The sequence below is a fragment of the Pseudomonas sp. GCEP-101 genome (genome assembly GCF_025133575.1).
GTDB lineage: Bacteria > Pseudomonadota > Gammaproteobacteria > Pseudomonadales > Pseudomonadaceae > Pseudomonas > Pseudomonas nitroreducens_B.
Genome location: NZ_CP104011.1, coordinates 1,870,257 through 1,925,689, shown reverse-complemented (window position 1 = coordinate 1,925,689; position 55,433 = coordinate 1,870,257). Strand labels below are relative to the sequence as shown.

The following is a 55,433-nucleotide window of genomic DNA, read 5'->3' as shown; positions in this document are numbered from 1 at the left end:
CCCGAACGCAGCCTGGCGCTGGAAACCTTCACCGAACTGGACCGGCGCCGCGTGCTCATGCGCCAGCCGGCGCTCGACCCGCAGTTGGAGACGCAGGCACGCCAGGCGCTGGGCAGCGACGGCGTGCCGGTGGAAGTGATCAACGACTCGCCCGGTTTCATCAGCCAGCGGGTGGTCGCCGGCATCGTCAACCTGGGTTGCGAGATCGCCCAGCGCGGCATCGCCACGCCGGTGACGCTGGACCGCGCGGTGCAACTGGCGCTGGGCTACCCCTTCGGCCCGCTGGCGTTCGGCGAGCACTACGGCGCGGCGCGCATCCTCACCATCCTCCAGGGCCTGCAGGCGTGCTACGGCGAAGCGCGCTACCGGCCCAGCCCCTGGCTGCGGCGCCGCGTGCAGCTGGACCTGCCGCTGCACAGCCCCGACCGCGCGGAGTGACGCGCCGGCGATGATCGTTTTCTGTCCGCTGGCGCTAACCGCCCCTTCCCTGTCGTGACGCACTCTGCCCGGACGTCCGCTGCCGGCGGTCGCGTGACCGTCTGCGCGACGGCGCCAGCGGTGACCTTCCAACAAGAACAATGAGGAATCCGTCATGCGCCACTGGCTGCCCGCACTCGCGCTGATCCCCCTGCTCGCCGGCCACGCCTGGGCCGCCGCGCCCACGCCCCAGCAAGCGCGCGACCTGGCCGAACAGGCCTACCTGTTCACCTACGCCACCGCCGAACATGGCAAGACCCTGCAAGCCATCGCCGCCAAGATGCCGGCCAACGTCCTGCTCAACCGCACCACGCTGCTCGGCCCGGACGATCGCACGGTGGTCTCGCCCAACAACGACACGCTCTATTCCTACGCGCTGCTCGACCTGCGCGACGGCCCGATGCTGCTCGACGTGCCCGCCGTGCCGCAGCGCTACTACAGCTTCCAGCTGATCGACATGCGCACCGACAACCTCGACTACATCGGCACCCGCGCCACTGGCCGCGCCGCCGGCAGCTTCCTGATCGCCGGCCCAGACTGGGACGGCAAGCAGCCTGACGGCTTCAGCGGCAAGGTGATCCGTTCGCCCAGCCGCGTGCTGTTCCTGCTCGGCCGCACCGCGGTCAACGGCCAGGCCGACGTGGCCGCCGCCAAGGCGGTGATGGACGGCTACACGCTGCGCAGCGCCAAGCCCGAGGCCAAGCCGCACAAGCTCGACGTGCCGCCCTATCAGCCGACCAAGCAGGGCCCGGCGCTGAACGCCTTCAGCGACTTCAACGCGCTGGCCGGCTGGCATGCCTGGAACCCGCAGGAGCAGGAGCGCCTGGCGCAGTTCGCGCAGATCGGCGTCGGCACCGGCAAGCCGTTCGATGCCTCGGCGCTGCCGGCCGACATCGCCAAGGCCGTCGCCCAGGGCGCCGAAGACGGCCGCCAGAAGGTGCTCGCCGCCACCGAGACCTTCTCCAAGCCCAGCAACGGCTGGCAGCAATTCCCCGCCAACGTCGGCCACTACGGCAACGACGACCTGACCCGTTCGGCCGTGGCCTGGAAGTACCTCTACGCCAACGATGCCGCCGAAGCGATGTACCCGGTGACCCAGGTCGACGCCAGCAACCAGCGCCTGGATGGCAACCGCAGCTACCGCCTGCACTTCGCCCCCGGCCAGCTGCCGCCAGTGGACGCCTTCTGGTCGGTCACCCTGTATGACGGCAAGACGCAACTGTTCTCCGCCAACCCGCTCAATCGCTACACCGTCAGCAGCGAGAGCGGCCTGAAGCAGGATGCCGACGGCGGCGTCACCCTGACCATCCAGAACGCCCAGCCAGCGGGCACCGACAACTGGCTGCCGGCGCCGCAGGGCCCGTTCAACCTGATCCTGCGCATGTACCTGCCGCAGGAGAAGGCGCTCAAGGGCGACTACCAGCCGCCGGCCGTGCAGCCCCTGGCGAGCAAGGAGTGATGGCGATGAACCCGCTCCTGACCCGCCGGCGCTTCCTCGGCGCCAGCACCGCCGTGGGCATCGCCAGTTGCTGCCCGGCGTGGCTGCTGGCTGCCAGCGCCGAGCTGGAAACCGATCCCGCCGTGTTCCAGGACATCGTCCGCCAGGCATGGATCTACGCCTACCCGATGCTCATGCACTACCAGACGATGCACAAACAGGCGCTGAACCCGGCGTCGCCGGAGTACGTCGGCGGCTTCGGCGTCTTCCGTCACTACAGCGAACTCTTCACCCCGAAGAACCGCGACGTGGTGACGCCCAACAACGACACGCCGTACTCCTGGGCCTGGCTCGACCTGCGCGCCGAGCCCTGGGTGCTGAGCGTTCCGGCGGTGGGCGAAGACCGCTACTACGTGCACCAGCTGGTCGACCAGTACACCTTCAACTTCGCCTATGTCGGCGTGCTGTCCACCGGCCGCCAGGCCGGCGACTACCTGATCGCCGGGCCCGACTGGAAGGGCGAGGCGCCGGCCGGCATCCGCCAGGTGCTGCGCAGCGAGACGCAGATCGCCATGATCCTGGGCCGAACCGGCCTGCGCGATGCCCATGACCTGCCCGCCGTGCGCCAGTTGCAGGCGCAATACCAGCTGCGCCCGCTGCACGCCTTCACCCGCACCCCGGCGCCGGCCGCCGCGCCTGCGGTGAACTGGCTGCCCTGGGAACTGCCGCGCGACCTCGGCCCTGGCTTCATCCCGCACCTGAACCAGATCCTCGCCTTCTGCCCGGTGGACCCGAGCGAAGTCGAGCTGCGCCAGCACTTCGCGCGGGTCGGCATCGGCGCGGGGTTGCCGTTCAACCCGGCGAATCTCAGCCCGGCCCAGCGCCAGGCGCTGGCCGCCGGCATCCAGCAGGGGGCGGAGGCGCTCAAGGCCAAGGGCGCCACCCTGCGCTCGTCCGCCGGCCTGTTCGGCACCCGCGCGGCGATGCACAACGACTACCTGAGCCGCGCCGCAGCGGCGGCCAGCGGCATCTACGGCAACAGCGTGGAAGAGGCGATCTACTTCGGCAGCCGCAAGGACAGCGCGCAACAGCCGCTGCAAGGCGGCCAGCGCTACCGGTTGCGCTTTGCGCCGGGGCAGCTGCCGCCGGCCAGGGAGTTCTGGTCGATCACCCTCTACGACCTGCCCGACCGCCAACTGGTGGACAACCCCATCCAGCGCTACTGCCTGAGCAGCCGCGACGCGCTGGTGCGCGACGCCGACGGCGGTGTGACGCTGTACATCCAGGCCGACTCGCCCGGCCAGGAACACGAGGCGAACTGGCTGCCATCGACGCAGCAGGGGCCGTTCAACCTCATCCTGCGCATCTACGGGCCGGAACGCCAGGTGGTGGGCGGGGAGTGGCAGATGCCGGGGGTCGAGCGGGTCTGACGGCGTTGCAGGGCAGGGTGGGAGTCCAATGGGCGGGCCTGCCCTCACCCTAACCCTCTGCGCGGCACCGGCGTGGCGCTTCGGGAGAACATGGATGGCCCAGGCGCTGGGCGGTTCGCGAGCAAGCTCGCTCCTACAGGATGTTCGCGCTCCTCGTAGGAGCGAGGAGGACGCCGGGTCGTTGCTCGCGAACCGGCCGGCTAAGCCTCAGCGGAAGCTGACGACCCCGCCGGCCTTCAGTTTCTCCAGCGCCGCCGTGCGCTCCGACGGCGGCAGCGCTCCGAGCTTTTCCACCCGCGCGTAGAACGCCGGCCAGTTGCCGCCGACCTGGGCGAACAGCGCGGCGAAGGCCGGCACCCACTGGTCATAGAGGCCGAAGGGCAGCAGCTTGGCGTTGTTCAGCGGGCCGTTGACCCAGGCGTCGAAGGGCGCCTTGCCGCCCCACTCCTGGTCGCGCAGCCGCGCATAGTCCCGGCGCAGACGCTCGAATTCCGCCTGCTTGCCAGCGCGCTTCTGCGCGTCGCTGGCCGGGCTGGCGTAGAGCGTCTGCAGGCGCTCGCGCGTATCGAGCACCAGCTGGGTGAAGCGCTTGCGCTGCTGCGCCAGCAACGGCGACTCGTCCGGCAGGTGTCGCGCGGCGCGCCAGCGGCGCCCGCCCTCGGCCTCGACGAAGGAGGCATAGGACTCGTTGAACGCCGTGTCGCCGGGCAGGTAGAACTTCTGGTGCGCCAGCTCGTGGAAGATCGTCTCGGCCAGGCGCTGGTCGCCCCAGCGCAGCATGCTGCTGAGGATCGGGTCGTCGAACCAGCCCAGGGTGGAGTAGGCCTCCACGCCGCCGACGTAGACATCCAGCCCCTGCGCCTTCAGGCGCTTCGCCTCGGCCTGGGCGCCGGCGTCGCCGTAGTAGCCCCGGTAGGCCACGCAGCCGGCGATGGGGAAGCAATGGGTCAGCGGCTGCAGCGACAGCTCCGGCGTGGCGAACACGTTCCACACCACGTTGGGCCGGTGGATGTCGGCGTACAGGCGATAGCTCTGGTTATCCGGCAGGCCCAGCTCGGCACTGGCGAAGGCGCGCGCCTCCTGCGACAGCTCCAGGCGCTGGCGCAGCGCGGGGTCGCGGGCGGGGTCGGCCACCACGTCGGCCACCGGCTCGCGGGCGGCGAGCAGGCGCACCTGGCCGTTCGCCAGCTGGCTGTAGTAACTCACCGTGGAACAACCGCTCAGCGCCCAGATGGCCAGCCAGGGAACCCAGCGGCACAGGCGGCGGTCGAGTGTCGGGATAAGAAGGCGGAAGGGCATGCGCGGAACATAGCACAGGGCCTGGTCCGCCCGCTGCCGCCCCCTCGACCCAGGAGCCACCCCCGATGCGCGCCCTTCTCATTCCTGCCAGCCTGCTCGCCCTGAGCGGCTGTTCCATGCTGATGCCCCAGCCGGACCCGAACCGCGCCTGGGTCGACCTGAACACCAACAGCCAGAGCGACCTGGCCGCCACGGAAGTGGACAACAAGGAGTGGTCCAGCAGCCGCTACTTCGAGGTCGACCCTGGCTCCCACGAGTTGCGCGTGCGCTTCCAGTTCCAGGTCGAGCCGGTGGATATCGGCCCGGTGGACGAAGCGCTGTGGCGCGATTGCGAGATGACCGTGCAATACAAGGACTTCAGCGCCGGCCAGCGCTACCGCCTGGAGACCGGCAGCATCGGCTTCCGCCCCTGGGCCAAGCTCTACGACGCCCAGGGCGGCGAGATCGCCCGTGGCCGCGAGCGGGGCTGCGCCAGGGCCTGAGCGGGTTATGCTGTGGAATGAGCCCATCCCACGGTGAACCTTCATGCGTGCGCCTCACCTGTCCCATTTCCTGCCGCTGGGCCTGGCCCTGCTCGGCGGCTGCGCCAGCCCGCTGCCCGCCCATGATCCGCAGATGGCCTGGGTCGATCTCTACACCACGCCGGGCAAGACCCTGATGGCCGAGCGCCTGGACGGCCAGTCGGTGAACGATGGGCGCTTCTACCAGGTGACGCCGGGGCGCCATGAGCTGGTGGTGCGCTTCCAGTACGAAGTCTCCAGCGGCGGCGGCATGGGCCAGATGACCGATCCTTCGGAGCTGACCTGCCGGGTCAAGGTGACCTACGACGACTTCGCCGCCGGCCAGCGCTACCGCCTGGAACTGCGCCCGCAACTGCGCAGCGCCCTGGCGCTGTTGACGGACGGCAACGGCACGCTGGTGGCGAAGACGGATTTCCAGGGCGCGGTGCGTTGCGGGCCGTTCTGATTCCCCGTGCGTGGCTGATCGATGCGTAGGAGCGGACTTCGTCCGCGATTGGGCTCAGGTACGCGCGGAAATCATCGCGGACGGAGTCCGCCCCTACGCAGGGGACGGCGCGCGCCGATGCAGCTTCGTAGGGTCCGCTCCTACCTGGAAAATCCTGGGCGGGTCCCAGCCCTCTCCCTGAAGGGAGAGGGAGCTATCCGTGCCGGCTGATGCTGAGGTTTCATCCTGCACCCTACGGTCCCCTCTCCCTTCAGGGAGAGGGTTAGGGAGAGGGAAACACAGGCACGGACTTTCAGAGGAAGACCATTGCTCCCACCCCGACATCAGCACCCGCTGACCGCGCAGCCAGCGCCTGCCATGACGCACCCGCGGATCAACCTCGATCAGCTGTCATTCTTCTGGTAGATGATCCGCCGCTGCCCGTTGTCGCAGGTACCGACCACCATGTTCGGATCCTTCACCTCGGACTTGTCCACGATCTCCAGGGTGTAGGAGGTCACCCCGGCGGCCTGGATCTTGGTCTCGATCTCAGCCTTGAGTTCCTCGCAGGGCTTCACCGCCGCCCCGCTCGCGCCGCTGGCCAGCAGCAGCGCCATACCCGTCGCCACGGCCCACTTCATCGTCTTCATCACAGTCCCTCGTCGGCCCTCTCATCGGGGCACCCTATCCTAACGGTGGACCGCCACCGGCGGACAGAGTGCCCTGCGGGCTCATTCGAGCGTGGCGTCGAGGGTGATGCGCGCGGTGAGCAGCTTGGATACCGGGCAGCCAGCCTTGGCCTTGTCGGCGATGGCCTGGAAGGTCTGCGCGTCGGTGCCCGACACCTTCGCCTTCAACGTCAGGTGCACGGCGGTGATGGCGAAGCCGTCGGTGAGCTTTTCCAGGCTGACCTCGGCCTGGGTATCGATGCGCTCGGCGGTCAGGCCGGCCTCGCCGAGCATCATCGACAGCGCCATGGAGAAACAGCCCGCATGGGCCGCGCCGATCAGTTCCTCCGGGTTGGTGCCCGGGGCGCCCTCGAAGCGGGTGTTGAAGCCGTAGGGCTGCTCCTTGAGCGCGCCGCTTTCGGTGGAGATCGTGCCCTTGCCGTCCTTCAGGCCGCCCTGCCAGTGGGCCGATGCCGATTTCTTCATGTCGAGTCCTCCGCGTGGATTGCAGTCAGGACTTTCGAGGGCGGCGCGAGGGCAGGGGTTCCGCTTTTCTGAGGGCTCTTCGCAGGAGCGAGGGGCGCCGTCGTTTTCGCTCGCCAACAGGTTGGCACGGTGCCTGGCAGGTTCGCGGGCAAGCTCGCTCTTACAGCGAAATCCCGCCCATGAAAAAGGCCGGGCCCCTCGCGGAGCCCGGCCTGCCGGGGTTCGCCGGGCATCACTTCGAATAGACGATTTCCTTGCTGCCGCCTTCGCAGGTGCCGACGACTTGCTTGCCGCCCGCGCTGCCCTTGTCGACGACGTCCAGGCTGAACGAGGCGACGCCCTTGGCCTTGATCTTCGCCTCGATCTCCGATTTCAGCTCTTCGCACGGCTTGCCGGCGGCAAGGACGTTGCCAGCCAGGGCGAAGACCCCCATAGCGATCAGGAACTTCTTCATCGGTAACGCTCCCTCGTTGTTCACGGAAAATGGCCACAGCGGGCCGAAAAACCGGGCTACCCCGGTACGCACGGACACGCGCTCGCCAGCATGGCAGGAGCGCGTGACAAAACGAACGCGACCTACAGGTTCGAGCCGCAGGCCGACCTAGCTGTTGGCGATACGGAAGCCGACCTTGATGGTCACCTGGTAGTGCCCCACCGCGCCGTTCTCGATATGCCCGCGGGTGTCCACCACCTCGAACCACTCCAGGAAGTCGATGCTCTTGGCCGCTTCGGCCAGGGCGTTGTTGATCGCATCCTCGATGCTGGTGCGCGAGGAGCCGACCAGCTCGATCTTCTTGTAGGTGTGGTGATTGGACATAGCCGCTCTCCTGGGGTCTGGCGGCGCACAGGCAGAATGCCAGCGCGCTCAATGGACAGTAGTAGAGGGGTGGACCGACGGCAAACGGCCAGGTTCAGACTTTACGCGGGCCCGTTCAGCTCCGACTGCAGCCAGTGCGCCAGGCGCTCGGCGCGCGGGTCGGCGCGGCGCTCGGGCACCCACAGCGTCAGCCGGGCGGGGGTTTCGACGAAGCCCCAGGGCGCGGCAAGGCGGCCGGCGGCGAGGTCGTCGGCCACCAGTTGCTGCGGCGCGATGGCAACGCCCAGGCCGGCCACGGCGGCCTCCAGCAGGTAGTAGAGGTGCTCGAAACCCTGGCCGAGCGTCAGCCGCGCCGGGTCCAGGGCGTGGCGCGCGGCCCACTCGGGCCAGGCCTGCGGCCGCGACACGGTGTGCAGCAGGGGTTCGCCCAGCAGCGCCGACGCCGGCGCCGCGCGCAACTGCTCGAAGCGTGCCGAGCGCGGGCTGAGCACGGGGCCGATGCGTTCCACCGCCAGTTCCAGCACGCGCATGTCCGCCGGCCAGGGCGGCGCGGCGAAACACAGGGTGGCGTCGAGGCCGCCACGCCGCGGGTCGAGGTCGCCGTCGCTGGCGGACAGTTGCAGGCGTAGGTCCGGCAGGTCGCGGTTCAGGCGGTCCAGCCGAGGGATGAACCAGCGCGCCAGCAGGCTGCCAGGGCAGCCGAGCACGAACGGTGCATCGCCGCCGGCTTGGCGCCGCAGTTCGGCGCAGACGCCACGCAGGCGCTCGAAGGATTCGCTGGCCACCTCGCTCAGGCGGACGCCGGCATCGGTGAGTTTTACGCCGCGCCCCTCCTTGACGAACAGGGCGACGCCCAACTCCTCTTCCAGCACACGGATCTGCCGGCTGATCGCTCCGTGGGTGACGCTCAGCTCATCAGCCGCCGCGCTTACACCGCGCAGACGGGCGGCGGCCTCGAAGGCGCGCAGGGCGTTGAGCGGCGGAAGGTCTCGGCTCATGGCGAACAATCCGTGATTTTTCCTGACAGGTTGCGGCGATCTTATCGCTTTTCTGCGTCGTCCCACAGCCGTATCCTGAGCCCATTCGTAGGAGCGGACTCCGTCCGCGATCGCCCCCAGCTGGCACCTACCTTTCGACAGACAAAGGAGCCTTCCCATGTCCACACTGCGCACCGGTCCAGACGCCAAGGGCCTGTTCGGCAGCTTCGGCGGCCAGTACGTCGCCGAAACCCTGATGCCGCTGATCCACGACCTGGCCCGCGAGTACGAGAAGGCCAAGGACGATCCGGCATTCCAGCAGGAACTGGCCTACTTCCAGCGCGACTACGTCGGCCGCCCGAGCCCGCTGTACTTCGCCGAGCGCCTGACCGAGCACTGCGGCGGCGCGAAGATCTACTTGAAGCGCGAAGAGCTGAACCACACCGGCGCGCACAAGATCAACAACTGCATCGGCCAGATCCTGCTCGCCAAGCGCATGGGCAAGCAGCGCATCATCGCCGAGACCGGCGCCGGCATGCACGGCGTGGCCACCGCCACCGTCGCCGCGCGCTTCGGCCTGCAATGCGTGATCTACATGGGCACCACCGACATCGATCGCCAGCAGGCCAACGTGTTCCGCATGAAGCTCCTCGGCGCCGAGGTGATCCCGGTCACCGCCGGCACCGGCACCCTGAAGGACGCGATGAACGAAGCGCTGCGCGATTGGGTGACCAACGTCGACAGCACCTTCTACCTGATCGGCACCGTGGCCGGCCCGCACCCGTATCCGGCGATGGTCCGCGACTTCCAGGCGGTGATCGGCAAGGAAACCCGCGAGCAGCTGGCCGAGAAGGAAGGGCGCCTGCCCGATTCCCTGGTCGCCTGCATCGGCGGCGGATCCAATGCCATGGGGCTGTTCCACCCGTTCCTGGATGACAAGAGCGTCAAGATCATCGGCGTCGAAGCCGCCGGCCACGGGATCGAGACCGGCAAGCACGCGGCCAGCCTGAACGGCGGCGTGCCGGGCGTGCTGCACGGCAACCGCACCTTCCTGCTGCAGGACGAGGACGGCCAGATCATCGACGCGCACTCCATCTCCGCCGGCCTGGACTACCCCGGCATCGGCCCGGAACACGCGTGGCTGCACGACATCGGCCGCGTCGAGTACACCTCGATCACCGACCACGAGGCGCTGCAGGCCTTCCACCAGTGCTGCCGCCTGGAAGGCATCATCCCCGCGCTGGAGTCCTCCCACGCGCTGGCCGAAGTCTTCAAGCGCGCGCCGAACCTGCCCAAGGACCACATCATGGTGGTGAACCTGTCCGGTCGTGGCGACAAGGACATGCAGACCGTCATGCACCACATGCAACAGGAGCCGCAAGCATGAGCCGCCTGCAGACCCGCTTCGCCGAACTCAAGGAGCAGAACCGCGCCGCCCTGGTGACCTTCATCACCGCCGGCGACCCGGGCTACTCGACCTCGCTGGACATCCTCAAGGGCCTGCCCGAGGCCGGCGCCGACGTGATCGAACTGGGCATGCCGTTCACCGACCCGATGGCCGACGGCCCGGCGATCCAGCTGGCCAACATCCGTGCCCTGGGCAACGGCCAGAACCTGGCCAAGACCCTGAAGATGGTCCGCGAATTCCGCGCCGGCAACACCACCACCCCGCTGGTGCTGATGGGTTACTTCAACCCGATCCACTATTACGGCGTGGACAAGTTCATCGCCGACGCGAAAGAGGCCGGGGTCGATGGCCTGATCGTGGTGGACCTGCCGCCCGAGCACAACGAAGACCTGTGCCACCCGGCCCAGGCCGCGGGCATCGACTTCATCCGCCTGACCACTCCGACCACCGACGACCAGCGCCTGCCGACCGTGCTCGATGGCAGCTCGGGCTTCGTCTACTACGTCTCGGTAGCCGGCGTGACCGGCGCCGGCGCGGCGACCCTGGAGCACGTCGAGCAGGCCGTGGCGCGCCTGCGTCGCCACACCGACCTGCCGGTCTCCATCGGCTTCGGCATCCGTACTCCGGAACACGCGGCGAGCGTCGCCCGCCTGGCGGACGGCGTGGTGGTGGGCTCGGCGCTGATCGACAAGATCGCCGAGGCGACCAGCTCCGCCGACGCGGTGCAGAGCGTGCTCGGCCTGTGCCGTCAGCTGGCCGAGGGTGTGCGGAACGCTCGCTGAGGATTGCCATCGGCTCCACGCCATCCCGCGCACGGACTCACTGTAGGAGCGCGCCATGCGCACGATCGCGGGCATGGCCCGCTCCTACAGGGCGCTCCGAAGCACGGCGGTTCGCGAGCAAGCTCGCTCCTACGAGAAAGCGAAAACCCGGCCAATGCCGGGCTTTTCGTTTTTACGCACCGAAACGCATGGTTCGCTGCGTGCAGCCGCGCTTTTCTGTAGGAGCGAGCTTGCTCGCGAACAGATTTCGCCGGCGGCTTCGATGCCGGGCGGGTTCGCGCGCTCGCTCCTACAAGGTCAGCCCCAGAAAAAAGCCCGGCGAATACCGGGCTTTTTCGTTTCAGGCGCGGGTTATTCCACGCTCTCTTCCTGCGGCGCTTCTTCGCCTTCGGCGCCGCCGCCCAGGCCCAGACCTTGTGCGGAGCCCATGGCGAATGCCATGAATTCCGGCACGCTCATGTCCTTGCCGTTGAACTTAACCTGGTCATTGGCGTAGGCCAGCGAGCTGGACAGTGAGTTGCCGTCGAGCACGGCCCACTCGGACTGCAGGGCCATGCCGCTGAACAGGTCGGTCATGGCATCGGACTGCTGCTTGAGCGCCACCGGGTCTGCGCTGCCGGCCGCCTCGCCGCCCAGCGTGCCCTGCAGGGCGACGATGTCGCCGATCACCGCCTTGTCCACTTTCAGGTCGGCCTTGAGCGCGGCCAGCACGCTGCGCGCCATCTCGTCGGGGGTAGCTGCCGCGGCATCGGGCTTGCGCAGGTCCACCGACAGGGAAGCCTTGGCCACGCCATGGCTGGTCTGCAGCGACAGCTCGTCCAGCGACAGCACCGGCGAGCCTTCGAGCAGGGCCAGGCCGAGCTTCTTCAGCTCCTCTTCCTGGGCCGGGGTCAGCTCGGTGCTTTCCAGGCTGTCCAGGGCCATCTTGTTGTAGGACTCCTTGAAGGTCTTGAGCACGCCTTCGTCGAGGTTGCGCAGGCTCAGGTCGAGCTTCATGCCACCGACTTCCTGGCCCTGCACCACGACCTTGCCGACGCGGTAGGAGACGCTCTGGTCCAGGCCCTTGCCGCCCTGCTTGAGCACTTCCTCGACCACGGCTTCGCGCAGCTCCACCGCCGGCGCGCCCGGCGACTGGATGTTCAGGCTCTTGATGGTGGCGGAGCTGGGGCCGAGGGCGAAGCCGTTGGCGTTTTCCTTCTTGTCGCCCTGCATGCCCAGGTCACGCAGCTGCACCTTGGCCGGCTGGCCAGTGCTGGGGTCGGTGAAGTCCAGGTCGACTTCGGCGAGCTTGCCCACCGCGCTCACGTTTTTCTTGTCGCCGGAGACGCTGAAGGCCAGGGTGATCGGCGACAGGCGCAGCTTGTCGCTGTCCTGGGCGAATGCGAAGGCGGCAGTTTCGACGCTGCCTTCCTGCTTCTGGTCGTAGTGGATGGTCAGCTCGCCCGACAGCGGCGCCTTGCCGCCGGCCGCGGCGAACAGCGGGGCGGTGAGTTCGTTCTGCTCCAGGGCGAAATGGCTCTGCGCCATGACCGGCGCCAGTTTGCCGGCCGCCAGGCGCGAGGCGGGGAAGGGGCCGTGCTCCAGGCGGTCGGTGAACACCAGGGTCTGCGGCTCGTCGCCTTCCTTGCCGGTGAAGGTCAGGTTGTAGCGCGCGGTGCTGGAGAACAGGCCGCGCTGGATGTCCACCAGCGTCAGGTAGGCGCCCAGGCCGGGGGCCTCTTCCTGGAACAGCTGGTTGGCTTCGGCGATGCCGCGGTTCACTTCCTGCTCGACGCGGGTGCCGGTGTACCAGGCGCCGGCAGCGGCGACGCCGACGACGGCAACGGGAATAGCGATGGCCAGGGCGGTCTTCTTCATGTTGAGTCCTTTCAAGTGCGGCCGTACGGGGGACGTCCTGTCGACCGTGAGTGGGGTGGCCGGCGGGATGCTAGCAGGCGCCCTGCCATCACTCCAGCGCCGCTGACGACGGACTTCACGGCGCCAGCATTGACCGATCGAGCGCGGCTGTCAGGATAGAGCGCTCCATCCGCCCGGGAAGCCTTCGCCATGGCCCTGCTGCACAGCCTTCATCACGTCGCCCTGATCTGCTCGGACTATCCGCGCTCCAAGCATTTCTACACCCAGGTGCTGGGCCTGAAGGTGGTTGCCGAGACCTACCGCACCGCGCGCGACTCCTGGAAACTCGACCTGGAGCTGGGCGATGCGCGGCTGGAGCTGTTCTCCTTCCCTGGCGCGCCGGCGCGGCCGTCCTATCCGGAGGCGCAGGGGCTGCGCCACCTGGCCTTCGCCGTGGACGACCTGGAAAGCGCCGTGGCGCACCTGCAGAGCCACGGCGTGGCCTGTGAACCGATCCGCGAGGATGAGCTGACCGGCAAGCGCTTCACCTTCTTCGCCGACCCGGATGATCTGCCGCTGGAGCTTTACGAGCGCTGAGCACGCGGCTCGCGCCTTCGTAGGATGGCGTGGAGCGCAGCGATACCCATCCATCCCGGCTCCGGCGCAGCATGGGTATCGCAAGCTCCACCCATCCTACGGGCTGAGCCCTGGCGTAAATGGGTTCGCGAGCAAGCTCGCTCCTACAGGCTGGGCGTTTGCTCGGCTCTTCGTAGGAGCGAGCTTGCTCGCGAACCGCACGGCAGAGGAACCGGACGGCTGGTGCAGGCGTTACGCCGGTACCGCCTCGCTGCCCAGCGCCCCGCGCAGGCTCGCCAGGTCGCGCAGCGGCGGCGCGCCGAACAGGCGGCTGTACTCGCGGCTGAACTGCGACGGGCTTTCGTAACCGACGCGGTGCCCGGCCACCGCTACTTCCAGCCCCTCCGACAACATCAGCCGCCGCGCTTCCTGCAGGCGCAGCTGCTTCTGGTATTGCAGCGGGCTCAGGGCGGTCACTTCCTTGAAGCGGTGGTGCAGGGTGGACACGCTAAGGTTCACCTCGCGGGCCAGGTCCTCGATGCGCAGGGACTTGTCGTAGTTGCGGTTGAGCCACTCGATGGCACGGGTAACGCGGTGGGTCTGGCTGTCGGTCATCGCCAGGTCATGCAGCAGGTGGCCTTGCGGACCGCGCAGCAGGCGGTAGAGGATTTCGCGGACGAACAGCGGCGCCAGCATCTCGATGTCGCGCGGCGTATCCAGCAGGCGCATCAGCCGCAGCAGGGCGTCGAGCACGGTGCAATCCACACGCTGCAGGTAGATGCCGCGGCTGGCCGGACGCGGCGCGCTGCCGGCAAGGCCCGCCTCGGCGATCAGCCGGGTCAGCTCGCCGGGGTCGATGTCCAGGCGGATGGACAGGTAGGGTTTGTCCGGCGAGGCCTCGATCACCTGGCCGGAGACCGGCAGCGTCACCGACACCACCAGCAGGTTGAGTTCGTCGTAGCGATAGACCTCGCTGCCCAGGCGCACCTCCTTGCAGCCCTGGGCGATCACGCACAGGGCCGGGCGGTAGAGCGTCGGCATGCGGCCTTCGCTGGGGCTGTCGTTGCGCGCGACCAGCAGCGAATCGATGGCGGTTTCGAAGACACCCTCACCCTGGCAGTGACGCTGGATGATGTCGGCCAGCTCCTGGCGGCCGGCGGCAATGGGATCAAAGGCGGGAACGGACTGGGACATGCACAGGACCTCCAGTGGCGGCGCACGAAGCTTACGCCCACGGCGCGGCGGCAAGTGTGACAGTAAGGCAGCCGCTGGAGGATCAGGCAAGCAATCGGCAGGAATGGACAAGCCATCCTGCCATCGGCTCGCGCACCGCGGCGGTGCAGGGCCCGGGAACGCCCGCTTTTGGGGCTTGGCGAATGCCCGGCAGGATCAGGCAAGAAGGCGACAGCATCCGGATAACGCAGCGCCCTGGCCGGGCCGTAATCTTCCTGTCAGTCGTCCGAGGAGCCACCTCGGACAACTTCGGCGTAATGCGGAGGACAGGACATGCACTGGCAACCCATCGAACACGAATTGCAGATCCACCCCCGGCAAGGGCACGAGGCGGAACTGGGCGCCCTGATCGACCACCTGGTCGATGGCGCCCGCCGCGCGCCGGGCTGCCTGCGCTGCCAGCTGGTGGCCCGGGATGCCGGCCAGCCGTGGCTGCTGCAGGGCAGCTGGAAGAACGAAGAGGCGCTGCTGGATTACTTCGCCACGCCCTCCTCGCAACTGCTCGGCGAGGTGCTGTTATGCCACTGTCGAAGCCTGAGCGGCGGCATCGTGGAAACCATGGATCAGGCCACCGGAAAGGTGGCCTGAGTTTTTTCGGATAGAGGACCTGCGCCTTCGCGCGTTCAGTATTCCAGGCTCCAGCCCAGGGTGAAGGTGCGACCGCGGCCCTGGTAGTCGTAGAGATAGGCCGGCCCATAGGTGGGCGAATAGAACAGCGCGGCGCGCTGCCCCCAGACGGTGCTGTACTGCTTGTCCAGCAGGTTCTGGATACCGGCGCTGAAAGTGCCGAAACCGGTCTTCTGCTCACCCATCAGGTCGAAGGTGGTGTAGCCGTCGATCTCGTGGTCCGCGTCGTCCTTCAGGTTGAAGGCGTGCTGGGCCTGCAGGCGGGCACTGCGTTCGCCATCGCCCCAGCCGACGAATGCGGTGGACTTGGACAGCGATGCATAGCGGGCATCGCGCTTGATCCAGTCGCCATCGGCGTCCTCCTCTTCCGAGCGCACCAGGTGCAGCGTGGTGCCGCCCTGCCAGCCGTTCTCGAAGTAGCGGGTGACCGCGCCCTCGAAGCCGAAATCGCGGCTCTTCTGGTCCTGCACGTCGATGGTCAGGGTCGCCTGGTCGGTGGTGATGATCTTGTCCGACCAGATGTAGTAGACCGCCGCCTGGGTCTGCCACTGCAGGTCGCTGTAGCGCCAGCCGGTCTCGACCTGGCGGCTCTTGATGCCGGCCAGCGGGTTGTCGTCCACCGACAGGCCGGCCTTGCCGTAGTACTTGGCCGGGTCGGGCAGGTCGAAGCCTTCGCTGTAGTTGGTCCAGACCTGGTGGCCGTTCTTGAAGTCGTAGATCGCGCCGAGGTTGAACAGGTTGACCTGGTAGTCGTTGCTGCCGCCGGGCACGCCTTTGAAGTCGTCCACCTCGACGTCCATCTTCTGGTGGCGCGCGCCGCCGGAGAGGGTCAGGTGGTCGGTGACCTTCCAGTCCAGCTGGCCATACACCGACAGGCCGTCGACGGTGTAGCTGGGGTAGCGCGGCGCGCTGCTGGCGGTCTCCAGGTCCAGGCCGCCGCTCTCGGAAGACAGGCGCTGGTCGAAGACCTTCTGCTCGGCGTTGAAGCGCTCATGGTCGAAGTCCACGCCGTAGGTGAACTTGAGCGAATCCCACTGCTTGCTGAACAGGCCCTTCAGGCCGCTGACCTCGAAGTTCTGCTGCGAGGCCGCGAAGTACACGCCCTTCGAGCCGGTGGGCTTGCCGGTGTTGTAGTAGGGGAAGGGATAGAAGTTGTCGTCTTCCTTGCGGTAGTACGCCTGCAGGTAGAAGTCCTGCTCCAGCAGGTTGCTGTGGTGGTAGTTGGCGTTGAGCAGCACGCGGCGGGTGCGCGGCTCGAGGTCGGTGTCCATGCCGCTGCGGATCTGCGCGTCTTCCAGGTCCGACGGCGCCTGGTACTTCAGGTTGGGAAAGTAGATGCCGGTGCTGCCGTCGTTGCCCGAGTCGTAGTACTGCGCCAGCAGGTCGAGGCTCTGCTCGTCGGTGAACTGGGCGGTGAGGTTGCCCATCACGTCGACGGTGCGGTTGTACTGCAGGTCGGTCTGGGTGTTGTCGATGAAGATCTGGTTGCCGGCGCCGTCGTAGAAGGCCTCGTTCTTCTCCGCCGAGACGCCCAGGCGGCCGACCACGCGGTCGTTGCCGCCGCTGATGGACTGCGCAGCGCGGGTCGACAGGTCGTCGCTGTTGTTGAAGCCGCTGCTGGCGCCCAACTGCGTCTCGAAACGGGTGTCGCCGGCCGCGCCCTTCTTGGTGATGATGTTGATGATCCCGCCCGTGGCGCCGCCGCCGTAGATGGCGCTGGCGCCGGAGAGCACTTCGATGCGATCGACGTTGAACGGCGAGATGCTGTCGAACTGGCGCGACAGGCCCCGCGAGCTGTTCTGGCTGACGCCGTCGATCATCACCAGCACATTGCGCCCGCGCATGTTCTGGCCATAGTTGGTGCGGCCTTCGGGTGCCAGATCGAGGCCGGGGACCAGCTTGCCCACGGCCTCCTTGAGGCTGACGCCGGTGTCCAGCTGTTCGCGCAGCTGGGTCTGCTCGACCACCCAGACGGTGCCGGGAATCGAGCTGATCTCGGTGGGCGTGCGCGCCGCGACGCTGATCTGCATCGGCGCCAGGCTGAGGGCGGCGGAATCGTCCTGCTCGCGCTTGAGCAGCACGGTGCGCTCGTCGGTGAAGCGCCAGCTCACGCCGCTGCCGGAGAGCAACTGGTTGAGCGCTTCCTCGGTGGTGTAGGTGCCGTCCAGCCCTTCGCTCTGCAGGCCCTGGATGTCCTCGGAGTTGAACAGCAGGTGCAGCCCGGCCTGGTCGGCGAACTGGGTCAGCGCGCTGTCCAGGCTACGCGGGGCGATGTGCAGCTCGACAGCGGCGGAGCCGGCCGCGTGGGCCAGGGGAGCGGCGGTGCCGAGCAGGGAGGCCAGCAACAGCGCACGGTGCAGCGGGGAAGGACGGTAAGGCATGCGGGTGAAATCCGTTCTCGTGGGGGGCAGGGTCGCGTATTGAGAATTCTTCGCGTTCCTGCCTACGACGAAACGGCCAGGCAAACCTTGCAGCGCCGACTGCAAAAATTTTCATTTTCTTGCGAGACGGCCCGCTCTGCGGTTTCCCTACCTGTAGGAGCGAGCTTGCTCGCGAACAGCCATGGCAGAGCAATCAACCTGTAGGAGCGCGCCATGCGCGCGATCGCGGGCATGGCCCGCTCCTACACGGGGCGCCGAGCTTTCCAGGACCGTAGGATGGGTGGAGCGGAGCGATACCCATGCTGATGGGACACGGCTATTGATGGGTATCGCTTCGCTCTACGTCATCCTACGAAAAGAAAAGAGTCATGCTTAGGGCGCAGGGCGGATCAGCACCAACCAGGGCAGGTGCGTCACCTTCACCGGCTGCAACCGTTCCAGGGTCTTGAGCAGCGCGCCGGGGTCCTGCAGGTCGAATACGCCGCTGACCTTGTGCTGGCGCAATGCGCCGTCGGTGAGCACGATGCGCCCCGGCACGTAGCGCTCCAGCTCGTCGAGCACCTCAGCCAGCGGGCGCTGGTTGAAGATCAGCTTGCCACGCTGCCACGCGCTGGCGCTGGACAGGTCCAGCGGCTGCACCGGATCGGGGGCTGCGCTGTCGCGATAGCTCAGGCGCTCCCCCGCGGACAGCCGCACCGGCGCGCTGCCGGCATTGTTCACCTGCACCACGCCTTCGCTCACGTCCACGCGTACCTGCGGCCCACGGCTGTCCACATCGAAGCGCGTGCCCACGGCGCGCACTTCGCCGCCTTTCGCCTCGACGATGAAGGGCCGCGCGGCATCCTTGGCCACCTCGAACAACGCCTCGCCACCCTGCAGGCGCAAGCGCCGCTGCTGCGGGCTGAAGTCCACCGACAGCGCGCTGCCGCTGTTCAGCCAGACGCGGCTGCCATCGGGCAGCTCCAGCATCCGTCGCTCGCCGGTCGCGGTGGCGTAATCGGCGTACAGCCCGGCCAGCGGCTGGGGCAGGGATACGGTCAGCGCGATGGCCGCCACACACGCAGCGGCCGCCATGGCCAGTACACGGCGAGGACGCCGCGCGCGTTGACGATAGCGCTGGGCGTGGCGGGTTTCCGGCAAGGCGCCCCACAGGGCCTCGGCCTCGCGGGCGGCCTGTTCGTGGTCCGCGCTCTGCCCGCGCCAGCGCAGGAAATCCAGGCGCTCGGCAGCCCCGGCACGCCCCGAATGCAACTGTGCCAGGCGCTCGATGGCCTCGTCGGCCAGGCGCGATTGCACCCGGCTCATGGCGCGCCCTCCTGGCGCTGCGCCCAGTCGCGGCAATGGCGCATGGCCTGGACGATGTACTTGCCCACCATGCTCTCGGACACTCCCAGGCGCCGGGCGATCTGTGCGTGGGTGAGGCCGTCGAGACGGTTCATCAGCAGCGCCTCGCGGGCGTTCATCGGCAACTGGTCGAGGGCAGCGTCCAGGTGTTCCAGCGCCTCATGGGCGAGGAGGCGGTGCTCCAGCCCGGCCGCCGGGTCGCTGAGGTCGTTGGCGGCAGTTTCGTCCACGTGCAGCTCCGCCAGCCGACCCTCGCGGCGCAGGTTATCGATGGCGATGTTGCCGGCGACGCGGAACAGGTAGGCGCGTGGATCCTGCACCTCGGCTTCGGCGGGGTGGTCGGCGAGACGCAGCCAGGTGTCCTGGGCCACGTCGGCGGCGCGCTGCTGGTCGCCCAGCCTGCGGGCGAGAAAGCGCATCAGGTCCGCGTAATGCGCCTGGAAGCTCTGCAGCAGGGAGGAGGAGGCGAAGCGCCGCATGATGGCCGAAATACCTTGGATAACCGGCCAACGTCTGTCAGGCCGATGCGAAGGGTGGGCAGCATACAACGAATCGAGAATTATTATCGAATGCAAAAAAGTGTCAGCTCGTGAACTGCGAGAGGTCCAGCGGCCGCACGTCTCCCATCCACAGGGCGTAGTCGCGATGGTCGCGCAGGTCGTTGCCGGTGTTGGGGTGGACGAAGATCACCAGGCCGTCGCGGTTGAGCGCCAGCCAGGGCACCAGGGCGGCGAAGGTGGCGTTGTCGAAGGCCAGCTGGCAGCTCCAGTCCGGGTGCGGGCCGACCGGCCGTTCGTGGACGCGGCCCATCTTCGCGCCAAAGCGGCGCGCCGCCTCCTCGCACAGGGCTCGGGCTCGCTCGATCGTGCTCGCATCGAAATAGACGTGCGCGTGGAAGTCCTGAATCTCGCTCATGGGTCCTGCTCCAGTTCCGCCTGCAACCAGTCGACGAACCGCTGGACCAGGCGCATGCGCCGTTTGCGCTCGGGCAGCACGGCGTAATAGCCGAAACGCGACTCCAGCGATCCGGCGATGGGTCGGCACAGTAACCCCTGATCCAGCAATTCGTCGACCAGGTGCCGCCAGCCGATGGCCACGCCCTGCCCGGCGATGGCCGCCTGCACCAGCAGGGTGTAGTTGTCCAAGCGCAGCCCCGCGGGCGCCGGCGCGCCATTGATACCCAGCGCGCGGTAGACGCCGCTCCAGTCGAACCAGCGGCTGGACGCCTCGGGTTTCAGGTGCAGCAACGGCAGCTCGGTGAGCGCCTGGGGCGACAGCGGCAGCTCGCGGCCTTCCAGCAGGCGTGGGCTGCACACCGGGAAGACCTCCTCGCTGAACAGGCGCAGCGCCTCGCCATGCTTGAAGCGTCCGTCGCCGAAGGCGATGGCGACGTCGATATCGCTGCGCAGGGCAATCGGGCTGCGGTCGCTGCTGATCAGGCCGACGTCCAGCTCCGGGTGCGCCTGGCGAAAGCGCGGCAGGCGCGGCATCAACCAGTACGCGGCGAAGGCGAAATCGGTGGCGACCTGCAGGACCTCATGGGGATGCTTCGCGGTGACCGCGGCGATGCCCGCGTCGATGCTCTCCAGCCCCGTCTGGACGTGCTGCTGCAGCACCTGTCCGCTCTCGGTGAGGGCGATGCCGCGGTGGATGCGGTCGAACAGGCGCACGGCGAGGAGCTTCTCCAGGCGCTTGATCTGCTGGCTGACCGCCGGCTGGGTGGTGCCCAGCTCGCCGGCGGCGGCGGTGAAGCTGAGCAGCCGGGCGGCGGACTCGAACACGCGCAACAGTTCCAGCGGCACGCTCACGGCGCGTTCTCACATAAGCCACTGTTATCCGAAGCATGCTGCGCCATGCACTTCACCCCGTATCCAGCAGCCCACAGACTCATGCCGTACAGCATCCCATAACAGCGCCAACAGGATAAGCCCACCGCCATGAAGCGCCAGCGCCCGAACATCCTCTTCATCATGGCCGACCAGATGGCCGCGCCGCTCCTGCCCTTCTACGACGAGCAGTCGCCGATCAAGCTGCCCCACCTCGGACGCCTTGCCGGCGAAGGCGTGGTGTTCGACTCGGCCTACTGCAACAGCCCGCTCTGCGCGCCCTCGCGCTTCACCCTGGTCAGCGGCCAGCTGCCGACGAAGATTGGCGCCTGGGACAACGCCGCGGACTTTGCCGCCGACATCCCCACCTACGCGCACTACCTGCGCCGCCTGGGCTACCGCACCGCGCTGTCGGGCAAGATGCACTTCTGCGGCCCGGACCAGCTACACGGCTATGAGGAACGCCTGACCAGCGACATCTACCCCGCCGACTACGGCTGGGCGGTGAACTGGGACGCGCCGGACGTCCGCCCGAGCTGGTACCACAACATGTCCTCGGTGCTGCAGGCCGGCCCCTGCGTGCGCACCAACCAACTCGACTTCGACGAGGAGGTGGTGTTCAAGGCGCGCCAATACCTCTACGACCATGTGCGCGAACACCCCGAGCAGCCGTTCTGCCTCACCGTGTCCATGACCCACCCGCACGACCCCTACACCATCCCCCGCGAGTACTGGGACCTGTACCGCGACGAGGACATCCCGCTGCCCATGGTGCAGATCGCCCAGCACGAGCAGGACCCGCACTCGCAGCGTCTGCTCAAGGTGATCGACCTGTGGGGCCAGGAGATGCCCGAGGAAAAGATCCGCGCCGCCCGCCGCGCCTACTTCGGTGCGTGCAGCTATGTGGATGCGCAGATCGGCGCGCTGCTGCGCACCCTGGAGGATTGCGGCCTGAGTGAAGACACGCTGATCGTGTTCTCCGGCGACCACGGCGACATGCTGGGCGAGCGCGGCCTCTGGTACAAGATGCACTGGTTCGAGATGGCCGCCCGCGTGCCGCTGCTGGTGCACGCGCCCCAGCGCTTCGCCGCGCACCGCGTCAGCCAGTCGGTGTCCACCGTGGACCTGCTGCCCACCCTCGTCGAGCTGGCCGGCGGCACCGTCGAACCCGGCCTGCCCCTGGACGGTCGCTCGCTGCTGCCGCACCTGCAAGGCACCGGCGGCCATGACGAGGTGATCGGCGAATACACCGCCGAAGGCACCGTCAGCCCGCTGATGATGATCCGCCGAGGCGACTTCAAGTTCATCTACTCCGAGCAGGACCCGTGCCTGCTCTTCGATCTGGCCAACGACCCGCGCGAGCTGCAGGACCTCATGGATTCGCCGGCCCACGCCAACCTGGGCCGCGACCTGTTGGGCGAAGCCCGCGCGCGCTGGGACATCCCGGCCATCACCCGGCAAGTGCTGGCCAGCCAGCGCCGCCGCCGACTGGTGGCCGACGCGTTGAACCGTGGCACGCGCCGCAGCTGGGACCACCAGCCCCTGGTCGACGCCAGCCAGCAGTACATGCGCAACCACATCGACCTCGACGATCTGGAGCGCCGCGCCCGCTATCCGCAACCGAAATAACAACCACAAGCCGAAGGGGATGGGAGCATGAAGACCACTGTACGAACCGCATCAACGCTGTTGCTGGCCGGCGCACTCGCGCTGGGCGGCCCGCTGGCCCGCGCCGAGGACGAAGCCTGCCGTACGGTGAAGCTGGCCGACCCGGGCTGGACCGATATCGCCGTCACCAACGGCATCGCCGCCGTCCTCCTCGAGGGCCTGGGCTACCAGGTGAAGATCGATACCCTGTCGGTGCCCATCACCTACGGCGGCCTGCGCGACGGCCAGGTGGACGCCTTCCTGGGCAACTGGATGCCGGCGCAGCAAGGCTTTTACGATCAGTTCATCGCCAGCCAGCAGGTCACCCAACTGGCAAAGAACCTCCAGGGCACCGAGTTCACCCTGGCCGTGCCAGCCTACGTATGGGACGCCGGGGTGAAGACCTTCGCCGACCTGGACCGGCACGCCGAGCAGTTCAACCGCAAGGTCTACGGCATCGGCTCCGGCGCGCCGGCCAACCAGTCGATCCAGAAGATGATCAGCGGCGACGAGTTCGGCCTGGGTGACTGGAAGCTGGTGGAATCCAGCGAACAGGCGATGCTCGCCGAAGTCGGCCGCGCGGTGAAGCGCCAGCGCTGGGTGGTGTTCCTCGGCTGGACGCCGCACCCGATGAACGTGAAGCTCGACATGAAGTACCTCACCGGGGGCGAGAAGTACTTCGGCAGCACCGGCAGCGTGTTCACCGTGACCCGCAACGGCTACGCCCAGCAGTGCCCCAACAGCGGCAAGCTGCTGGCCAACCTGTCGTTCGACCTGGCGATGGAGAACGCCATCATGGCCCAGGTGCTGGAACAGAACGTAAAGGCCGCCGACGCCGTGAAGGCCTGGATCAAGGCCAACCCGCAGCGCCTCGACGCCTGGCTGCAGGGCGTGAAAACCCGCGACGGCGGCGACGCCCTGGCCGCCGTGAAGGCGACGCTGTGATCCGTCGATGGAGCGCCTGATCCGCCTGCTGCCGTTCCTTGCCTGGCTGCCGCAGGTCACGCGGGGCGATCTGCGCCGCGACCTCGGCGTGGGCCTCTCCGGCGCGGTGCTGGCCCTGCCGCAGTCGATGGCCTACGCGCTGATCGCGGGTCTCCCCGCGCAATACGGGCTCTACGCGGCGATGCTGCCGGTCATGATCGCCTGCCTGTGGGGCTCGTCCAGGCATATGGTCGGCGGCCCGACGGCGGCGATCTCGGTGGTGCTGTTCACCACCATCGCCCCGCTGGCGCCGCCCGGCAGCGCGCCGTTCATTCAGTACGCGCTGCTGCTGACCTTTCTCGCCGGGCTGTTCCAGTGGCTGCTGGGCATGCTGCGATTCGGCGTGCTGGTGAACTTCGTTTCGCACTCGGTGCTGCTGGGCTTCACCTGCGGCGCCGCGCTGGTGATCGCGATCGGTCAATTGCCCTACCTGCTCGGCATCGCCGCGAGCGGGCAGGGCACGGCGCTGACCAGCGCCGCGGCGCTCTGGGGGACCTTGCCACAGTTCCATGGGCCATCCCTGCTGGTGGGGCTGTTCAGCCTGGCGCTGAGCCTGATCGTGAAGCGCCTGTGGCGCGGCGGCCCGGCGTTGCTCGTCGGGCTGCTCGGCGCCAGCGCGCTGGTCTGGGCGCTGCCGGCCACCTTCGCCGGTGTCGCCACGGTCGCCGCCTTCCGCAGTGCGCTGCCGCCGTTCAGCCCGCTGTCGTTCGATCTGTCGGCTATCGCCCAGTTGCTGCCCTCGGCCGTCGCCTGCGGCATGCTCGGGCTGGTCACCAGCCTGTCCATCGCCCGCGCCCTCGCCGCGCGCTCGCACCAGCCGCTGGATGCCAACCAGGAGGTACGCGCCCAGGGCTTGTCGAACCTGCTTGGGCCGTGGCTGTCCGGCACGCTGTCCGCCGGCTCGTTCACCCGCTCCGGACTGAACCAGGAGGCCGGCGCACGCACGCCGCTGGCCGGGGTGTTCTCAGCGCTGTGGGTCGCGTTGCTGGCGGTGGCCGGTGCCGATCTGATCGCTCATATCCCGTTGCCGGCCATGGCCGCCGGCATCCTGCTGATCTGCTGGAACCTGATCGACCGCCCGGCCCTGCGCGCGCTGTGGACAGGCAGCCGCGCGGAGTCCCTGGTCATGCTGCTGACCCTCGCCGCCACCCTGCTGTTGCCGCTGCAGAACGCCATCTACGCGGGCGTGCTGGCCTCGCTGTTCTTCTACCTCAAGCGCACCTCGCAGCCGCGCGTGCAGCACTGGCAGAGGGAAGACGAGGAGGTGCTGCGCATCGAGGGCTCGATCTTCTTCGGCGCCTGCGATTACCTTCAGAAGCTGATGCAGCGCAGCCAGGGCGAACGCCTGGTGCTGGACGCCCACCACGTGAATTTCATCGATTTTGCCGGCGCGCAGATGCTCCAGCAGGAAGCCCGCCGCCTCGCCAGCGAGGGCCGCCGCCTGGTGCTGCGCAACGCCCGGCCACGGGTGCGCGCGGAGTTGGAGAGGCAGATGGGGGAGGGTGGGGTGTTGGTGGTGGAGGAATAAAGCCCAGGTCCTCGCCCCGCTCCACGGTGACCGGTAATTGCCGTTGTAGGAGCGGACCTTGTCCGCGAAGGGGTCCGCCTTACGCCGGGTCGTTCCGGACGCGCCGGTCGGGATTTCGCGGACAAGGTCCGCTCCTACGGTGTGAACCCCTAACCTGTAGGAGCGAGCTTGCTCGCGAACGGATTTCCCGGCGACTTCGGTGCCAAGCGGTTCGCGAGCAAGCTCGCTCCTACAGGACTTTCCGTCAGCCCTTGAGCTGCCGCCGCAATGCGTCCAGCACCGGCGCCGAGTCCGGGCGTACGCCGCGCCACAGCAGGAAGGCTTCCGCCGCCTGCTCCACCAGCATGCCCAGCCCGTCGATACAGCGTGCCGCGCCATGCTCGGCGGCCCAGTGGTTGAAGGCGGTCTCGTCGCGGCCGTACATCATGTCGTAGCAGACGGTATGCCCCGGCCGGATCAGCGAAGGATCGATGGGCGGCAGCTCGCCGGCCAGGGAGGCCGAGGTGCCGTTGACGATCAGGTCGAAGGGCTCGGCGCGCAGGTCGAAACCACCACCGCTCACCGGGCCCAGGTCCTGGAATTCCTGCGCCAGCTGCTCGGCCTTGGCCGCCGTGCGGTTGGCGATGACGATGCAGGCCGGCTGCTGGCCGAGGAAGGGTTCGAGAATGCCGCGCACCGCACCACCGGCGCCCAGCACCAGGATGCGCGCACCGCGCAGGGCGACGCCGTGGTTCACCGTCAGGTCGCGGGTCAGCCCGGCGCCATCGGTGTTGTCGCCCAGCAGTCCGCCACCGTCGAGCTTCTTCAGGGTATTCACCGCGCCGGCCCGGCGCGCGCGCTCAGTCAGCTCGGTGGCCAGGCGGTAGGCGTCTTCCTTGAACGGCACGGTGACGTTGCCGCCCAGGCCCTGCTCGAAGAACGCGCGGGCGTTTCCGGCAAAGTCGTCCAGCGGCGCCAGCCGCGCGTCATAGCTCAGCGCCTGGCCGGTCTGCTCGGCGAACAGGCGATGGATCTGCGGCGACTTGCTGTGGCCGATGGGGTTGCCGAAGACGCAGTAGCGGTCCATGGGAAATCCTGGGGCGTGACGATCGAAAGGCCGAGAGAGTGCCGGTTTTTCCACTTCGGTGCCAGACGGCGTTCGCAAGCAAGCTCGCTCCTACAGGCGGCGCCGACGCAGCTCTTGTAGGAGCGAGCTTGCTCGCGAACCGCCCAGGGAAAAGAACGTCAGCCCTGCGCCAACCAGTCCCGGTCGGTGAGGAAGTACTCGGTCAGGCGCGCTTCCTCGCTGCCCGGCTCGGGTTTCCAGTCGTAGCCCCAGCGCACCTGCGGCGGCAGCGACATGAGGATCGACTCGGTGCGCCCGCCCGACTGCAGGCCGAACAGGGTGCCGCGGTCGTAGACCAGGTTGAACTCGACGTAGCGGCCCCGGCGGAAGGCCTGGAACTCGCGCTGCTGCTCCGTGTAGGGGGTGTCCTTGCGCTTGCGCACGATGGGCAGGTAGGCGGAGAGGTAGGCATCGCCGATGGCGCGCAGGAAGGCGAAGCTGGTGTCGAAATCCCACTGGTTCAGGTCGTCGAAGAACAGGCCGCCGACACCGCGCGGTTCGTTGCGGTGCTTGATGTGGAAGTAGCGGTCGCACCATTGCTTGTAGCGCGGGTAGACGTCCTCGCCGAAGGGGGCACAGGCGTCGCGGGCGACCTGGTGCCAGAGCACGCAGTCTTCCTCATGGGCGTAGTAGGGCGTCAGGTCGAAGCCGCCGCCGAACCACCAGACCGCTTCCTCGCCTTCCTTCTCGGCGATGAAGAAGCGCACGTTGGCGTGGGAGGTGGGCACGTGGGGGTTGGTCGGGTGGATCACCAGCGACACGCCCAGCGCCTGGAAGCCGCGCCCGGCCAGTTCCGGGCGGTGCGCGCTGGCGCTGGGCGGCAGGCCGGCGCCGAACACGTGGGAGAAGTTCACCCCGCCCTTCTCGATCAGCGCGCCGTCACCGATGACCCGCGTCCGACCGCCGCCACCCGCCGGCCGCTGCCAGGCGTCCTCGACGAAGCGGGCGCTGCCGTCCTCGGCTTCGAGTGCGGCGCAGATGCGGTCTTGCAGGTCGAGCAGGTAGGCCTTCACGGCCTCGATGCGATCGGTCACGAGAATCACCTTGGAGCGGGAAAGCCACGCGTGGCGCGGGCCGGAGCGGGGTTCGGGTACGAAAACGGGCGCCAGCATACCATCGCCAACGGCAAAGCTGGTCTTGACGCCCGTCATGCGGGCGGCTTGGATGAAAGTCTTTTCCCCGGCGAGGCAACGCCTCGCGCCATCAGGAGAGCGACATGGCCAAGCGTGTTCAATTCGCCAAGACCGGCGGCCCGGAAGTGCTCGAGATCGTCGACTACACCCCGGCCGAGCCCGGCCCCAACGAGGTGCGGGTGCGCAACCGCGCCATCGGCCTGAACTTCATCGACACCTACTACCGCAGCGGCCTGTACCCCGCGCCCAGCCTGCCCTCCGGGGTCGGTACCGAAGGCGCCGGCGAGGTGGAGGCGGTGGGCAGCGCGGTGACCAACGTGAAGGTCGGCGACCGCGTCGGCTACGCAACCGGCCCGCTGGGTGCGTACAGCGAGCAGCACGTGCTGCCGGCGGCGAGCGTGGTGAAACTGCCGGATGCGATCACCTTCGAGCAGGCCGCCGCCGTCATGCTCAAGGGCCTCACCGTGCAGTACCTGCTGCGCCAGACCTACAACGTGCAGCCGGGCCAGACCATCCTCTGGCACGCCGCTGCCGGCGGCGTCGGGCTGATCGCCTGCCAGTGGGCCAAGGCCATCGGCGCGCACCTGATCGGCACCGTGAGTTCGGCCGCCAAGGCGGAACTGGCGAAGGCCCACGGCGCCTGGGCAACCATCGACTACAGCCACGAGAACGTGGTCGAGCGCGTGCTGGCGCTCACCGACGGCAAGAAGTGCCCGGTGGTCTACGACTCGGTGGGCAAGGACACCTGGCTGACATCGCTGGACTGCACCGCCCAGCGCGGCCTGGTGGTGAGCTTCGGCAACGCTTCCGGGCCGGTGGACGGGGTAAACCTGGGCATCCTGTCGCAGAAGGGCTCGCTGTATGTCACCCGGCCCACGCTGTTCGGCTATGCCAGCACGCCGGAGCGGCTGCAGGCCATGGCCGACGACCTGTTCGGCATGATCACCAGCGGCAAGGTGAAGGTGGAGATCAACCAGCGCTTCGCCCTGGCGGATGCCGCCAAGGCGCAGACCGAGCTGGCGGCGCGACGCACGACCGGGTCGACCATTCTGCTGCCATGACTGGGGGAAGAGCGTTCGCGAGCAAGCTCGCGAACCGCCCAGCGCTGGACCCCAGCGTAGGAGCGGACTTTGTCCGCGATGTCCCACCGGCCAGCTCGGTGCCGTCGGAAATCAATCGCGGACAAAGTCCGCTCCTACGGGGTCAGGACGGGCGCACCGTCTCGCCCGTACGCAAGTCGCGGATCAGGCTGGGATTGCGGCGCCCGCCGAGGGCGCCGCCGAGTACGCCATCCAACTCGCCACGGAAGTACTGCTCCACCCGCAGGCGGCTGCGCGCCGGCGGACGGCCGGCGGGGTTGGCGGAGGTGGAGATCAGCGGGCCGGTGAACTGGCACAGCTCGCGCACCAGCGGGTGGTCGGTGACGCGCAGGGCCACGGTATCGTGCTCGCCGGTCACCCACTCGGGCAGGCGTCCCTGGTGCGGCACCAGCCAGGTGTTCGGGCCGGGCCAGCTGGCGGCGAGCGTGTCCTGCCAGGCGTCGGGCAGGTCGTCGAGGAGGAAGTCGAACTGGCTGATGTCGCCGGCCACCACGATCATGCCCTTTTCCACCGGGCGCGCCTTGATCGCCAGCAGGCGGTACACCGCGTCGGCGCTCCACGGGTCGCAGCCCAGGCCCCAGACGGCTTCGGTCGGGTAGGCGATCACACCGCCATCGCGCACGACCTGGGCCATGCGCTGGGTACGCCAGTTGCTGTACATCGAACACTCCTCGGATCTGCGATGCGCGGCAGTTTACGTGCTCAAGGGGCGCGATGCACCCAGACGCCCGACTCGCAGGCCACCCGTCCGTCCAGCTCCAGTTCGGTGAGCTCCACCAGTACCTGCGGCAGCTCCAGGCCACTGCGCAGCGCCAGTTGTTCGCTGCTTTGCGGGGCGGCGCACAGCAGATCGACCAGCGGGTGCGCCGGCAGCGCAGGCGCGGGGTGCACCGCCGGCGCGCCGTGGGTCCAGCCCCGCAGGCCTTCGAGGATGTGCTCGACGGTTTCCACCAGCGTCGCGCCCTGGCGGATCAGCTCATGGCAGCCGCGCGCGCCGGGATGATGGATCGACCCCGGGATGGCGTAGACCTCGCGGCCCTGCTCAGCGGCCAGGCGCGCGGTGATCAGCGAACCACTGGAAGGGCTGGCCTCCACCACCAGCGTGCCCAGCGACAGCCCGCTGATGATGCGGTTGCGCCGGGGGAAGTTCGAGGCCTGCGGCGCGCAGTTCAGCGGCAGCTCGGAGATCACCGCGCCGCCCTGCTCGACGATGCGTTCGGCCAGCCCGAGATGGCGGCGCGGATAGAGGTGCTCCAGCCCCGTTCCCAGCACGGCGACCGTCTTGCCGCCGGCCTCCAGCGCCCCTTCATGGGCGGCGCCATCGATGCCCAGGGCCAACCCGCTGGTGATCACGAAGCCGCCGCCCGCCAGGCTGCGGGCGAAGGCGCGCGCGGTGTCCAGCCCCGGCTTGCTGGCCCGGCGGCTGCCGACGATGGCCAGCTGCGGCCGCTCCAGTAGCTCCGGCGCGCCGGCCACGAACAGCAGCGGCGGGGCGTCGCCCAGCTCCGCCAACAGGGCGGGGTAGATCGCCGCGTCCCACATGAGCAGGTGGTGCTGCGGCGCCTCCAGCCAGCGCAACGCCGCGGCGGCCTGTTCGCGTATGCCGGCATCGCGGCGCGGCTCGGCACAGGCGGCGGGCAGGCCCAGGGAGCGCCAGGCCGATGCCGGCGCACTCAAGGCGGCGGACGCCGAGCCGAAGGCCTCCAGCAGGCGGCGAAAACGTCGCGGCCCCAGTTCGGGCAGGGCGTGCAGGCGCAGCCGCGCTTCCAGTTCGGCAGGGGAGACGGGGCAGGGCGACTCGGCGGACATGGCGCAATCCTTGGCGGCGGATGACCTCCGGACTATGCCGCGCAGGCCGGCGCCCGGGCTGTCAGACCGTTCCGGATCGCGCCCATAAAAAACCCCGCCGAGGCGGGGTTTCTTCGAGTCAGACACGCATCAGGGATTGAGGACGCGGTCGTTGACTTCCAGCGAACGGGTGGCGTTGAGCACCAGGCCGTAGCTCAGGCGGTTGTAGGTGCGGAAGATCATCAGCAGGCCGGAACGCTCGTCCGGGATCTTCACCATTTCATCGGTGACGCGATCGCGTACGGTTTCACCCAGCTTGTAGATCGCCAGCACGTTGCCTTCGGCCAAGCCATCACGGGCGCCCTTGTCGATGGTCACCACGTCGTACTTGCCGATCTGGGTCACGCCGCGCGGCACGTCGATGATGGTGCCCTTGATCGGCGCGCTCGGCTCGCTGGGCATGAAGGTCGAGTTGATCGCGCGTTCCTCGGTGGGGAACAGGCGGTCGCCCGGGCGCACTTCCTGGGTGGTGCGGGTCAGGTTGAGGGTGGCGATGTCGCCTTCCTTCGCCGTGACGTTGGCGCCGCCGACGTCCATGGCATCGATGCCCAGGACTTCATTGGTTTCCGGATCGGTGTAGACCTTGGCTTGGCGGAAGATACCGTAGCTGTTCTGCTCCGACAGCGAGTTGCCGCGGGCGTAGGCGCGGTCGCCGGCACCGCTGATCACGCTCTCCTGGTCGCCGGCAACCACATAGGGGGCGTTGGAGAAGTCGGCGTCGGTGTCGACGATGCGGTTGGACAGCAGGAAGGCGTTGATCTTGTCCAGCGGGATGGTCGGGATCGCCTCGGCGATCGGCGTGCTGCGCACGCGCGGCGACAGCTTGATGGTCCCGCGGGACTCGCCGCGGTTGAGCACCAGGCGCGGTTGGCCGTCGATATAGGTCAGGCTCAGCACGTCACCCGGATAGATCAGGTGCGGGTTCTGGATCTGCGGATTCACCTGCCAGATTTCCGGCCACTTCCACGGCTTGCTGAGGAACTTGCCGGAGATGTCCCAGAGGGTGTCGCCCTTCACTACGGTATAGCGATCCGGATGGCCTTCCTTGAGCTGCACGGCAGCCTGCGCCACCCCGCCTGCGGCGAGCAGCAGCAGGGCGAGTAGTGTTTTCCTCATGCGGTGAATCCCTTTATTATGTGTACACATGAAACGCCTGGAAGCCGCCCCTACCGCGCTTTCCAGCGTTTTTCGATGCTGCTCAGCATATTAGCAGTCGATTTTGACTTTATTCCACAAGTGCATCACAAACGTATATGGCCATTCTGAACATTCTCGAATTCCCCGATCCGCGCCTGCGGACCATCGCCAAGCCGGTCACGGTCTTCGATGATGCCCTGCGCACGCTGATCGACGACATGTTCGAGACCATGTACGAGGCGCCGGGCATTGGCCTGGCGGCGACGCAGGTCAACGTGCACAAGCGCGTCGTGGTGATGGACCTGTCCGAGGACAAGTCCGAACCCCGGGTGTACATCAACCCCGAGTTCGAATTCCTCACCGAGGAAATGGACCAGTACCAGGAAGGCTGCCTGTCGGTGCCGGGCTTCTACGAAAATGTAGACCGTCCGCAGAAAGTGCGGATCAAGGCCCAGGATCGCGACGGCAACCCGTTCGAGGAAGAGGCCGAGGGCCTGCTCGCGGTGTGCATCCAGCACGAGTGCGATCACCTGAACGGCAAGCTGTTCGTCGACTACCTGTCCAACCTCAAGCGCGACCGCATCCGCAAGAAGCTGGAAAAGCAGCACCGGCAACAGGCGTGACCCCATCCCCCAAAGGCTTGCCCCGGCAAGCCTTTTGTTTTTTGTGAGCCAGAAATGAGCCAAGCACTGCGCATCGTCTTCGCCGGTACCCCGGAATTCGCCGCCGAACACCTCAAGGCCCTGTTCGATACTCCCCACGAGATCGTCGCCGTCTACACCCAGCCGGACCGCCCGGCCGGCCGCGGCCAGAAGCTGATGCCCAGCCCGGTCAAGCAGCTCGCCGTGGACAACGGCTTGGCCGTACGGCAGCCGCCGACCCTGCGCGATCCCGCGGCCCAGGCGGAGCTGGCTGCGCTGGCGCCGGACCTGATGGTGGTGGTGGCCTATGGGCTGATCCTGCCGCAGGCGGTGCTGGACATCCCGCGCCTGGGTTGCATCAACAGCCACGCCTCCCTGCTGCCGCGCTGGCGCGGCGCCGCGCCGATCCAGCGCGCGGTGGAGGCGGGCGATGCGCAGAGCGGCGTGACGGTGATGCAGATGGAAGCGGGCCTGGACACCGGGCCGATGCTGCTCAAGGTCAGCACCCCGATTTCCGCCGACGATACCGGCGGCAGCCTGCACGACCGCCTCGCCGAGCTGGGCCCCAAGGCCGTGGTCGAGGCCATTGCCGGCCTCGCCGCCGGCACGCTCAAGGGCGAGGTGCAGGACGATGCCCTGGCCACCTACGCGCACAAGCTGAACAAGGAAGAGGCGCGCATCGACTGGACGCGCCCGGCCGACGAGCTGGAGCGCCGCATCCGCGCCTTCACCCCCTGGCCGGTGTGCCACACCACACTGGGCGATGCGGCGCTGAAGGTGCTCGGCGCCAGGCCGGCGCAGGGCAAGGGCGAGCCCGGCAGGATCCTCGAGGCCAGCCGCGACGGCCTGCTGGTCGCCTGCGGTGAGGGCGCACTGCTGCTGACCCGCCTGCAGCTGCCCGGCGGCAAGCCGCTGGCCTTCGCCGACCTGTTCAACAGCCGCCGCGAGCAGTTCGCGCCAGGGCAGGTGCTGGGCGCATGAGTACCAATCCCCGTCTGGCGGCGGCCCGCGCGCTGGCCGCCGTGCTCGCCGGCCGCGCCTCCCTGGGCAGCTCGCTGCCGACCCAGCTGGACAACGTCGAGCCGCGCGACCGTGGCCTGGTGCAGGAGCTGGCCTTCGGCGCCGCGCGCTGGCAGCCACGCCTGTCCACCCTGGCCGCGCGCCTGCTGCAGAAGCCGTTCAAGGCCGGCGACCGTGACGTCGAAGCGCTGCTGCTGGTCGGCCTGTACCAGCTGCTCTACACCCGTATTCCGCCGCACGCCGCCATTGGCGAGACGGTCGGCTGCGCGGACAAGCTGAAGAAGCCCTGGGCCAAGGGCCTGCTCAACGCCGTGCTGCGCCGCGCGCAGCGCGAGAGCGAAACCCTGCTGGCCGAGGTCGACAAGGACCCGGCCGCGCGCCTGGCGCACCCGCGCTGGCTGCAGAAGGCGCTGAAGAAGGCCTGGCCGGAGCAGTTCGAAGCGATCTGCGCCGCCAACAACGCGCACCCGCCGATGACCCTGCGGGTGAACCGCCGCCACGGCAGCCGCGATGCCTATCTGGAGGAGTTGAACCGGGTCGGCTTCGACGCCACGGCCTGTGCGTTCAGCCGCGACGGCATCAACCTGGTGCAGCCGTGCGACGTGCGCGAACTGCCCGGCTTCGCCGAAGGCCGCGTCAGCGTGCAGGACGAGGCCGCGCAATTGGCCGCCGACCTCCTGGAGCTGGCGCCGAACCAGCGCGTGCTGGACGCCTGCTGCGCCCCCGGCGGCAAGACCTGCCACCTGATGGAAGCCGAGCCGGCGCTGGCCGGCGTGGTCGCCGTGGACCTGGAAGAGAGCCGCCTGGTGCGCGTGCGCGAGAACCTCGCCCGCCTGCAGCTTTCGGCCGAGCTGTTCGCCGCCGACGCCCGCGACACCGCGAAGTGGTGGGACGGCAAGGCCTTCCAGCGCATCCTGCTGGACGCGCCGTGTTCCGCCACCGGGGTGATCCGCCGCCATCCGGACATCAAGCTGACCCGCACCGCCGAAGACATCGAGGCGCTGGCACAGCTGCAGGGCGAGCTGCTCGACGCGCTGTGGGCGACCCTCGAGGTCGGCGGCGTGATGGTCTATGCGACCTGCTCGGTGATGCCGCGAGAGAACAGCGAGCAGATGGCCGCGTTCCTCGCCCGCACCCCCGGCGCCCGCGAGCTGGACCTGCCCGGCCCGTGGGGCATCAAGCAGCCCCATGGGCGCCAGCTGCTGCCACAGCCCGGCGGGCATGACGGTTTCTATTATGCCAAGCTGATCAAGATCTCAGCGCGATAGGCCACACGGGCTGCGGCGCGTCGACGATACGTCGCCCGGGCACGGTTTCGAATGCGCGGTGACATTCGTACACTGCATCGAAACCGCGCGCTTCTCGTCTCGTTTCAGCTCGCCATCCCTCTCCCGAGGAGTCAACCAAGAGCTCTCATGAAGATCATCATCCTCGGTGCCGGCCAGGTCGGCGGCACTCTGGCCGAACACCTGGCCAGCGAAGCCAATGACATCACCGTCGTCGACACCGACGGCGAGCGCCTGCGCGACCTCAACGACCGCCTGGACATCCGCACCGTCCACGGCAAGGCCTCGTTCCCCACCGTGCTGCGCCAGGCCGGCGCCGACGACGCCGACATGCTGGTGGCGGTGACCAACAGCGACGAGGTGAACATGGTCGCCTGCCAGGTCGCCTACACCCTGTTCAACACGCCCACCCGTATCGCCCGCGTGCGCGAGGCGGCGTACCTGACCCGCGCCGGGTTGTTCGACAACGAGGCGATCCCGGTCGACGTACTGATCAGCCCCGAGCAGGTGGTGACCAACTACATCAAGCGCCTGGTGGAATACCCCGGCGCCCTGCAGGTGATCGACTTCGCCGAGGGCAAGGCGCAGCTGGTGGGCATCCGCGCCTACTACGGCGGCCCGCTGGTGGGCCAGGAGCTGCGCCAGCTGCGCGAGCACATGCCCAACGCCGATACCCGCGTGGCGGCGATCTACCGGCGCAACCGACCGATCATCCCCCAGGGCGACACGGTGATCGAGGCCGACGACGAGGTGTTCTTCATCGCCGCCAAGGCCCACATCCGCGCGGTGATGGGCGAGATGCGCCGGCTCGAGGACAGCTACAAGCGGATCATCATCGCCGGTGGCGGCAACATCGGCGAACGCCTGGCCGAAGCCATCGAGAGCCGCTACCAGGTGAAGATCATCGAGATGAACCCGGCGCGCTGCCGGCACCTGTCCGACAGCCTGGACAGCTCCATCGTGCTGCAGGGCAGCGCGTCGGACCGTGACCTGTTGCTGGAGGAGAACATCGGCGACACCGATCTGTTCCTCGCGCTGACCAACGACGACGAGGCCAACATCATGTCCTCGCTGCTGGCCAAGCGGCTGGGCGCGCGCAAGGTGATGACGCTGATCAACAACCCCGCCTACGTCGACCTGGTGCAGGGCGGCGAGATTGACATCGCCATCAGCCCCCAGCTGGCCACCATCGGCACTCTGCTGACCCACGTGCGCCGCGGCGATATCGAGAGCGTGCACTCCCTGCGCCGTGGCGCCGCCGAGGCCATCGAGGTGGTCGCCCATGGCGACGCCAAGTCGAGCAAGGTGATCGGCCGCAAGATCAACGAGGTGCAGCTGCCGCCGGGCACCACCATTGGCGCGGTGATCCGCGACGACGATGTGCTGATCGCCCACGGCGAGACGAAGATCGAGTCCGGCGACCACGTAATCCTCTTCGTGGTGGACAAGAAGCGCATCCGCGACGTCGAGCGGCTGTTCCAGGCCGGCCTGACCTTCTTCTGATCCGCCAGGGGCCGTCGTATGGCGGCCCTGTCAGCTGATTCCGAGGCAGTTTCAGACGGTTCCTACTGCGCCGCTCAGCCTCCCTTGTCACCCTGCGCGACCTGTTCCAGCCCGTCTGCCTCCGGTCATGCGCTACTCCTCCATCGGTCGAATACTCGGCGTGCTGCTGATGCTGTTCAGCGCCACGCACCTGCCGCCCCTGCTCGTCGATCTTCACTATGCCGAGCGCGCCTGGCAGCCGTTCGCGCTGTCCTTCCTGGTCACGCTGCTGACCGGCTTCTGCATCTGGTGGCCGTGCCGCCGGCACAAGCAGGACCTGCGCATCCGCGATGGCTACCTGGTGACCGCGCTGTTCTGGATCGTCCTCGGTTCCTTCGGTGCCTTGCCCTTCGCCCTGTCGACGGCGCCGCACATGGGCGTGATCGACGCGCTGTTCGAATCCTTCTCCGGCCTGTCCACCACCGGCGCCACCGTGCTCACCGGCCTCGACGCGCTGCCCCACGCGATCCTCTACTACCGCCAGCAACTGCAATGGCTCGGCGGCATGGGCATCGTGGTGCTGGCCGTGGCGGTGATGCCGATGCTCGGCATCGGCGGCATGCAGCTGTACCGCGCGGAAATGCCCGGCCCGCTGAAGGACCACAAGCTCTCGCCGCGCATCGCCGACACCGCCAAGACGCTGTGGATGATCTACTGCGGCCTGACCGTGGCCTGCGCGCTGGCCTACTGGGCGGCGGGCATGAACCTGTTCGACGCCATCGGCCACAGCTTCTCGACCATCGCCATCGGCGGCTTCTCCACTCATGACGCCAGCATCGGCTATTTCGACAGCCCGCTGATCGAGCTGATCTGCATGACCTTCCTGGTGATCTCGGGGATCAACTTCAGCCTGCACTTCATCGCCTGGCGGCAACGCAGCCTGCGCCACTACCTGATGGACACCGAATGCCGCGCCTACCTGGGGCTCCTGCTGGTGCTGTTCCTGATCACGGCCACCACGCTGATCCTCAAGCACCACTACGACTCGCCGCTGCAGTCGATCCGCTATGCCGCGTTCATGGTGATCTCGGTGGCCACCACCACCGGCTTCGGCCTGGCGGACTTCAGCAGCTGGCCGACCCTGCTGCCCTACCTGCTGCTCTACAGCACCTTCGTCGGTGCCTGCGCCGGTTCCACCGGCGGCGGCATGAAGGTGATGCGCATGCTGCTGGTGTATCGCCAGGGCATGCGCGAATTCCTGCGCCTGCTGCACCCCAACGGGGTGTTCCTGGTCAAGCTGGGCCGGCGTACCGTCTCCGACCGCGTGGTGGAATCGGTGTGGGCGTTCTTCTCGATCTACCTGCTGACCTTCGTCACCCTGATGCTGGTCCTGCTGGCCCTGGGCGTGGACCAGCTCACGGCGTTCTCCACCCTCGCGTCCTGCCTGAACAACCTGGGGCCGGCGCTGGGCGAGGCGGCCGTGCATTACGGCAACCTGCCGGGCAGCGCCAAGCTGGTGCTGAGCCTGGCGATGGTCCTGGGGCGCCTGGAGGTGTTTTCCCTGCTGATCCTGCTGACGCCCGCGTTCTGGCGCACCTGAGGCGCCCTTCGTGAGGCAGAATGGCGACCTCTGACGGAGGCTCGCCATGATCGATTCGCTGGAAAAGATGCTCGCCAAGGGCGTGGACAACCCGCTGCTGCGCTTCGGCCTGGGCAAGGGTTACCTGGATGCCGGGGATGCGCCGAAGGCCGCCGAACACCTGCGCCGCTGCGTGGAGCAGGACCCGAAGTACTCCGCCGCCTGGAAGCTGCTGGGCAAGGCATTGCAGGCCCAGGACGACCTCGACGGCGCGCGAAGCGCCTGGACCGATGGCCTGGCCGCCGCCCAGGCCCACGGCGACAAGCAGGCGGAAAAGGAAATGACCGTGTTCCTGCGCAAGCTGGACAAGACGAAGGGCGCCTGAGCGCCCTTCGTTCCCGTCGGCAGATCAGTGCCGACTCTGTGCTGCCGCTCTCAGGCCGTCGCGGGCTGGCGGCGCAGGTTGCGGGTGATCGCGCTGAGCAGCATGCCGTAGAGCGGCACGAACAACATCAGCATGACCGCCAGCTTCACGCCGTAGTCAACCCAGGCGATCTCCACCCAGTGTTCGGCCATGAAGGCGTTGTCGCTGTGCCAGAAGGCGATGGAGAAGAAGGTGAAGGTGTCCAGCAGGTTGCCGAACAGGGTCGACACCACCGGGGCGATCCACCACTGGCGCATGCGCCGCAGGCGGTCGAAGACCTGGATGTCGAGGATCTGCCCGAACACGTAGGCGAGGAAGCTGGCCAGGGAAATCCGCGCCACGAAGGTGTTGAATTCGCCCAGCGAGGCAAAGCCCCTGAAGGCGCCTTCCTGGAAGATCACCGAGATGACGTAGGACGCCAACAGCGCCGGGACCATCACCCGCGCGATGACCAGCCGTGCCGGGCGCTTGCCGAGGAGACGAACGGTGAGGTCGGTGGCCAGGAAGATGAACGGGAAGCTGAAGGCGCCCCAGGTGGTGTGCCAGCCGAACAGGGTCATCGGCAGCTGCACCAGGTAGTTGCTGGCGATGATGATCAGGATGTGGAACGCGACCAGGCCGGCGAGTGCGCCGCGCCGAGCCGCCGGAAGGGATGCCGACATGCTTGGGCCTTTTTCGTCGATGGGGTGAGGGAACCCATGCCCGGCACCATGCCGAGCGGCGCGCATTGTATAAGATCCGGACCTGCAAGTCAGGTTTTATTGCGCAAATTTTGTGCAACGCAGCGGGCGGGCACGGGAGCGAGCGGGCTTTCGCCCGCGGCAGGTTCGGCGCCCCACGGCAGGGCCGCCGATCAGGCGTTGCCGACGAAGCGGAAACCCGCGCCCTCGCCGTCGGTGCGCATCACCTCCATTTCGAGGATCGGCGCATCGAAGGGCATGTCCTGCACCTGGCCGGTCACCCGGGTGCCAGCCGGCAGCGCGGCGAGCACCTCGTGACGCACGTACACGCCGCCGTCGGACAGATCGCGGGTATGGCCGAACACGTCGCCGAAGCTGGCATGGCTGATCTTGATCCGGCACTTCATCGGGGTACGCGGGTATTGCCGTTGGTTCGACATGAAATGGCATCCGTCCTGAATGTCAGCCCACTAATGGGCCTGAAACCTATGGGTCAGGTCAAGCCAGCAGCTGCAGGAGCAGCCAGAGATTGGCGGCGCTGATGACGCCGAACAAGGTCCAGGCCAGCAGGCGGGTGGGCAGGGAATTGGCGAACTCGCCCATCAGCGCGCGATCGCTGGTGAAGCGGATCAGCGGCCACAGCGCGAACGGCAGCTGCAGGCTGAGCACCACCTGGCTGAACACCAGCAGCTTGCCCACCGCCTTGTCGCCCAGCAGCACCACGCCGATCAGCGCCGGGATCAGCGCCAGGGCGCGGGTGATCAGGCGGCGTTGCCAGCAGGGGATCTTCATCTGCAGGAAGCCATCCATGATCACCTGCCCGGCGATGGTGCCGGTGAAGGTGGAGCTCTGCCCGGAGGCGAGCAGCGCAACGCCGAAGAGGATCGCCGCCAGGCCGGTGCCCACCAGCGGTTCAAGCAGGCGGTAGGCGTCCTGGATCTCGGTGACACCGGTGTGCCCGGTCTCGTGGAAGGCGGCGGCCGCAAGGATGAGGATCGCCGCGTTGACCAGCAGCGCGAGGCTCAGCGACACCACGGTGTCGATGCGCGTCAGGCGGATCGCCGCGGCCTTGCCGCCGCTGCCGCTGACCTGCCGCGTCTGCACGATGGAGGAGTGCAGGTAGAGGTTGTGCGGCATCACCGTGGCGCCGAGGATGCCAATCGCCAGGTACAGCGGCTCGCGCTGGGTCACCGCGTCCCAGCTGGGCAGGAAGCCGGCAGCGACGTCTGGCCAGTAGGGCTTGATGAGGATCAGCTCGACCAGGTAGCAGCCGCCGATGGTGACGATCAGGCCGAGCATGATGGCTTCCAGATGGCGGAAGCGCTGCCCCTTGAGGCCCAGCACGATGAGCGTGTCGAAGGCGGTGAGGATCACCCCGGTGACCAGGTCGACGCCCAGCAGCAGGTGGAAGGCCAGGGCGCAGCCGAGCACTTCGGCCAGGTCCGTGGCGACGATCGACAGCTCTGCCAGCAGCCATTGCAGGCGCGCGGTGCCGAGGCTGTAGCGGCTGCGCGAGAGCTGCGCCAGGTCCTGGCCGGTGACGATCCCCAGGCGCATCGCCAGGCATTGCAGGACCATCCCGGCGAGGCTGGAGAGCAGCACCACGAACAGCAGCTGGTAGCCGAAGCCGGAGCCGGCTTCGATGGCGGTGGCCCAGTTGCCCGGGTCCATGTAGCCGATGGAGACCAGCAGGCCGGGGCCGGCGAACTGCAGGATGCGCTTCCACAACGGCGCGCCGGCGGCGACCTGGATGCTGCCTTTGACTTCCGAGGGACAGAATGGCGCGGTGGCGGTGGTCGGCAGGCCGAGCATGGGTCATTCCTGATTGATGAGCGGGCAACACCCTGTGTGGCCTGTTTCGGGAGCCGCCCGCAACAATGTTGCATGGGGCGGTTCGCGAGCAAGCTCGCTCCTACAGGTGGGAACCACGTGCTTTTCGTAGGAGCGAGCTTGCTCGCGAATCCTTGAGACCGGCTACACCGCCCCAGACTGAATCAGTACCAACGGGCCTCTCCCTCGGGCCGCTTCTTGAAGCGCTTCATGGTCCACATGTACTGGCTGGGATAGGCGCGCACGTACTTGGCCAGCTCGCGGCTGAGCGCAGCGACCGACACGTCCATGTTCTTGTCGTACATGTCCGCCGGCGCGGCCTCCAGGATCACCTTGTAGCCGCTGCCATCGGGCAGGCGCACGGCGTGGAAGAACACGCCACGGGCCTTGCCGCGAGCCAGCAGCGAGGGCACGAACTTGCTGGTCAGCGCCGTGGTGCCCAGGTACGGCACGAACAGGCCCGAACCCAGGTCCGGCTCCGGGTCGCAGGGGATGCCGACGCAGCCGCCGTTCTTCACTTCCTTGATCACGCTCTTGATGCCTTCGGGCGTCGAGGGCGCGACACGGTTGCCCAGCTGCACGCGCTGCTTCTTCAGCAGCTCGTCCACGGCCTTGAGCTTGGGCGGGCGGTAGAAAATGATCGGCTTGGCGTAGGAGCAGTAGAAGTGGTTGAGCACTTCCCAATTGCCCAGGTGGCTGGTGATGCCGACCAGGCCGTCGCCGGAAGCCAGCGCTTCTTCCAGCACCTCCATGCCTTCGACTTCACGGATGTACTGCAGCGACTTCTGCGGCGACCACATCCAGGCGCAGGCGCTCTCGGTGAGCGTGCGGCCGATGTCCATCAGGCTCTGGCCAACCAGCTTTTCCAGCTCGGCCTCGGACAGTTCGGGGAAGCAGTGCGACAGGTTGATCCGCACGATCTCGCGGGACCGGTTGGGCAGCTTCCACATCAGCCAGCCGATGCCGGCGCCCAATGCGCCCACCGCGCGCCACGGCAGCATGGCGAACAAGCGCAGGAAACCCACCACCAGCGCGCCCTTGAATTTCTCCACGGATAACTCCTTCTTGCAGGAGCGCACATTCTAACCAGTGGCGCGGAACGAAGGCGAAAGGCGTGTCTCGATCACCCCGATGAACCACGTGCATCAGCGCACTCGCAGCCCTGTAGGAGCGAGCTTGCTCGCGAACCGAGTTTCCCGGTGAGCAGCGGCGTTGGGCTGTTCGCGAGCATGGGCTGTGCGCCCCCTCGGTCCTACCGGTCCGTGGATCAGCAGAGCTCGGCGTAGCGGTCGCAGTCGACGGTATGGTCCATCACCATGCCGGTGGCCTGCATGAAGGCGTAGCAGATGGTCGGGCCGACGAAGTTGAAGCCGGCCTTGCGCAAGGCCTTGCTCATGGCCTCGGCCTCGGGCGTGACCGCCGGGACGTCGCCGCGGCCGCTGAAGTGGTTGACCTTGGGCTGGCCGCCGACGAAGGACCAGAGGAAGGCCACCGGGTCCTCCAGCTTCAGCCAGGCCTGGGCGTTCTGCCGCGCCGCCTTGAGCTTGGCGAAGTTGCGGATGATGCCCGGATCCTGCATGCGCTCCTCGATTTCCTCGTCGGTCATGCGCGCCAGGCGCTCGGGATCGAAGCCGAACAGCACCTCACGGTAGCGCTCGCGCTTCTTCAGCACGGTGATCCACGACAGGCCGGCCTGGGCGCCTTCGAGGATGAGCATCTCGAACAGCGCGCGGGCGTCGCGCTGCGGCACGCCCCATTCGGCATCGTGATAGGCGATGTACAGCGGGTCGTGGTTACACCAGGAGCAGCGGGGCATGGCGGTCGTCCTTGAAAACGGGAAGGCTCTGACTATAGACAGAAGACTGTACAAAAATACAGTCTTCCAGCCGAATTTTCATGCCTGCGACAGGGCGCAAACGGTCACGCAAAAATCGCTGTGAAGCCCAAGCAGCAAGCGTCTTGGGGTATACTGCCGGGTTTTAGTCGCATATCCAGCACAGGTGAAATTCGTGAGCCAGACTACGCCCGCCGTGCCCACCTTCCAGGACCTGATCCTCGCCCTGCAAAAATACTGGGCCGATCAGGGCTGTGTGGTGCTGCAGCCCTACGACATGGAAGTAGGCGCCGGCACCTTCCACACCGCCACCTTCCTCCGGGCCGTGGGCCCGGAAACCTGGAACGCGGCGTACGTGCAACCCAGCCGCCGCCCGACCGACGGCCGCTATGGCGAGAACCCCAACCGCCTGCAGCACTACTACCAGTTCCAGGTGGTCCTGAAGCCCAACCCGGAAAACTTCCAGGAGCTGTACCTGGGCTCGCTGCAGGCCATCGGCATCGACCCGCTGGTCCATGACATCCGTTTCGTCGAGGACAACTGGGAATCGCCGACCCTCGGCGCCTGGGGCCTGGGCTGGGAAATCTGGCTGAACGGCATGGAAGTCACCCAGTTCACCTACTTCCAGCAGGTCGGCGGCATCGAGTGCTACCCGGTTACCGGTGAGATCACCTACGGCCTTGAACGCCTGGCCATGTACATCCAGGGCGTCGACTCGGTGTATGACCTGGTGTGGGCCGACGGTCCGTTCGGCAAGGTCACCTACGGCGACGTGTTCCACCAGAACGAAGTGGAGCAGTCGACCTACAACTTCGAACACGCCAACGTCGAGAAGCTGTTCGAGCTGTTCGATTTCTACGAAAGCGAAGCCAACCGCCTGATCGAACTGCAGCTGCCGCTGCCGACCTACGAGATGGTCCTCAAGGCCTCGCACACCTTCAACCTGCTCGACGCCCGCCGCGCCATCTCGGTGACCGAGCGTCAGCGTTACATCCTGCGCGTGCGCACCCTGGCGCGCGCCGTGGCGCAGAGCTACTTGCAGGCCCGCGCCCGCCTCGGCTTCCCGATGGCCAAACCCGAACTGCGTGACGAAGTACTGGCCAAGCTGAAGGAGGCCGAATAATGAGCGCGAAGGATTTCCTCGTCGAACTGGGCACCGAAGAGCTGCCACCCAAGGCCCTGAAAAGCCTCGGTGAAGCCTTCCTGGCCGGCATCGAGAAGGGCCTCAAGGCCGCCGGCCTGACCTATGCCGCCGCGCGCTGCTACGCCGCGCCGCGCCGCCTGGCCGTGCAGATCGACCAGCTCGCCGTGCAGCAGCCCGACCGCACCGTGAACCTCGACGGCCCGCCGCTGCAGGCAGCCTTCGACGCCAGCGGCAACCCGACCCAGGCCGCCCTCGGCTTCGCCAAGAAGTGCGGCGTGGACCTGGAACAGATCGACAAGAGCGGCCCGAAGCTCAAGTTCAGCCAGACCATCGCCGGGCAGCCGGCTGTCGGCCTGCTGCCGGGCATCGTCGAAGGCTCGCTGAACGAGCTGCCGATTCCCAAGCGCATGCGCTGGGCGGCCCGCCGTGAAGAGTTCGTGCGCCCGACCCAGTGGCTGGTGATGCTGTTCGGCGACGACGTCGTCGACTGCGAGATCCTGACCAGAAAGGCAGGCCGCGAATCCCGTGGCCACCGCTTCCACAACCCGGCCAACGTGCGCATCTCGGCACCGGCCAACTACCTGGAAGACCTGCGCAGCGCCCATGTGCTGGCCGACTTCGCCGAACGCCGCGAGATCATTTCCAGGCGCGTGGCCGAACTGGCCGCCGAGCAGAAGGGCAGTGCCATCGTTCCCGCCGACCTGCTGGACGAAGTGACTGCGCTGGTCGAGTGGCCGGTGCCGCTGGTGTGCTCCTTCGAAGAGCGTTTCCTCGCCGTGCCGCAGGAAGCCCTGATCACTACCATGCAGGACAACCAGAAGTACTTCTGCCTGCTGGACGCCAACGGCAAGCTGCTGCCGCGCTTCATCACCGTGGCCAACATCGAGAGCAAGGCGCCCGAGCACATCGTCTCCGGCAACGAGAAGGTCGTGCGCCCGCGCTTGACCGACGCCGAGTTCTTCTTCAAGCAGGACCAGAAGCAGCCGCTGGAAGCCTTCAACGCCCGTCTGAAGAACGTGGTGTTCCAGGCCCAGCTCGGCACGGTGTACGAGAAGGCCGAGCGCGTCTCCACGCTGGCCGCCTACATCGCCGAGCGCATCGGCGGTGACGCGACCAACGCCGCCCGCGCCGGCCTCCTCTCCAAGTGCGACCTGGCCACCGAGATGGTCGGCGAGTTCCCGGAGATGCAGGGCATCGCCGGTTACTACTACGCCACCGCCGGTGGCGAGGCCAAGGACGTCGCCCTGGCGCTGAACGAGCAGTACATGCCCCGCGGCGCCGGTGCCGAGCTGCCGAGCACCCTGACCGGTGCCGCGGTGGCCGTGGCCGACAAGCTCGACACCCTGGTGGGCATCTTCGGCATCGGCATGCTGCCCACCGGCAGCAAGGACCCGTACGCCCTGCGCCGTGCCGCCCTCGGCGTGCTGCGCATCCTCATCGAGAAGCAGCTGGACCTGGACCTGGTCGATGCCATCGGCGTCGCCGTGGCCCAATACGGCGACAAGGTGAAGGCCGAAGGCCTGTCCGAGCAGGTGCAGGACTTCGTCTTCGACCGCCTGCGTGCCCGCTACGAGGACGAAGGCGTGGATGTGGCGGTGTACCAGGCGGTGCGGGCGCTCAAGCCGACCGCTCCGTTGGACTTCGACCAGCGCGTACAGGCCGTGCAGGCCTTCCGTCAGTTGGCCGAAGCCGGCGCCCTGGCTGCCGCCAACAAGCGTGTGTCGAACATCCTGGCCAAGGCCGAAGGCGAGGTGCCTGCCGCCGTCAATGCCAGCCTGTTCACCGAGGCCGCAGAGAAGGCCCTTGGCAGCGCCGTGGCGGCTGCCGAGAGCGAAGTGGCTCCCCTGGCCGCGGCACGCGACTATCGCGCCGCCCTGGCCCGCCTGGCGGCCCTGCGTGCGCCGGTCGACGCCTTCTTCGAGGAAGTGCTGGTCAATGCGGACGACAACGCCGTGAAGGCCAACCGCTACGCGCTGCTGGCCAAGCTGCGCGGGTTGTTCCTCGGCGTCGCCGACATCTCGCTGCTGGGTTGATGCCCAGCTGAAAGCCGGGAGTTCGCAACGGTTCGCCGTGACGGACTTCCGGCTTTTTCATTTCCGACTCTTGAAGCGCGTGACCTTCCCAGCATGAAGCTACTGATCCTCGACCGCGACGGTGTCATCAACCAGGACTCCGACGCCTACATCAAAACCCTCGACGAGTGGATTCCGATTCCCGGCGCAATCGCCGCCATTGCTCGCCTGAGCAAAGCCGGCTGGACGGTCGCCGTGGCCACCAACCAGTCGGGCATCGCCCGCGGCTACTACGACCTCGCCACCCTGGAAAGCATGCATACGCGTCTGCGTGAGCTGGTGGCGGAGCAGGGCGGTGAACTCGGGGTCGTCGTGTACTGCCCCCACGGCCCGGATGAGGGTTGCGACTGTCGCAAGCCGAAACCCGGTATGCTGCGGCAGATTGCCCAGCATTACGGTGTGGATCTGCGCGGTGTCTGGTTCGTGGGTGACAGCCGGGGTGACCTGGACGCGGCGTTGGCCGTCGATTGTCAGCCCGTGTTGGTAAAGACCGGCAAGGGCGAGCGCACCCTGACCAAGCCGCTGCCCGACGGCACGCGGGTATTCGACGATCTGGCGGCGGTTGCCGACCATCTACTTTCCTGAGGATTCAACGCCCATGTCGACCGTGCAGGCCATCAGAACCGTTCTCTTCTACCTGCTGCTGTCGTCCAGCGCTTTCGTCTGGGGCACCCTCAGCCTACTCATCGCGCCCTTCCTGCCGTTCCGCGCGCGCTACCGTTTCGTCGCCCAGGCCTGGTGCAAGTTCGCCGTCTGGCTGGCGTCGTGGATGGTCGGCGTGCGCTATGAACTCAAGGGCGTGGAGAACATCCCGGACCAGCCCTGCGTGATCCTCTCCAAGCACCAGAGCACCTGGGAGACGTTCTTCCTCACCGGCTACTTCGAACCGCTCGCCCAAGTGCTCAAGCGCGAGCTGCTGTTCGTGCCGTTCTTCGGCTGGGCGATGGCGTTGCTCAAGCCCATCGCCATCAACCGCGACCAGCCCAAGGTCGCCCTCAAGCAGATGGCCAAGCAGGGCGACGAGCGCCTGAAGCAGGGCGCCTGGGTGCTGATCTTCCCGGAAGGCACCCGCGTGCCGACCGGCCAGATCGGCAAGTTCTCCCGCGGCGGCGCCGCCCTGGCGGTCAACGCCAACCTGCCGGTGCTGCCGATCGCTCACAACGCCGGGCACTGCTGGCCGAAGAACGGCTGGGCGAAATACCCGGGCACCATCCAGGTAGTGATCGGCCCGGCCATGCATGCCGAAGGCGAGGGCGCCCGCGCCATCACCGAGCTCAACCAGCGCGCCGAGAACTGGGTCATCCAGACCCTGCGCGACATGGGCGAGCTGCCGGCCGACGCCACGCCACAGACGGTGGCCGAAGCCTCCTGAGGCTTTCCACGAAGCAAAAGAAAAGGGCCCCGAAGGGCCCTTTCTTTTTGCCTGGCGATCAGACGTCCAGGTTGGACACCGCCAGGGCGTTGCTTTCGATGAAGTCGCGGCGCGGCTCCACGGCATCGCCCATCAGGGTGTTGAACAACTGGTCGGCCGCGATGGCGTCCTCGATGGTGACCTTCAGCATGCGGCGCACGTTCGGGTCCATGGTGGTTTCCCACAGCTGATCCGGGTTCATCTCGCCCAGACCTTTGTATCGCTGGATGCTGTGGCGCTTGGTGCCTTCGGTCATCAGCCAGTCCAGGGCTTCCTTGAAGCTGCTGACGTTCTTCTTGCGCTCGCCCTTCTGCACATAGGCGCCGTCTTCCAGCAGGCTGTTCAGCTTGCTGCCCAGCTCGGTTACCGCGCGGTAATCGTTGCTGGCGAAGAAGTCGCGGTTGAAGGTGACGTAGTTCGACAGGCCGTGGGCAACCATCTCGACTTCCGGCAGCCACAGGTGACGCTCGCGGTCTTCGCGCAGGCTGACCTTGTAGGTCAGGCCGGACTTCTCGACGGCCTTCAGGCGCGCCTGGAACTGTTCGATCCACGCCTGCATGGTGGCTTCGTCACCCAGCTTGTCGGCTTCGATGCGCGGCAGGTAGATGAAGTGCTCGGTCAGGTCCTGGGGGTACAGACGGGACAGGCGGGCGAGAGTACGCATGACGCCACGGTACTCGTTGACCAGCTTCTCCAGTGCTTCGCCGGACAGGCCCGGGGCGCTTTCGTTGACATGTACGCTGGCCTCTTCGAGGGCCGACTGGGTCATGTACTCTTCCATGGCCACGTCGTCCTTGATGTACTGCTCCTGCTTGCCACGCTTGACCTTGTACAGCGGCGGCTGGGCAATGTAGATGTAGCCGCGCTCGACCAGCTCCGGCAGCTGACGGAAGAAGAAGGTCAGCAGCAGAGTACGGATGTGCGAACCGTCGACGTCAGCATCGGTCATGATGATGATGTTGTGGTAGCGCAGCTTGTCGATGTTGTACTCCTCGCGACCGATACCGCAGCCCAGCGCGGTGATCAGCGTGCCGACCTCCTGGGAGGACAGCATCTTGTCGAAGCGAGCCTTCTCGACGTTGAGGATCTTGCCCTTGAGCGGCAGGATCGCCTGGGTCTTGCGGTTACGGCCCTGCTTGGCAGAACCGCCCGCGGAGTCACCCTCCACGATGTACAGTTCGGAGAGGGCGGGGTCCTTTTCTTGGCAGTCGGCAAGCTTGCCCGGCAGGCCGGCGATATCCAGCGCGCCCTTGCGGCGGGTCATCTCACGAGCCTTGCGCGCGGCCTCGCGGGCGCGGGCGGCGTCGATCATCTTGCCGACCACGGCCTTGGCTTCGTTCGGGTTTTCCAGCAGGAAGTCGGCGAAGTACTTGCCCATCTCCTGTTCCACGGCGGTCTTCACCTCCGAGGAAACCAGCTTGTCCTTGGTCTGCGAGCTGAACTTCGGATCCGGCACCTTCACCGAAATGATCGCGGTCAGACCTTCGCGGGCATCGTCGCCGGTGGTGGCGATCTTGAACTTCTTCGCCAGGCCTTCCTGCTCGATGTAGTTGTTCAGGTGGCGGGTGAGGGCAGAGCGGAAGCCTGCCAGGTGGGTGCCACCGTCACGCTGGGGAATGTTGTTGGTGAAGCAGAGGATGTTCTCGTTGAAGCTGTCGTTCCACTGCAGGGCGACTTCCACGCCGACGCCGTCTTCTTCGCGCTGGCAGTTGAAGTGGAAGACCTGGTTCACCGCGGTCTTGTTGGTGTTCAGATACTCGACGAACGCACGCAGGCCACCTTCGTACTTGAACAGCTCTTCCTTGCCGGCACGCTCGTCGCGCAGGACGATGCCCACGCCGGAGTTCAGGAAGGACAGCTCGCGGATCCGCTTGGCCAGGATGTCCCAGCTGAAGTGGATGTTGTGGAAGGTTTCCGGGGACGGCTTGAAGTGCACCTCGGTGCCGGAGCCGTCGGTGTCACCCACCGGGCGCAGCGGGAACTGCGGCACGCCATGGTGGTAGACCTGTTCCCAGACCTTGCCTTCACGGCGGATGGTCAGGCGCAGCTCGTGGGAGAGGGCGTTCACCACCGACACGCCGACACCGTGCAGACCGCCGGAGACCTTGTAGCTGTTGTCGTCGAACTTACCGCCGGCGTGAAGGACGGTCATGATGACCTCGGCCGCGGAGACCCCTTCTTCCTTGTGGATATCCACCGGAATGCCGCGACCGTTGTCGCGCACGGTGATGGATTCATCGGTGTGAATGGTGATGCTGATTTCGCTGCAGTAGCCCGCCAGCGCTTCGTCGATCGAGTTGTCCACGACCTCGAAAACCATGTGGTGCAGGCCAGTGCCGTCGTCGGTATCACCGATGTACATGCCCGGACGCTTACGTACGGCATCCAGCCCCTTCAGTACCTTGATACTGGAAGAGTCGTAGGTGTTCTCGCTCATTCTTCACTCCCGATGGTAGTGTCCTGAGAGACGCGCCCATGTTCCACGTGGAACATTGACACCGGCGTTTCCGTTTGCCAGCCGTCTTTCAATAAGTGCGGGTCGACGCAGGTGATGAATACCTGGCAACCCAGATCTTCGAGAAGCCGGCACAACGACAACCGGTGCTTCTCATCCAGTTCGGAGGGGAGGTCGTCCACCAGGTAGACGCATTGCCCGCGCTTGGCCTGGTTGATCAAATGCCCCTGGGCGATCCGCAACGCGCAGACCACCAGTTTCTGTTGGCCACGGGATAAAATCTCCGCGGCATTGTGTCCCCCCAGACGAATTCTCAAATCCGCCCGTTGCGGTCCCGCCTGGGTGTGCCCCATCTGCTGATCGCGCAGCAAGCTGGAGGAGAGGACATCGCTCAGGTCGCGTTCCTTATCCCACCCTCGGTAATAGCTGAGCGTCAGATCGTCGAGCTGGATAAGCTCGGCCAAGGTGCGCTCGAACTGGGGTTTGAGAGCCTGGATATAGGACCGCCGATACGCGTCGATTTCGTCGCTCGCCGCGCATAATTCGCGGTCCCACGCAGCCTGCGAAGCACCGTCCAGTTTACCATGTCGGAGCCACGAGTTCCGCTGCCGTAGGGCCTTCTGCAGGCGTTGCCAGGCCACCATGAAGCGTTGTTCCACGTGGAACACTCCCCAGTCGAGGAACTGCCGGCGAATCTTCGGCGCGCCCTCGAGCAGGCGGAAACTGTCCGGGTTGATCAACTGCAGTGGCAAAGTCTCGGCCAGCTGCGCAGCGCTGCGGGCGTTCTGCCCGTCGATGCGAATCTGGAATTCGCCGTGGCGATCCCGTGAAACACCCAGGCTACTGTCGAACCCATTGGCCAGACGCACCTGCCCGAACACCGTGCACGCCGGTTCTTCGTACTGGATGACAGGTTGCAGGCGCATGCTGCGGAACGAGCGGGCGAGGCCGAGCAGGTAGATGGCTTCCAGCACGCTGGTTTTGCCGCTGCCGTTTTCGCCGTAGAGGATGTTGATGCGGGGGGAGGGGGAGAAGGTCACCGGGTGCAGGTTGCGCACCGCGGTGACCGAAAGGCGGGTAAGGGACATCGATACGCGTCAGAGGCGCATCGGCATGACGACGTAGGCGGAATCGTCGTTGTCCGCTTCCTGCAGCAGCGCACTGCTGTTGGAGTCGGAGAGAATCATGCGGACCTGCTCGGTACCCATGACGCCCAGGACGTCCAGCAGATAGCTGACGTTGAAGCCGATTTCCAGGCTGCCGCCGTTGTAGTCGACCTGCACTTCTTCTTCCGCTTCTTCCTGCTCCGGGTTGTTCGCCTGGATCTTCAGGAGGCCGCTGGTCAGTTGCAGGCGAATGCCGCGGTACTTTTCGTTCGACAGAATCGCGGTACGGCTGAAGGCTTCGCGCAGCACCTGGCGATCGCCCAGCACCAGCTTGTCACCGCCCTTGGGCAGCACGCGCTCGTAATCCGGGAACTTGCCGTCCACCAGCTTGGAGGTGAAGGTGAACTCGCCCGTGGTGGCGCGAATGTGATGCTGGCCCAGGACGATGGAAACCTCGCCGTCCTGCTCGGTGAGCAGGCGCGCCAGTTCGAGGATGCCTTTGCGCGGCACGATCACCTGGTGGCGATCTTGTGCTTCCGGCACGCCGTTGCTCAGCGAGCACATGGCGAGGCGGTGGCCGTCGGTGGCCACGGCGCGCAGCGTGCCGCCGCCCACTTCAAGCAACATGCCATTCAGGTAGTAGCGGACATCCTGCTGCGCCATGGCGAAGCTGGTGCGGTCGATCAGGCGACGCAGCTTGCTCTGCACCAGGCTGAAGGTCAGCGAGCCCGGACCTTCTTCCACAGTGGGGAAGTCGTTGGCCGGCAGGGTGGACAGGGTGAAGCGGCTACGGCCGGCTTTCACCAGGAGCTTCTGCTCGTCGACGCGGATATCGATCACGGCATCGCTGGGCAGGCTTTTGCAGATGTCCATCAGCTTGCGCGCGGGTACGGTGATTTCGCCCGGCTCGGCAGCATCTTCCAGCGTGACGCGTCCCACCAGCTCGACTTCGAGGTCGGTGCCGGTCAGCGACAGCTGCTGACCTTCGACGACCAGCAGGACGTTGGAAAGAACCGGCAGCGTCTGGCGGCGCTCGACGACGCCAGCGACCAGCTGCAGGGGTTTCAACAGAGCTTCGCGTTGAATAGTGAAATGCATGGTCTAGTCCCTTGCCTCGTGAGGCTGCGTCAGGTGGTCAGAGTACGCAGCAGGTTCTTGTAGTCCTCGCGGATATCCGCGTCGGATTCCTTGAGTTGAGCGATCTTACGACAGGCGTGCAGCACCGTGGTGTGATCCCGACCGCCGAAGGCCACGCCGATTTCCGGCAGGCTGTGGTTGGTCAGTTCCTTGGACAGTGCCATGGCGACCTGACGCGGACGAGCCACCGAGCGCGAACGGCGCTTGGACAGCAGGTCGGCGATCTTGATCTTGTAGTACTCGGCGACGGTGCGCTGGATGTTGTCGATGCTGACCAGCTTGTCCTGCAGGGCCAGCAGATCCTTCAGCGACTCGCGGATCAGCTCGATGGTGATCGGCCGTCCCATGAAGTGCGAGTGGGCGATCACGCGCTTGAGCGCACCTTCCAGTTCACGCACGTTGGAGCGGATGCGCTGGGCGATGAAGAACGCGGCATCGTGCGGCAGTTCGACCTTGGCCTGCTCGGCCTTCTTCATCAGGATCGCCACGCGGGTTTCCAGTTCCGGCGGCTCCACGGCCACCGTCAGGCCCCAGCCGAAGCGCGACTTCAGGCGCTCTTCCAGTCCTTCGATTTCCTTCGGGTAGCGGTCACTGGTCAGGATGACCTGCTGGCCGCCTTCGAGAAGGGCGTTGAAGGTATGGAAGAATTCTTCCTGCGAGCGCTCCTTGCGGGCGAAGAACTGGATGTCGTCGATCAGCAGCGCGTCCACCGAGCGGTAGAAACGCTTGAATTCGTTGATGGCATTCAGCTGCAGGGCCTTCACCATGTCCGCGACGAAACGCTCCGAATGCAGGTACACGACCTTGGCGTTCGGGTTCTTCTTCAGCAGATGGTTACCCACAGCATGCATCAGGTGGGTCTTACCCAGGCCGACACCACCATAAAGGAAGAGCGGGTTGTAGCCGTGCTTGAGGTTGTCAGCCACCTGCCAGGCGGCCGCGCGGGCCAACTGGTTGGACTTACCCTCGACGAAGTTCTCGAAGGTAAAGGTGCGGTTGAGGTAGCTGGTGTGCTTGAGCGCACCTTCCACCTGCACGTTACGCTCGGTGCGCACTGCTGCCGCGGGCATCGCCGCGGCCAGCGGGTCGATGCCCGGGCTGGACTCATCGAGATCGGCAAGGGTCTGCACGGGCGCCGCCTGGATCGGCTGCGGCTCGGGCAGGGCCTGCGCGACAGGCGCCGGTGCGGCGATCGGTGCCGGCGCGGCGGCAACCGGAGCCGCCTGGACGGTGACCTGCGGCGTCGGTACCAGGGCCGGGCGCGGCGTACGGCTGCGGCGGCTGCCGATCAACAGCGAGATCGCCGGAATCTGACCACTGCCGCGCTCGCCCAACAGCTCGAGCAGGCGCCCCATGTACTTCTCGTTGACCCAGTCGAGTACGAAGCGGTTGGGTGCGTAGACGCGCAGCTCTTCACCCTCGGACTCCACCTGCAACGGTCGGATCCAGGTATTGAATTGCTGGGACGGCAGCTCGTCGCGCAGAAGCTCCACGCACTGCTGCCAAAGTTCCACGGACACGGATATCCCCCAAAGAAGTCGCAAAGCGAAACAGGCGGCTATTGTAGCTTCGCCGGACCAACTTATCCACAGTTAAGCGTGCCGGGATGCAAGGAAAATCAAGGTGTTAATGATTTTACCGGCGGTCGGGTAGGAGCGCCGTGAACCTTGTGGATAACCACTTTATGGGGCAGGGGATGGGCCGGTTGATCGTTCTGTGGAAAAAATCCCTGTGGAAAAAACCGCTTTCCATACCCAGCTTTCCAACCGCCTCCGCACAAGACACCCACGCCTTCCGGACAGGGTTATCATTTCCCCTGAGCCCGTCGCCCCTAGCCCTGGGGCAACTTATGCACAGGCGACCGCCTGCTTAAACATAATCATCGCTTCAATCTTTAGAAAAAGAGATTTCCTTCCTTTCTATAGATTTTGTATCCGCGGTTGGTTGGAAATTGACCTGACCGGCTGATTTCACTAGAATCGCCGGTCTCTTTAAACGGGGTCACTGCGACCTCATGTCGTCAACCCAGGTACCGAATCATGAAACGTACTTTCCAACCCAGCACCCTCAAGCGCGCTCGCGTTCACGGCTTCCGCGCTCGCATGGCCACCAAGAACGGTCGTCAGGTTCTGTCGCGTCGCCGCGCCAAGGGCCGCAAGCGTCTGACCGTCTGATTTGTCTGACACAGGTGGTGAGTCGAGATTTCAGCCGGGATAAACGTCTTCTGACAGCCCGGCAATTCACCGCAGTCTTCGACTCCCCCACCTCCAAGGTTCCCGGCAAGCACATCCTGCTGCTGGCGCGCGAAAACGGTCTCGATCACCCCCGCCTGGGCCTGGTGATCGGCAAGAAGAACGTCAAGCTCGCCGTCGAGCGCAACCGCCTCAAACGCCTTCTCCGCGAATCCTTCCGCCATCACCAGCAGAAGCTGGCCGGCCTGGATATCGTGGTGATTGCGCGAAAAGGTCTTGGCGATCTGGAGAATGAAGAACTGCACCAGCAGTTCGGCAAGCTCTGGAAGCGCCTGTTGCGCAATCGGCCCAGCCCGGAACCTTCGACAGAATCTCCGGGAGTGGCCGACAGTTCCCATGCGTAGACTGGCCCTGTTACTGATCCAGTTTTACCGCTACGCCATCAGTCCCATGATGGGCAGGCACTGTCGTTTCTACCCCAGCTGTTCCTGCTACGCGCAGGAAGCCATCGAAACCCATGGCTTCCTGCGTGGTAGCTGGCTGGCCGCTCGTCGCCTCGGCCGCTGCCACCCCTGGCATCCCGGTGGCTACGATCCGGTACCGCCAGATCCTTCCAAGCCCGCCCCTTCCCCGACGGCCGAGTAACCATGGACATCAAACGTTCAATCCTATTCGTCGCCCTGGCAGTCGTGTCCTATGCGCTGGTCCTCCAGTGGAACAAGGACTACGGCCAGCCCGAACTGCCGGCGCAGACCGCGACCTTCAACCAGACTGAAGGCCTGCCGGACACTTCCGTGCCTGCCGGCAACGCGGCCAATGCCGACGTACCCACCACGCAGAACGCCCAGGCCAGCCTGCCCACCGAGCAGAAGCCGGTGGCAGCCAGCGAACAGCTGATCCGCGTGAAGACCGATGTCCTTGACCTGACCATCGACCCGCGCGGCGGCGACGTGATCAAGCTCGGCCTGACCCAGTACCCGCTGCGCCAGGACCGCCCGGACGTACCGTTCCCGCTGTTCGAGCGCGACAACCAGCGCACCTATCTGGCCCAGAGCGGCCTGACCGGGGCCAATGGCCCGGACGCCGCTGCCAGCGGTCGCCCGCTGTACGCATCGGCCAAGCCGGTGTACGAACTGGCCGACGGCCAGGACCAGATGACCGTCGACCTGACTTATGCACAGGACGGCGTCAGCTACATCAAGCGTTTCACCTTCCACCGCGGTCTGAAAAACGATTGCACCGAGAAGGAAAAGGCGCAGAAGAAGCTCGAGTGCATCAACCCCAATGCCTATCAGGTCGGCGTGACCTACCTGATCGACAACCAGAGCGACAAGCCGTGGAACGCCTCGCTGTTCGCCCAGCTCAAGCGTGACGCGAGCGTCGACCCGTCCTCCACCACCGCCACCGGCGTATCGACCTACCTCGGCGCCGCGGTCTGGACCCCTGAAAAGCCCTACGTGAAAGTGTCCATGAAGGACATGGACAAGGAGCAGTTCAAGGAAACCGTCCAGGGCGGCTGGGTAGCCTGGCTGCAGCACTACTTCGTCACCGCCTGGGTTCCCGCCAAGGGCGATACCCACAGCGTGATGACCCGCAAGGACGCCCAGGGCAACTATATCGTCGGCTACACCGGCCCGAACCTGAGCGTTGCGCCGGGCGCCAAGGGCGAAACCAGCATGACCCTCTACGCCGGCCCGAAACTGCAGGCGTACCTGAAGGAACTGTCCCCGGGTCTGGAACTGACCGTGGACTACGGCCCGCTGTGGTTCATCGCCCAGCCGATCTTCTGGCTGCTGCAACATATCCACAACCTGGTTGGTAACTGGGGCTGGTCGATCATCTTCCTGACCATCGTCATCAAACTGGCCTTCTTCCCGCTGTCCGCCGCCAGCTACCGCTCCATGGCCCGCATGCGCGCCGTGTCGCCGAAACTGGCAGCCCTGAAGGAACAGCATGGCGACGATCGCCAGAAGATGTCCCAGGCGATGATGGAGCTGTACAAGAAGGAGAAGATCAATCCGCTGGGCGGCTGCCTGCCGATCCTGGTGCAAATGCCGGTCTTCCTCTCCCTCTACTGGGTGCTGCTGGAAAGCGTCGAGATGCGCCAG

The 55,433-nt window shown here is 66.7% G+C and carries 53 protein-coding genes and 1 pseudogene (2 of these 54 cut by a window edge); 27 read left to right on the top strand and 27 right to left on the bottom strand.

Going from position 1 to position 55,433, the window contains the following annotated elements; translation table 11 throughout:
• From N0B71_RS08655 to N0B71_RS08645, 3 genes are all read left to right on the top strand, one after another.
• A protein-coding gene (locus N0B71_RS08655; protein ID WP_259758352.1) for a 3-hydroxyacyl-CoA dehydrogenase crosses the window boundary here: on the top strand, positions 1-438 show its 3' portion. Its footprint begins 1,086 nt before the window's first position; only the last 438 of its 1,524 coding nucleotides appear in the window; its start codon lies off the left edge, out of view; the stop codon is at positions 436-438.
• Positions 439-592: 154 nt separating this feature from the next.
• Complete coding sequence (locus N0B71_RS08650) at positions 593-1,936, top strand: DUF1254 domain-containing protein (RefSeq protein ID WP_259758350.1); 1,344 nt, start codon at positions 593-595, stop codon at positions 1,934-1,936.
• Between the two features lie 5 nt (positions 1,937-1,941).
• Entirely contained in the window at positions 1,942-3,345 is a 1,404-nt protein-coding gene (locus N0B71_RS08645; protein WP_259758349.1) for a DUF1254 domain-containing protein, read from the top strand.
• A 207-nt stretch (positions 3,346-3,552) separates the two neighbouring features.
• On the opposite strand, the gene N0B71_RS08640 is transcribed toward N0B71_RS08645, so the two are convergent.
• Positions 3,553-4,644, bottom strand: coding sequence for an aminopeptidase (locus N0B71_RS08640; RefSeq protein ID WP_259758348.1), 1,092 nt, complete (start codon positions 4,642-4,644; stop codon positions 3,553-3,555).
• A 65-nt stretch (positions 4,645-4,709) separates the two neighbouring features.
• On the opposite strand from N0B71_RS08640, the gene N0B71_RS08635 reads away from it, so the two are divergent.
• Entirely contained in the window at positions 4,710-5,126 is a 417-nt protein-coding gene (locus N0B71_RS08635; RefSeq protein WP_259758346.1) for a PA0061/PA0062 family lipoprotein, read from the top strand.
• 43 nt (positions 5,127-5,169) lie between these two features.
• Positions 5,170-5,610 carry a DUF2057 domain-containing protein gene (locus N0B71_RS08630; protein WP_259758345.1) on the top strand — a complete coding sequence of 147 codons (441 nt, stop codon included), beginning with the start codon at positions 5,170-5,172 and terminating at the stop codon, positions 5,608-5,610.
• Positions 5,611-5,993: 383 nt separating this feature from the next.
• Here N0B71_RS08630 and N0B71_RS08625 read toward each other — a convergent pair whose 3' ends face one another.
• The 5 genes from N0B71_RS08625 to N0B71_RS08605 form a co-directional block, all read right to left on the bottom strand.
• The gene (locus N0B71_RS08625) at positions 5,994-6,230 is read right to left on the bottom strand and encodes a DUF1161 domain-containing protein (protein ID WP_416783011.1); all 237 of its coding nucleotides are present in this window, start codon (positions 6,228-6,230) and stop codon (positions 5,994-5,996) included.
• A gap of 90 nt (positions 6,231-6,320) precedes the next feature.
• Complete coding sequence (locus N0B71_RS08620; RefSeq protein ID WP_259758342.1) at positions 6,321-6,743, bottom strand: OsmC family protein; 423 nt, start codon at positions 6,741-6,743, stop codon at positions 6,321-6,323.
• Between the two features lie 232 nt (positions 6,744-6,975).
• Positions 6,976-7,197, bottom strand: a complete 222-nt coding sequence (locus N0B71_RS08615; RefSeq protein ID WP_259758341.1) for a DUF1161 domain-containing protein — start codon at positions 7,195-7,197, stop codon at positions 6,976-6,978.
• A 147-nt stretch (positions 7,198-7,344) separates the two neighbouring features.
• Positions 7,345-7,560: a dodecin gene (locus N0B71_RS08610; RefSeq protein ID WP_017518905.1), complete on the bottom strand. Its 216-nt coding sequence runs from the start codon at positions 7,558-7,560 to the stop codon at positions 7,345-7,347.
• A gap of 101 nt (positions 7,561-7,661) precedes the next feature.
• On the bottom strand, positions 7,662-8,558 hold the full coding sequence (locus tag N0B71_RS08605) for a LysR family transcriptional regulator (RefSeq protein WP_259758340.1): 897 nt from the start codon (positions 8,556-8,558) through the stop codon (positions 7,662-7,664).
• Positions 8,559-8,715: 157 nt separating this feature from the next.
• Here N0B71_RS08605 and trpB point away from each other — a divergent pair, with 157 nt between their 5' ends.
• Positions 8,716-9,924 carry a tryptophan synthase subunit beta gene (trpB, locus tag N0B71_RS08600; protein WP_259758339.1) on the top strand — a complete coding sequence of 403 codons (1,209 nt, stop codon included), beginning with the start codon at positions 8,716-8,718 and terminating at the stop codon, positions 9,922-9,924.
• On the top strand, positions 9,921-10,727 hold the full coding sequence (gene trpA, locus N0B71_RS08595; protein ID WP_259758338.1) for a tryptophan synthase subunit alpha: 807 nt from the start codon (positions 9,921-9,923) through the stop codon (positions 10,725-10,727). Before trpB ends, trpA begins: the two co-directional genes overlap by 4 nt.
• A gap of 351 nt (positions 10,728-11,078) precedes the next feature.
• On the opposite strand, the gene N0B71_RS08590 is transcribed toward trpA, so the two are convergent.
• Complete coding sequence (locus tag N0B71_RS08590) at positions 11,079-12,584, bottom strand: YdgA family protein (RefSeq protein WP_259758337.1); 1,506 nt, start codon at positions 12,582-12,584, stop codon at positions 11,079-11,081.
• 189 nt (positions 12,585-12,773) lie between these two features.
• Between N0B71_RS08590 and gloA2 the strand changes: the two genes are divergently transcribed.
• Entirely contained in the window at positions 12,774-13,160 is a 387-nt protein-coding gene (gloA2, locus tag N0B71_RS08585) for an SMU1112c/YaeR family gloxylase I-like metalloprotein (RefSeq protein ID WP_259758335.1), read from the top strand.
• A 231-nt stretch (positions 13,161-13,391) separates the two neighbouring features.
• Here the strand turns inward: gloA2 and N0B71_RS08580 are convergent, their stop codons facing one another.
• Positions 13,392-14,333, bottom strand: coding sequence for an AraC family transcriptional regulator (locus tag N0B71_RS08580; RefSeq protein ID WP_017518899.1), 942 nt, complete (start codon positions 14,331-14,333; stop codon positions 13,392-13,394).
• A 312-nt stretch (positions 14,334-14,645) separates the two neighbouring features.
• Between N0B71_RS08580 and N0B71_RS08575 the strand changes: the two genes are divergently transcribed.
• A complete protein-coding gene (locus N0B71_RS08575; protein ID WP_259758334.1) occupies positions 14,646-14,960 on the top strand; it encodes a putative quinol monooxygenase in 315 nt (104 codons plus the stop codon).
• 35 nt (positions 14,961-14,995) lie between these two features.
• Here N0B71_RS08575 and N0B71_RS08570 read toward each other — a convergent pair whose 3' ends face one another.
• The 5 genes from N0B71_RS08570 to N0B71_RS08550 form a co-directional block, all read right to left on the bottom strand.
• Entirely contained in the window at positions 14,996-17,380 is a 2,385-nt protein-coding gene (locus tag N0B71_RS08570; protein ID WP_259758333.1) for a TonB-dependent receptor, read from the bottom strand.
• Between the two features lie 372 nt (positions 17,381-17,752).
• Entirely contained in the window at positions 17,753-18,685 is a 933-nt protein-coding gene (locus N0B71_RS08565) for a FecR family protein (protein ID WP_259758332.1), read from the bottom strand.
• A complete protein-coding gene (locus N0B71_RS08560; RefSeq protein ID WP_259758330.1) occupies positions 18,682-19,203 on the bottom strand; it encodes a sigma-70 family RNA polymerase sigma factor in 522 nt (173 codons plus the stop codon). The genes N0B71_RS08565 and N0B71_RS08560 overlap by 4 nt, the downstream gene beginning before the upstream one ends.
• 103 nt (positions 19,204-19,306) lie before the next feature.
• Positions 19,307-19,639, bottom strand: a complete 333-nt coding sequence (locus N0B71_RS08555) for a DOPA 4,5-dioxygenase family protein (RefSeq protein ID WP_259758329.1) — start codon at positions 19,637-19,639, stop codon at positions 19,307-19,309.
• Complete coding sequence (locus N0B71_RS08550) at positions 19,636-20,532, bottom strand: choline sulfate utilization transcriptional regulator (protein ID WP_259758328.1); 897 nt, start codon at positions 20,530-20,532, stop codon at positions 19,636-19,638. Before N0B71_RS08550 ends, N0B71_RS08555 begins: the two co-directional genes overlap by 4 nt.
• 129 nt (positions 20,533-20,661) lie before the next feature.
• Here N0B71_RS08550 and betC point away from each other — a divergent pair, with 129 nt between their 5' ends.
• Genes betC through N0B71_RS08535 form a run of 3 tightly spaced genes read left to right on the top strand, consistent with a single transcriptional unit; the run spans position 20,662 to position 24,709 of the window.
• Entirely contained in the window at positions 20,662-22,179 is a 1,518-nt protein-coding gene (betC, locus tag N0B71_RS08545; RefSeq protein ID WP_259758327.1) for a choline-sulfatase, read from the top strand.
• A 27-nt stretch (positions 22,180-22,206) separates the two neighbouring features.
• Complete coding sequence (locus tag N0B71_RS08540; RefSeq protein WP_259758326.1) at positions 22,207-23,142, top strand: choline ABC transporter substrate-binding protein; 936 nt, start codon at positions 22,207-22,209, stop codon at positions 23,140-23,142.
• Between the two features lie 7 nt (positions 23,143-23,149).
• On the top strand, positions 23,150-24,709 hold the full coding sequence (locus tag N0B71_RS08535) for a SulP family inorganic anion transporter (RefSeq protein ID WP_259758325.1): 1,560 nt from the start codon (positions 23,150-23,152) through the stop codon (positions 24,707-24,709).
• Between the two features lie 244 nt (positions 24,710-24,953).
• Here N0B71_RS08535 and aroE read toward each other — a convergent pair whose 3' ends face one another.
• On the bottom strand, positions 24,954-25,775 hold the full coding sequence (gene aroE, locus N0B71_RS08530; RefSeq protein ID WP_259758324.1) for a shikimate dehydrogenase: 822 nt from the start codon (positions 25,773-25,775) through the stop codon (positions 24,954-24,956).
• Positions 25,776-25,933: 158 nt separating this feature from the next.
• Positions 25,934-26,848, bottom strand: coding sequence for an oxygen-dependent coproporphyrinogen oxidase (gene hemF, locus N0B71_RS08525; RefSeq protein WP_259758323.1), 915 nt, complete (start codon positions 26,846-26,848; stop codon positions 25,934-25,936).
• 182 nt (positions 26,849-27,030) lie between these two features.
• Here hemF and N0B71_RS08520 point away from each other — a divergent pair, with 182 nt between their 5' ends.
• Positions 27,031-28,008 (top strand): NADPH:quinone reductase, encoded by a 978-nt coding sequence (locus N0B71_RS08520; RefSeq protein ID WP_259758321.1) that lies wholly within the window; start codon positions 27,031-27,033, stop codon positions 28,006-28,008.
• A gap of 142 nt (positions 28,009-28,150) precedes the next feature.
• Here N0B71_RS08520 and N0B71_RS08515 read toward each other — a convergent pair whose 3' ends face one another.
• The 3 genes from N0B71_RS08515 to N0B71_RS08505 all read right to left on the bottom strand — a co-directional run bounded on the left by N0B71_RS08515 (position 28,151) and on the right by N0B71_RS08505 (position 31,011).
• On the bottom strand, positions 28,151-28,708 hold the full coding sequence (locus N0B71_RS08515) for an L-threonylcarbamoyladenylate synthase (RefSeq protein ID WP_259758320.1): 558 nt from the start codon (positions 28,706-28,708) through the stop codon (positions 28,151-28,153).
• Positions 28,709-28,749: 41 nt separating this feature from the next.
• The gene (dprA, locus tag N0B71_RS08510; RefSeq protein WP_259758319.1) at positions 28,750-29,856 is read right to left on the bottom strand and encodes a DNA-processing protein DprA; all 1,107 of its coding nucleotides are present in this window, start codon (positions 29,854-29,856) and stop codon (positions 28,750-28,752) included.
• A gap of 129 nt (positions 29,857-29,985) precedes the next feature.
• Entirely contained in the window at positions 29,986-31,011 is a 1,026-nt protein-coding gene (locus N0B71_RS08505) for a LysM peptidoglycan-binding domain-containing protein (protein WP_259758318.1), read from the bottom strand.
• A gap of 137 nt (positions 31,012-31,148) precedes the next feature.
• Between N0B71_RS08505 and def the strand changes: the two genes are divergently transcribed.
• The 6 genes from def to N0B71_RS08475 all read left to right on the top strand — a co-directional run bounded on the left by def (position 31,149) and on the right by N0B71_RS08475 (position 37,425).
• Positions 31,149-31,655, top strand: coding sequence for a peptide deformylase (def, locus tag N0B71_RS08500; RefSeq protein WP_259758317.1), 507 nt, complete (start codon positions 31,149-31,151; stop codon positions 31,653-31,655).
• A 54-nt stretch (positions 31,656-31,709) separates the two neighbouring features.
• Complete coding sequence (gene fmt / locus N0B71_RS08495) at positions 31,710-32,654, top strand: methionyl-tRNA formyltransferase (RefSeq protein ID WP_259758316.1); 945 nt, start codon at positions 31,710-31,712, stop codon at positions 32,652-32,654.
• A complete protein-coding gene (gene rsmB / locus N0B71_RS08490; RefSeq protein WP_259758315.1) occupies positions 32,651-33,961 on the top strand; it encodes a 16S rRNA (cytosine(967)-C(5))-methyltransferase RsmB in 1,311 nt (436 codons plus the stop codon). Before fmt ends, rsmB begins: the two co-directional genes overlap by 4 nt.
• 147 nt (positions 33,962-34,108) lie before the next feature.
• On the top strand, positions 34,109-35,482 hold the full coding sequence (gene trkA, locus N0B71_RS08485; RefSeq protein ID WP_017518880.1) for a Trk system potassium transporter TrkA: 1,374 nt from the start codon (positions 34,109-34,111) through the stop codon (positions 35,480-35,482).
• 127 nt (positions 35,483-35,609) lie between these two features.
• Positions 35,610-37,061 carry a TrkH family potassium uptake protein gene (locus N0B71_RS08480; protein ID WP_259758314.1) on the top strand — a complete coding sequence of 484 codons (1,452 nt, stop codon included), beginning with the start codon at positions 35,610-35,612 and terminating at the stop codon, positions 37,059-37,061.
• A 46-nt stretch (positions 37,062-37,107) separates the two neighbouring features.
• Complete coding sequence (locus N0B71_RS08475) at positions 37,108-37,425, top strand: tetratricopeptide repeat protein (protein ID WP_259758313.1); 318 nt, start codon at positions 37,108-37,110, stop codon at positions 37,423-37,425.
• Positions 37,426-37,475: 50 nt separating this feature from the next.
• On the opposite strand, the gene N0B71_RS08470 is transcribed toward N0B71_RS08475, so the two are convergent.
• The 5 genes from N0B71_RS08470 to N0B71_RS08450 all read right to left on the bottom strand — a co-directional run bounded on the left by N0B71_RS08470 (position 37,476) and on the right by N0B71_RS08450 (position 41,790).
• On the bottom strand, positions 37,476-38,126 hold the full coding sequence (locus N0B71_RS08470; RefSeq protein WP_259758312.1) for a 7-cyano-7-deazaguanine/7-aminomethyl-7-deazaguanine transporter: 651 nt from the start codon (positions 38,124-38,126) through the stop codon (positions 37,476-37,478).
• 191 nt (positions 38,127-38,317) lie between these two features.
• On the bottom strand, positions 38,318-38,584 hold the full coding sequence (locus N0B71_RS08465; RefSeq protein WP_259758311.1) for a PilZ domain-containing protein: 267 nt from the start codon (positions 38,582-38,584) through the stop codon (positions 38,318-38,320).
• Between the two features lie 58 nt (positions 38,585-38,642).
• Positions 38,643-39,956, bottom strand: a complete 1,314-nt coding sequence (locus tag N0B71_RS08460) for an Nramp family divalent metal transporter (RefSeq protein ID WP_259758310.1) — start codon at positions 39,954-39,956, stop codon at positions 38,643-38,645.
• Between the two features lie 182 nt (positions 39,957-40,138).
• Positions 40,139-41,026, bottom strand: coding sequence for a lysophospholipid acyltransferase (locus N0B71_RS08455; protein ID WP_259758309.1), 888 nt, complete (start codon positions 41,024-41,026; stop codon positions 40,139-40,141).
• Between the two features lie 215 nt (positions 41,027-41,241).
• Positions 41,242-41,790 (bottom strand): DNA-3-methyladenine glycosylase I, encoded by a 549-nt coding sequence (locus tag N0B71_RS08450; protein ID WP_259758307.1) that lies wholly within the window; start codon positions 41,788-41,790, stop codon positions 41,242-41,244.
• Between the two features lie 193 nt (positions 41,791-41,983).
• On the opposite strand from N0B71_RS08450, the gene glyQ reads away from it, so the two are divergent.
• The 4 genes from glyQ (at position 41,984) to N0B71_RS08430 (ending at position 46,396) form a co-directional block, all read left to right on the top strand.
• Entirely contained in the window at positions 41,984-42,931 is a 948-nt protein-coding gene (glyQ, locus tag N0B71_RS08445) for a glycine--tRNA ligase subunit alpha (protein WP_088420661.1), read from the top strand.
• Positions 42,931-44,985, top strand: coding sequence for a glycine--tRNA ligase subunit beta (gene glyS, locus N0B71_RS08440; RefSeq protein WP_259758305.1), 2,055 nt, complete (start codon positions 42,931-42,933; stop codon positions 44,983-44,985). Before glyQ ends, glyS begins: the two co-directional genes overlap by 1 nt.
• 93 nt (positions 44,986-45,078) lie before the next feature.
• A complete protein-coding gene (gene gmhB, locus N0B71_RS08435; RefSeq protein ID WP_259758304.1) occupies positions 45,079-45,609 on the top strand; it encodes a D-glycero-beta-D-manno-heptose 1,7-bisphosphate 7-phosphatase in 531 nt (176 codons plus the stop codon).
• 13 nt (positions 45,610-45,622) lie between these two features.
• The gene (locus N0B71_RS08430; protein WP_259758303.1) at positions 45,623-46,396 is read left to right on the top strand and encodes a lysophospholipid acyltransferase family protein; all 774 of its coding nucleotides are present in this window, start codon (positions 45,623-45,625) and stop codon (positions 46,394-46,396) included.
• Between the two features lie 58 nt (positions 46,397-46,454).
• Here N0B71_RS08430 and gyrB read toward each other — a convergent pair whose 3' ends face one another.
• The 4 genes and pseudogenes from gyrB to dnaA all read right to left on the bottom strand — a co-directional run bounded on the left by gyrB (position 46,455) and on the right by dnaA (position 52,653).
• Positions 46,455-48,872 carry a DNA topoisomerase (ATP-hydrolyzing) subunit B gene (gene gyrB / locus N0B71_RS08425; RefSeq protein WP_259758301.1) on the bottom strand — a complete coding sequence of 806 codons (2,418 nt, stop codon included), beginning with the start codon at positions 48,870-48,872 and terminating at the stop codon, positions 46,455-46,457.
• Positions 48,873-48,875: 3 nt separating this feature from the next.
• Positions 48,876-49,978 (bottom strand): annotated as a pseudogene (gene recF / locus N0B71_RS08420) (DNA replication/repair protein RecF).
• A gap of 9 nt (positions 49,979-49,987) precedes the next feature.
• Positions 49,988-51,094 (bottom strand): DNA polymerase III subunit beta, encoded by a 1,107-nt coding sequence (gene dnaN, locus N0B71_RS08415; RefSeq protein ID WP_259758298.1) that lies wholly within the window; start codon positions 51,092-51,094, stop codon positions 49,988-49,990.
• A 29-nt stretch (positions 51,095-51,123) separates the two neighbouring features.
• Positions 51,124-52,653: a chromosomal replication initiator protein DnaA gene (dnaA, locus tag N0B71_RS08410; RefSeq protein ID WP_259758297.1), complete on the bottom strand. Its 1,530-nt coding sequence runs from the start codon at positions 52,651-52,653 to the stop codon at positions 51,124-51,126.
• Positions 52,654-53,172: 519 nt separating this feature from the next.
• On the opposite strand from dnaA, the gene rpmH reads away from it, so the two are divergent.
• The 4 genes in view from rpmH to yidC are tightly spaced (at most 14 nt apart) and all read left to right on the top strand, a layout consistent with a single transcriptional unit that may run on beyond the window.
• Positions 53,173-53,307, top strand: coding sequence for a 50S ribosomal protein L34 (rpmH, locus tag N0B71_RS08405; RefSeq protein WP_003100258.1), 135 nt, complete (start codon positions 53,173-53,175; stop codon positions 53,305-53,307).
• 14 nt (positions 53,308-53,321) lie between these two features.
• Positions 53,322-53,729, top strand: a complete 408-nt coding sequence (rnpA, locus tag N0B71_RS08400) for a ribonuclease P protein component (protein ID WP_081518987.1) — start codon at positions 53,322-53,324, stop codon at positions 53,727-53,729.
• Positions 53,722-53,970: a membrane protein insertion efficiency factor YidD gene (gene yidD, locus N0B71_RS08395; protein WP_259758296.1), complete on the top strand. Its 249-nt coding sequence runs from the start codon at positions 53,722-53,724 to the stop codon at positions 53,968-53,970. Before rnpA ends, yidD begins: the two co-directional genes overlap by 8 nt.
• 2 nt (positions 53,971-53,972) lie before the next feature.
• On the top strand, positions 53,973-55,433 hold the 5' portion of the coding sequence (gene yidC / locus N0B71_RS08390; protein WP_259758295.1) for a membrane protein insertase YidC. 288 nt of this gene lie beyond the right edge of the window; the window shows 1,461 of its 1,749 coding nt (coding positions 1-1,461); its start codon is at positions 53,973-53,975; its stop codon lies beyond the right edge, outside the window.

Bases quoted from the DNA above. Each gene is read 5' to 3' on its own strand.
- N0B71_RS08620 (WP_259758342.1), bottom strand. From the start codon at position 6,743: ATGAAGAAATCGGCATCGGCCCACTGGCAGGGCGGCCTGAAGGACGGC.
- N0B71_RS08575 (WP_259758334.1), top strand. From the start codon at position 14,646: ATGCACTGGCAACCCATCGAACACGAATTGCAGATCCACCCCCGGCAA.
- N0B71_RS08645 (WP_259758349.1), top strand. From the start codon at position 1,942: ATGAACCCGCTCCTGACCCGCCGGCGCTTCCTCGGCGCCAGCACCGCC.
- N0B71_RS08475 (WP_259758313.1), top strand. From the start codon at position 37,108: ATGATCGATTCGCTGGAAAAGATGCTCGCCAAGGGCGTGGACAACCCG.
- N0B71_RS08565 (WP_259758332.1), bottom strand. From the start codon at position 18,685: ATGAGCCGGGTGCAATCGCGCCTGGCCGACGAGGCCATCGAGCGCCTG.
- N0B71_RS08450 (WP_259758307.1), bottom strand. From the start codon at position 41,790: ATGCCCCGCTGCTCCTGGTGTAACCACGACCCGCTGTACATCGCCTAT.
- dnaN (WP_259758298.1), bottom strand. From the start codon at position 51,094: ATGCATTTCACTATTCAACGCGAAGCTCTGTTGAAACCCCTGCAGCTG.
- N0B71_RS08640 (WP_259758348.1), bottom strand. From the start codon at position 4,644: ATGCCCTTCCGCCTTCTTATCCCGACACTCGACCGCCGCCTGTGCCGC.
- N0B71_RS08635 (WP_259758346.1), top strand. From the start codon at position 4,710: ATGCGCGCCCTTCTCATTCCTGCCAGCCTGCTCGCCCTGAGCGGCTGT.
- N0B71_RS08460 (WP_259758310.1), bottom strand. From the start codon at position 39,956: ATGCTCGGCCTGCCGACCACCGCCACCGCGCCATTCTGTCCCTCGGAA.
- N0B71_RS08555 (WP_259758329.1), bottom strand. From the start codon at position 19,639: ATGAGCGAGATTCAGGACTTCCACGCGCACGTCTATTTCGATGCGAGC.
- N0B71_RS08650 (WP_259758350.1), top strand. From the start codon at position 593: ATGCGCCACTGGCTGCCCGCACTCGCGCTGATCCCCCTGCTCGCCGGC.
- N0B71_RS08610 (WP_017518905.1), bottom strand. From the start codon at position 7,560: ATGTCCAATCACCACACCTACAAGAAGATCGAGCTGGTCGGCTCCTCG.
- N0B71_RS08580 (WP_017518899.1), bottom strand. From the start codon at position 14,333: ATGTCCCAGTCCGTTCCCGCCTTTGATCCCATTGCCGCCGGCCGCCAG.
- N0B71_RS08465 (WP_259758311.1), bottom strand. From the start codon at position 38,584: ATGTCGAACCAACGGCAATACCCGCGTACCCCGATGAAGTGCCGGATC.
- N0B71_RS08505 (WP_259758318.1), bottom strand. From the start codon at position 31,011: ATGAGGAAAACACTACTCGCCCTGCTGCTGCTCGCCGCAGGCGGGGTG.
- N0B71_RS08630 (WP_259758345.1), top strand. From the start codon at position 5,170: ATGCGTGCGCCTCACCTGTCCCATTTCCTGCCGCTGGGCCTGGCCCTG.
- trpB (WP_259758339.1), top strand. From the start codon at position 8,716: ATGTCCACACTGCGCACCGGTCCAGACGCCAAGGGCCTGTTCGGCAGC.
- betC (WP_259758327.1), top strand. From the start codon at position 20,662: ATGAAGCGCCAGCGCCCGAACATCCTCTTCATCATGGCCGACCAGATG.
- N0B71_RS08625 (WP_416783011.1), bottom strand. From the start codon at position 6,230: ATGAAGTGGGCCGTGGCGACGGGTATGGCGCTGCTGCTGGCCAGCGGC.
- gmhB (WP_259758304.1), top strand. From the start codon at position 45,079: ATGAAGCTACTGATCCTCGACCGCGACGGTGTCATCAACCAGGACTCC.
- def (WP_259758317.1), top strand. From the start codon at position 31,149: ATGGCCATTCTGAACATTCTCGAATTCCCCGATCCGCGCCTGCGGACC.
- aroE (WP_259758324.1), bottom strand. From the start codon at position 25,775: ATGGACCGCTACTGCGTCTTCGGCAACCCCATCGGCCACAGCAAGTCG.
- N0B71_RS08605 (WP_259758340.1), bottom strand. From the start codon at position 8,558: ATGAGCCGAGACCTTCCGCCGCTCAACGCCCTGCGCGCCTTCGAGGCC.
- trkA (WP_017518880.1), top strand. From the start codon at position 34,109: ATGAAGATCATCATCCTCGGTGCCGGCCAGGTCGGCGGCACTCTGGCC.
- rsmB (WP_259758315.1), top strand. From the start codon at position 32,651: ATGAGTACCAATCCCCGTCTGGCGGCGGCCCGCGCGCTGGCCGCCGTG.
- rpmH (WP_003100258.1), top strand. From the start codon at position 53,173: ATGAAACGTACTTTCCAACCCAGCACCCTCAAGCGCGCTCGCGTTCAC.
- fmt (WP_259758316.1), top strand. From the start codon at position 31,710: ATGAGCCAAGCACTGCGCATCGTCTTCGCCGGTACCCCGGAATTCGCC.
- N0B71_RS08570 (WP_259758333.1), bottom strand. From the start codon at position 17,380: ATGCCTTACCGTCCTTCCCCGCTGCACCGTGCGCTGTTGCTGGCCTCC.
- N0B71_RS08480 (WP_259758314.1), top strand. From the start codon at position 35,610: ATGCGCTACTCCTCCATCGGTCGAATACTCGGCGTGCTGCTGATGCTG.
- N0B71_RS08520 (WP_259758321.1), top strand. From the start codon at position 27,031: ATGGCCAAGCGTGTTCAATTCGCCAAGACCGGCGGCCCGGAAGTGCTC.
- N0B71_RS08515 (WP_259758320.1), bottom strand. From the start codon at position 28,708: ATGTACAGCAACTGGCGTACCCAGCGCATGGCCCAGGTCGTGCGCGAT.
- trpA (WP_259758338.1), top strand. From the start codon at position 9,921: ATGAGCCGCCTGCAGACCCGCTTCGCCGAACTCAAGGAGCAGAACCGC.
- glyS (WP_259758305.1), top strand. From the start codon at position 42,931: ATGAGCGCGAAGGATTTCCTCGTCGAACTGGGCACCGAAGAGCTGCCA.
- yidD (WP_259758296.1), top strand. From the start codon at position 53,722: ATGCGTAGACTGGCCCTGTTACTGATCCAGTTTTACCGCTACGCCATC.
- dprA (WP_259758319.1), bottom strand. From the start codon at position 29,856: ATGTCCGCCGAGTCGCCCTGCCCCGTCTCCCCTGCCGAACTGGAAGCG.
- N0B71_RS08535 (WP_259758325.1), top strand. From the start codon at position 23,150: ATGGAGCGCCTGATCCGCCTGCTGCCGTTCCTTGCCTGGCTGCCGCAG.
- gyrB (WP_259758301.1), bottom strand. From the start codon at position 48,872: ATGAGCGAGAACACCTACGACTCTTCCAGTATCAAGGTACTGAAGGGG.
- N0B71_RS08590 (WP_259758337.1), bottom strand. From the start codon at position 12,584: ATGAAGAAGACCGCCCTGGCCATCGCTATTCCCGTTGCCGTCGTCGGC.
- N0B71_RS08615 (WP_259758341.1), bottom strand. From the start codon at position 7,197: ATGAAGAAGTTCCTGATCGCTATGGGGGTCTTCGCCCTGGCTGGCAAC.
- N0B71_RS08540 (WP_259758326.1), top strand. From the start codon at position 22,207: ATGAAGACCACTGTACGAACCGCATCAACGCTGTTGCTGGCCGGCGCA.
- N0B71_RS08470 (WP_259758312.1), bottom strand. From the start codon at position 38,126: ATGTCGGCATCCCTTCCGGCGGCTCGGCGCGGCGCACTCGCCGGCCTG.
- gloA2 (WP_259758335.1), top strand. From the start codon at position 12,774: ATGGCCCTGCTGCACAGCCTTCATCACGTCGCCCTGATCTGCTCGGAC.
- N0B71_RS08560 (WP_259758330.1), bottom strand. From the start codon at position 19,203: ATGCGGCGCTTCGCCTCCTCCTCCCTGCTGCAGAGCTTCCAGGCGCAT.
- N0B71_RS08430 (WP_259758303.1), top strand. From the start codon at position 45,623: ATGTCGACCGTGCAGGCCATCAGAACCGTTCTCTTCTACCTGCTGCTG.